At 47.7% G+C, this 47,598-nt stretch carries 46 protein-coding genes and 1 pseudogene; 18 read left to right on the forward strand and 29 right to left on the reverse strand.

Annotated elements, in window-relative coordinates:
- Window positions 1-481 (reverse strand): annotated as a pseudogene (locus ABY802_RS04160) (phosphoribosylformylglycinamidine synthase); the annotation flags it as partial.
- 81 nt (window positions 482-562) lie between these two features.
- Between ABY802_RS04160 and mltF the strand changes: the two are divergent.
- Window positions 563-2,071 carry a membrane-bound lytic murein transglycosylase MltF gene (gene mltF, locus ABY802_RS04165; protein ID WP_372625751.1) on the forward strand — a complete coding sequence of 503 codons (1,509 nt, stop codon included), beginning with the start codon at window positions 563-565 and terminating at the stop codon, window positions 2,069-2,071.
- Between the two features lie 239 nt (window positions 2,072-2,310).
- On the opposite strand, the gene tadA is transcribed toward mltF, so the two are convergent.
- On the reverse strand, window positions 2,311-2,838 hold the full coding sequence (tadA, locus tag ABY802_RS04170; protein ID WP_372625752.1) for a tRNA adenosine(34) deaminase TadA: 528 nt from the start codon (window positions 2,836-2,838) through the stop codon (window positions 2,311-2,313).
- Window positions 2,839-3,029: 191 nt separating this feature from the next.
- Here tadA and ABY802_RS04175 point away from each other — a divergent pair, with 191 nt between their 5' ends.
- Entirely contained in the window at window positions 3,030-3,242 is a 213-nt protein-coding gene (locus ABY802_RS04175; protein ID WP_372625753.1) for a hypothetical protein, read from the forward strand.
- Between the two features lie 223 nt (window positions 3,243-3,465).
- Entirely contained in the window at window positions 3,466-3,687 is a 222-nt protein-coding gene (locus ABY802_RS04180; RefSeq protein ID WP_372625754.1) for a hypothetical protein, read from the forward strand.
- An 85-nt stretch (window positions 3,688-3,772) separates the two neighbouring features.
- On the opposite strand, the gene ABY802_RS04185 is transcribed toward ABY802_RS04180, so the two are convergent.
- Window positions 3,773-4,732, reverse strand: coding sequence for a hypothetical protein (locus ABY802_RS04185; RefSeq protein WP_372625755.1), 960 nt, complete (start codon window positions 4,730-4,732; stop codon window positions 3,773-3,775).
- A complete protein-coding gene (locus ABY802_RS04190; RefSeq protein ID WP_372625756.1) occupies window positions 4,732-5,100 on the reverse strand; it encodes a PadR family transcriptional regulator in 369 nt (122 codons plus the stop codon). The genes ABY802_RS04185 and ABY802_RS04190 overlap by 1 nt, the downstream gene beginning before the upstream one ends.
- Before the next feature lie 238 nt (window positions 5,101-5,338).
- On the opposite strand from ABY802_RS04190, the gene ABY802_RS04195 reads away from it, so the two are divergent.
- Window positions 5,339-5,752, forward strand: a complete 414-nt coding sequence (locus tag ABY802_RS04195) for a YccF domain-containing protein (RefSeq protein WP_372625757.1) — start codon at window positions 5,339-5,341, stop codon at window positions 5,750-5,752.
- A gap of 55 nt (window positions 5,753-5,807) precedes the next feature.
- Window positions 5,808-6,146 carry an MGMT family protein gene (locus ABY802_RS04200; protein ID WP_372625758.1) on the forward strand — a complete coding sequence of 113 codons (339 nt, stop codon included), beginning with the start codon at window positions 5,808-5,810 and terminating at the stop codon, window positions 6,144-6,146.
- Here the strand turns inward: ABY802_RS04200 and ABY802_RS04205 are convergent.
- Window positions 6,130-8,856, reverse strand: coding sequence for a choice-of-anchor B family protein (locus ABY802_RS04205; RefSeq protein ID WP_372625759.1), 2,727 nt, complete (start codon window positions 8,854-8,856; stop codon window positions 6,130-6,132). The genes ABY802_RS04200 and ABY802_RS04205 overlap by 17 nt on opposite strands.
- A 118-nt stretch (window positions 8,857-8,974) precedes the next feature.
- Here ABY802_RS04205 and ABY802_RS04210 point away from each other — a divergent pair, with 118 nt between their 5' ends.
- Window positions 8,975-9,733 carry an MbnP family copper-binding protein gene (locus tag ABY802_RS04210; protein WP_372625760.1) on the forward strand — a complete coding sequence of 253 codons (759 nt, stop codon included), beginning with the start codon at window positions 8,975-8,977 and terminating at the stop codon, window positions 9,731-9,733.
- Complete coding sequence (locus tag ABY802_RS04215; RefSeq protein WP_372625761.1) at window positions 9,709-10,899, forward strand: MbnH family di-heme enzyme; 1,191 nt, start codon at window positions 9,709-9,711, stop codon at window positions 10,897-10,899. Before ABY802_RS04210 ends, ABY802_RS04215 begins: the two co-directional genes overlap by 25 nt.
- Before the next feature lie 150 nt (window positions 10,900-11,049).
- Here ABY802_RS04215 and ABY802_RS04220 read toward each other — a convergent pair whose 3' ends face one another.
- Window positions 11,050-11,616: a BON domain-containing protein gene (locus tag ABY802_RS04220; RefSeq protein ID WP_372625762.1), complete on the reverse strand. Its 567-nt coding sequence runs from the start codon at window positions 11,614-11,616 to the stop codon at window positions 11,050-11,052.
- Window positions 11,617-11,776: 160 nt separating this feature from the next.
- Entirely contained in the window at window positions 11,777-12,235 is a 459-nt protein-coding gene (locus ABY802_RS04225; RefSeq protein ID WP_372625763.1) for a hypothetical protein, read from the reverse strand.
- A 193-nt stretch (window positions 12,236-12,428) separates the two neighbouring features.
- Between ABY802_RS04225 and ABY802_RS04230 the strand changes: the two genes are divergently transcribed.
- Window positions 12,429-13,775: a sigma-54 interaction domain-containing protein gene (locus ABY802_RS04230; RefSeq protein ID WP_372625764.1), complete on the forward strand. Its 1,347-nt coding sequence runs from the start codon at window positions 12,429-12,431 to the stop codon at window positions 13,773-13,775.
- A 68-nt stretch (window positions 13,776-13,843) separates the two neighbouring features.
- On the opposite strand, the gene ABY802_RS04235 is transcribed toward ABY802_RS04230, so the two are convergent.
- The 10 genes from ABY802_RS04235 to xerD all read right to left on the reverse strand — a co-directional run bounded on the left by ABY802_RS04235 (window position 13,844) and on the right by xerD (window position 22,937).
- Window positions 13,844-14,020, reverse strand: coding sequence for a DUF1328 family protein (locus tag ABY802_RS04235; protein ID WP_290613279.1), 177 nt, complete (start codon window positions 14,018-14,020; stop codon window positions 13,844-13,846).
- 192 nt (window positions 14,021-14,212) lie between these two features.
- On the reverse strand, window positions 14,213-15,298 hold the full coding sequence (locus tag ABY802_RS04240; protein WP_372625765.1) for an AI-2E family transporter: 1,086 nt from the start codon (window positions 15,296-15,298) through the stop codon (window positions 14,213-14,215).
- 31 nt (window positions 15,299-15,329) lie between these two features.
- On the reverse strand, window positions 15,330-15,581 hold the full coding sequence (locus tag ABY802_RS04245; RefSeq protein ID WP_372625766.1) for a hypothetical protein: 252 nt from the start codon (window positions 15,579-15,581) through the stop codon (window positions 15,330-15,332).
- Window positions 15,559-16,029, reverse strand: a complete 471-nt coding sequence (locus ABY802_RS04250) for a hypothetical protein (RefSeq protein ID WP_372625767.1) — start codon at window positions 16,027-16,029, stop codon at window positions 15,559-15,561. The genes ABY802_RS04245 and ABY802_RS04250 overlap by 23 nt, the downstream gene beginning before the upstream one ends.
- A 2-nt stretch (window positions 16,030-16,031) precedes the next feature.
- Window positions 16,032-16,361 (reverse strand): DUF883 domain-containing protein, encoded by a 330-nt coding sequence (locus tag ABY802_RS04255; protein ID WP_372625768.1) that lies wholly within the window; start codon window positions 16,359-16,361, stop codon window positions 16,032-16,034.
- A 281-nt stretch (window positions 16,362-16,642) separates the two neighbouring features.
- Window positions 16,643-18,163 (reverse strand): lysine--tRNA ligase, encoded by a 1,521-nt coding sequence (lysS, locus tag ABY802_RS04260; RefSeq protein ID WP_372625769.1) that lies wholly within the window; start codon window positions 18,161-18,163, stop codon window positions 16,643-16,645.
- A 39-nt stretch (window positions 18,164-18,202) separates the two neighbouring features.
- Window positions 18,203-19,301 (reverse strand): peptide chain release factor 2 gene (gene prfB / locus ABY802_RS04265; protein ID WP_290613291.1). Its coding sequence is split into 2 segments (ribosomal slippage): window positions 18,203-19,225 and window positions 19,227-19,301, totalling 1,098 coding nucleotides; the frame shifts between segments, so codons are not numbered across the junction.
- A 117-nt stretch (window positions 19,302-19,418) separates the two neighbouring features.
- On the reverse strand, window positions 19,419-21,149 hold the full coding sequence (gene recJ, locus ABY802_RS04270) for a single-stranded-DNA-specific exonuclease RecJ (RefSeq protein ID WP_372625770.1): 1,731 nt from the start codon (window positions 21,147-21,149) through the stop codon (window positions 19,419-19,421).
- A gap of 106 nt (window positions 21,150-21,255) precedes the next feature.
- Entirely contained in the window at window positions 21,256-21,990 is a 735-nt protein-coding gene (dsbC, locus tag ABY802_RS04275; RefSeq protein WP_372625771.1) for a bifunctional protein-disulfide isomerase/oxidoreductase DsbC, read from the reverse strand.
- A gap of 29 nt (window positions 21,991-22,019) precedes the next feature.
- Entirely contained in the window at window positions 22,020-22,937 is a 918-nt protein-coding gene (gene xerD, locus ABY802_RS04280) for a site-specific tyrosine recombinase XerD (RefSeq protein WP_372625772.1), read from the reverse strand.
- A 216-nt stretch (window positions 22,938-23,153) separates the two neighbouring features.
- Between xerD and fldB the strand changes: the two genes are divergently transcribed.
- The gene (fldB, locus tag ABY802_RS04285; protein ID WP_372625773.1) at window positions 23,154-23,672 is read left to right on the forward strand and encodes a flavodoxin FldB; all 519 of its coding nucleotides are present in this window, start codon (window positions 23,154-23,156) and stop codon (window positions 23,670-23,672) included.
- A gap of 34 nt (window positions 23,673-23,706) precedes the next feature.
- On the opposite strand, the gene ABY802_RS04290 is transcribed toward fldB, so the two are convergent.
- Window positions 23,707-24,420: a tRNA1(Val) (adenine(37)-N6)-methyltransferase gene (locus tag ABY802_RS04290; RefSeq protein ID WP_372625774.1), complete on the reverse strand. Its 714-nt coding sequence runs from the start codon at window positions 24,418-24,420 to the stop codon at window positions 23,707-23,709.
- A gap of 76 nt (window positions 24,421-24,496) precedes the next feature.
- Here ABY802_RS04290 and srmB point away from each other — a divergent pair, with 76 nt between their 5' ends.
- Together srmB and ABY802_RS04300 are read left to right on the forward strand one after the other, a co-directional pair.
- Complete coding sequence (gene srmB, locus ABY802_RS04295) at window positions 24,497-25,720, forward strand: ATP-dependent RNA helicase SrmB (RefSeq protein WP_372625775.1); 1,224 nt, start codon at window positions 24,497-24,499, stop codon at window positions 25,718-25,720.
- A gap of 124 nt (window positions 25,721-25,844) precedes the next feature.
- Window positions 25,845-26,909, forward strand: a complete 1,065-nt coding sequence (locus ABY802_RS04300; protein WP_372625776.1) for an LD-carboxypeptidase — start codon at window positions 25,845-25,847, stop codon at window positions 26,907-26,909.
- Window positions 26,910-26,940: 31 nt separating this feature from the next.
- Here the strand turns inward: ABY802_RS04300 and ABY802_RS04305 are convergent, their stop codons facing one another.
- The 3 genes from ABY802_RS04305 to ABY802_RS04315 form a co-directional block, all read right to left on the reverse strand.
- The gene (locus ABY802_RS04305; RefSeq protein ID WP_372625777.1) at window positions 26,941-28,239 is read right to left on the reverse strand and encodes an inosine/guanosine kinase; all 1,299 of its coding nucleotides are present in this window, start codon (window positions 28,237-28,239) and stop codon (window positions 26,941-26,943) included.
- A gap of 82 nt (window positions 28,240-28,321) precedes the next feature.
- Window positions 28,322-29,098 (reverse strand): peroxide stress protein YaaA, encoded by a 777-nt coding sequence (gene yaaA, locus ABY802_RS04310; protein WP_372625778.1) that lies wholly within the window; start codon window positions 29,096-29,098, stop codon window positions 28,322-28,324.
- Window positions 29,099-29,157: 59 nt separating this feature from the next.
- Complete coding sequence (locus tag ABY802_RS04315; RefSeq protein ID WP_372625779.1) at window positions 29,158-30,774, reverse strand: response regulator; 1,617 nt, start codon at window positions 30,772-30,774, stop codon at window positions 29,158-29,160.
- Window positions 30,775-30,986: 212 nt separating this feature from the next.
- On the opposite strand from ABY802_RS04315, the gene tal reads away from it, so the two are divergent.
- The 6 genes from tal to ABY802_RS04345 all read left to right on the forward strand — a co-directional run bounded on the left by tal (window position 30,987) and on the right by ABY802_RS04345 (window position 36,571).
- Window positions 30,987-31,937, forward strand: a complete 951-nt coding sequence (gene tal, locus ABY802_RS04320) for a transaldolase (RefSeq protein ID WP_372625780.1) — start codon at window positions 30,987-30,989, stop codon at window positions 31,935-31,937.
- A gap of 46 nt (window positions 31,938-31,983) precedes the next feature.
- Window positions 31,984-33,630: a glucose-6-phosphate isomerase gene (pgi, locus tag ABY802_RS04325; protein WP_372625781.1), complete on the forward strand. Its 1,647-nt coding sequence runs from the start codon at window positions 31,984-31,986 to the stop codon at window positions 33,628-33,630.
- Window positions 33,631-33,789: 159 nt separating this feature from the next.
- Window positions 33,790-34,557 (forward strand): class II aldolase/adducin family protein, encoded by a 768-nt coding sequence (locus tag ABY802_RS04330; protein ID WP_372625782.1) that lies wholly within the window; start codon window positions 33,790-33,792, stop codon window positions 34,555-34,557.
- Window positions 34,558-34,583: 26 nt separating this feature from the next.
- Window positions 34,584-35,759: a mandelate racemase/muconate lactonizing enzyme family protein gene (locus tag ABY802_RS04335; RefSeq protein WP_372625783.1), complete on the forward strand. Its 1,176-nt coding sequence runs from the start codon at window positions 34,584-34,586 to the stop codon at window positions 35,757-35,759.
- 240 nt (window positions 35,760-35,999) lie between these two features.
- Window positions 36,000-36,248: a type II toxin-antitoxin system ParD family antitoxin gene (locus tag ABY802_RS04340; protein WP_372625784.1), complete on the forward strand. Its 249-nt coding sequence runs from the start codon at window positions 36,000-36,002 to the stop codon at window positions 36,246-36,248.
- Window positions 36,248-36,571, forward strand: coding sequence for a type II toxin-antitoxin system RelE/ParE family toxin (locus ABY802_RS04345; protein WP_372625785.1), 324 nt, complete (start codon window positions 36,248-36,250; stop codon window positions 36,569-36,571). Before ABY802_RS04340 ends, ABY802_RS04345 begins: the two co-directional genes overlap by 1 nt.
- Before the next feature lie 399 nt (window positions 36,572-36,970).
- On the opposite strand, the gene ABY802_RS04350 is transcribed toward ABY802_RS04345, so the two are convergent.
- From ABY802_RS04350 to ABY802_RS04365, 4 genes are all read right to left on the reverse strand, one after another.
- The gene (locus tag ABY802_RS04350) at window positions 36,971-37,519 is read right to left on the reverse strand and encodes an RHS repeat-associated core domain-containing protein (RefSeq protein ID WP_372625786.1); all 549 of its coding nucleotides are present in this window, start codon (window positions 37,517-37,519) and stop codon (window positions 36,971-36,973) included.
- 315 nt (window positions 37,520-37,834) lie between these two features.
- Window positions 37,835-42,046 (reverse strand): RHS repeat-associated core domain-containing protein, encoded by a 4,212-nt coding sequence (locus ABY802_RS04355; protein ID WP_372625787.1) that lies wholly within the window; start codon window positions 42,044-42,046, stop codon window positions 37,835-37,837.
- A gap of 378 nt (window positions 42,047-42,424) precedes the next feature.
- Window positions 42,425-43,303, reverse strand: coding sequence for an amidohydrolase (locus ABY802_RS04360; RefSeq protein WP_372625793.1), 879 nt, complete (start codon window positions 43,301-43,303; stop codon window positions 42,425-42,427).
- Window positions 43,304-43,314: 11 nt separating this feature from the next.
- Complete coding sequence (locus ABY802_RS04365) at window positions 43,315-44,043, reverse strand: SDR family NAD(P)-dependent oxidoreductase (protein WP_372625788.1); 729 nt, start codon at window positions 44,041-44,043, stop codon at window positions 43,315-43,317.
- Window positions 44,044-44,233: 190 nt separating this feature from the next.
- Between ABY802_RS04365 and ABY802_RS04370 the strand changes: the two genes are divergently transcribed.
- Window positions 44,234-44,407 carry a DUF3545 family protein gene (locus ABY802_RS04370; RefSeq protein ID WP_290619057.1) on the forward strand — a complete coding sequence of 58 codons (174 nt, stop codon included), beginning with the start codon at window positions 44,234-44,236 and terminating at the stop codon, window positions 44,405-44,407.
- A 74-nt stretch (window positions 44,408-44,481) separates the two neighbouring features.
- Here the strand turns inward: ABY802_RS04370 and ung are convergent, their stop codons facing one another.
- From ung to ABY802_RS04390, 4 genes are read right to left on the reverse strand one after another with little or no spacing between them, the layout of a single operon-like run.
- Window positions 44,482-45,150, reverse strand: coding sequence for a uracil-DNA glycosylase (gene ung, locus ABY802_RS04375; RefSeq protein WP_372625789.1), 669 nt, complete (start codon window positions 45,148-45,150; stop codon window positions 44,482-44,484).
- The gene (gene thrC / locus ABY802_RS04380; protein WP_372625790.1) at window positions 45,147-46,427 is read right to left on the reverse strand and encodes a threonine synthase; all 1,281 of its coding nucleotides are present in this window, start codon (window positions 46,425-46,427) and stop codon (window positions 45,147-45,149) included. The genes ung and thrC overlap by 4 nt, the downstream gene beginning before the upstream one ends.
- 2 nt (window positions 46,428-46,429) lie before the next feature.
- Window positions 46,430-47,425: a homoserine kinase gene (gene thrB, locus ABY802_RS04385; protein WP_372625791.1), complete on the reverse strand. Its 996-nt coding sequence runs from the start codon at window positions 47,423-47,425 to the stop codon at window positions 46,430-46,432.
- A gap of 5 nt (window positions 47,426-47,430) precedes the next feature.
- Complete coding sequence (locus ABY802_RS04390; protein WP_372625795.1) at window positions 47,431-47,592, reverse strand: hypothetical protein; 162 nt, start codon at window positions 47,590-47,592, stop codon at window positions 47,431-47,433.
- Window positions 47,593-47,598 lie beyond the last annotated feature (6 nt).

Below are 47,598 nucleotides of genomic sequence, written 5' to 3' on the forward strand. Positions count from 1 at the left end.
CAGAACTTAATTCTGCCGGTGCAGCATGCGCAAACAAGGCAGCTGCCTGAGCAAACTCGCTAAACACCACCTCCATCATCCGGTCATGCAACAAACCGCTAACCACGTTTAATTCGCTGGCAGTTAGGGTACGTTCACCCTCAATATAATAAGCGATACCACGTTCCAACCGCTTAATTTTGCCGAGACCACAATTATGGGCAATATCACTGGCCTTAGACGACCAGGGGGAAATGGTGCCAGGACGCGGCGTTACTAACAGTAACTGGCCAACCGGGTCGTGGCTGGCGATAGCCGGACCGTAAGTAAGCAGTTTATCCAGGGTGCTTTGCTCGTCATTGCTAAGAGCAGCGCTGTTTTGAGCAAAGTGCATATACTCGGCATAAATTGTGGTTACCGGCATTGTGCGTTCAGCACATTGTTCAAGTAACTTGGCAATTCGAAATTCGGACAGTGCAGGTGCACCACGCAGGATAAACATAGGCTAGGTTTCCGTTGGTTGAGCGTCGATGGAAGCTGATTTAAGCGCGCTATTATAAAGAAATTTGACGCTAAGTGGTATGTGAAAAAACTGACTGTTAAGCTTAAGTTTGATATAACTGTCGCCAGAGTAGTAAATATCAGGTTTGGCATGCAACTAAAGGTGTTGTTCTGGCTGGCCATTTGTCTGTTAGGCGCCTGTACGCCCGTAGCAGAACAAACATCTCAGCTTGACACTATTTATCAACGCGACAGTCTGCGGGTTGGCTTATTGCACGGCCCAACCAGTTATTTCATCGGTGTTGACGGTCCCGCTGGTTTTGAGTACGAGCTGGCTCAGACTCTGGCACAACGCCTGGACGTTGAACTGCAACTATTTCCCAGCTACCACTTAGACGAACTGTTACAAAAACTGGATACCGGCCAGGTAGATTTTATTGCCGGCGGACTAACACTAACCTCTCAGCGACTCAGCCGCTATCGGGCCGCGCCTGCCTATCGATGGATCAACGAACTGCTGGTATTTCGACAAGGCGATGAATGGCCGCGCTCGCTTGATGATATTACTGAGCCTATTGTAGTTATTCAGGACAGCAGCCATGCCCAGACTCTTGACCGACTGAGCATTGATCATCCCAATTTGCGCTGGCAAGAACAAAAGGATCTCGACGCTGACGATGTGTTGCAGTTAGTGGTAAATGGCGACATCCCCTATACCCTGACCGACTCGAATCAATTAGCCATAAACCGGCGTTTTTATCCCAATTTAAGTATTGGTTTTACCGTAAGCGAAAATTTACCGGTGGCGTGGTTACTCGCTGCTAATAATGACGATTCCCTGCTGACCGTGTTAATTGAATTCTTTGGTAATATTTATCAGAGCGGCGAGCTAATCACTCTTGAAGACCGTTATTTTGGCCATGTCAGTCAGTTCGACTATGTTGACACCCTGCAATATATTGATGCCATCAACCACACCTTACCTGATTACAAAGACTTGTTTATCCAATACGCAGGCGAGTTGGATTGGCGATTGCTGGCAGCCCTTGCTTATCAGGAGTCGCATTGGGATCCCAAAGCCCGCAGCCCTACCGGAGTGCGCGGTCTGATGATGCTGACCCTGCCCACCGCAAAACAAATGGGCGTTAGCAGCAGGTTGGAGCCTGAGCAAAGTATCCGGGGTGGCAGCCGCTATTTGCACCGACTGGTTAGCCGGATCCCGGAACGTATCGCCATGCCAGATCGGCTGTGGTTCGCCCTGGCCTCTTATAATATTGGTTGGGGTCACGTTGAGGATGCCCGTATCCTTACTCAGCGTCAGGGAGCAGACCCTGATACCTGGCTGGAGGTTAAACAACGGTTACCCTTACTACGACAAAAAGCAGTTTACCAGCATACCCGTTTTGGCTATGCCAGGGGCGATGAAGCCGTCACCTATGTCGAAAATATTCGTCGTTACTACGACACATTAATTTGGACTGACGAAAAGCAGCAAGCTGAACAACGGTTGGAGCAGCAGCGCTTAAAGCTTACCGAGCAATTTTCCCCGGGAACCGCCGCAGCAGCGCCAAAATCCGATATAAAACAGTAAAAAAAACTCTTTTATCTGCCGGCTCTTGTTGTTAGCAAGTAGCGGCACTATAGTAACGCCATATTAACGTTGCCCTGGCAACGTCAGCAACAGATGTAGGTTATTTATGCTTGCTCGCAAGAAACCGGCGTTAAAGCGCCGTAAAGTCAGCGCCTTTGCCATTAGCTCCAGTCGGCGCCGGGTAAAACGAAACACCGATTTAGTTAAATTGCACCGCAGAAGACGCAATTATCAGACCATCATGCAGGACCATCCGGGACTTCAGGAACCGTCCCTGCCAGAGCATGGTTGATATCTGCCTGTTTTGCTGACTTTTTTTCCTGACGACGTCGCTGAAAAAAAGCAGACAGCGTGGTAGCGCATCGTTCAGCCAGCACGCCAGCCGTGACTTCCATTTGGTGATTTAACTGCGGGTGTTGAACCAAATTCATGATAGAGCCAGCAGCACCGGTTTTGTAATCACTGGCACCAAATACCAGCCGTGCCAGCCTGCTATGCACCAGCAACCCTGCACACATACTGCAAGGTTCCAGGGTTACATATAACACGCAGTCCGTTAACCGGTAATTCTGTAACACTATCCCAGCCTGGCGAACTGCCAGCATTTCAGCATGGGCTGACGGATCATTCAAACTGATCATCTGGTTATAGCCCTCAGCAATCAGCTGGCCATTTTTGACAATGACCGCGCCAACCGGCACTTCACCGGCCTGCTCTGCTTTACCGGCCAGTTGTAACGCTTTGTCCATCCAGAATTGATCGGTCATAAACTCTTACAATTAATTTCATTACCTTCGATAAGTTTACCACTACTATCTGGTGATATTGACTAAACTTTTAGTTTTTATACTATAACCAGATTAACAGAAAGAATTTAATTTATTGATTTATATACTAATTAAAATGCTGGCATCCGCTTTGCTGTTCATTACATACTTAAAAAAGAAGGGAGAACATCATGGGACCATTTGAAGTTGGCGCAATCGCGATTATCGGCGGTTTGGCTTACGCAGCTTACGAAGTGTATATGAAAAACAACACGAAAGCCGGTAAAGGAGAATTAGAGACGCTGCGTGCTGAAATGCAACAACTCAAAGAGCGTGTAGGTACCTTGGAAAGCATTGTTACCGACAAATCATATCAGTTAAAAGATCAAATCAATAAGTTATAACTGAGCACATTTTTAACCGATTACTGCTGTCGCTTCGCTGGCAGCTTTTTGCTTTTAGGGGGTTACAGAATTCACTACTAATTGGTCAAAACCACTAGCTTACAGCTAGTACAGTTTATAACTAACCAACGAAAAAACTTATAATTCACTGTTAAATATAGTTTTTAAATTTTGGCATAGCTTTTGAAGTACTGTAGTTATACCAACATAAGGAACTATGCTCATGAACAAAACTTTCATTATTATTATTGCTGTCGCACTGGGTATTTACTGCTTGCCTACCATTCTGGCTATTATCGGTTCAGTATTTGGCATTTTAGTTGGTCTGGTAGCCGCAGTGTTTGCTATCGGTATTACAGCGATTGTTACCCTGGCCCCCTTACTGCTGTTTATCTGGCTAGTATGGTGGCTGATTCGTGACAATCGTAAAACACAGCAGTATTAAATAAACTCAGCAGATTATCAGTAGTAAATAAAAAGCCCTGCCACGACAGTTATGGCAGGGCTTTTTATTGCAGTAATACCCCCCCTTATTTTCCCGATAATCGGTATATCCGCAGCAGATCCCGCACCACTTCATAGCCCGGAATTAATGCCAAACTCAGCAGGAACAATTTTGTGGTCCGCTCCAGCCAGTTTGGATCAATTTGTTTAGGCCAGTTATCAAAATCGAACTGCAATAATGGTCCGCTAAATGCCAGCGTTAAAAACATCAACATAAAGGCGACATTAACAAACACATTTAACGCTAATGATTGCCGGCTCCAGAGACGACGGTGTAATTGCCATAAACTGCTTAGCACGCCAAGCAAAATGATCGGGCTAAACCACATCAGTAAATGCAATGCATACGCACTAAAAACTGAGCCATTGGCATCTGCTGCGCCAAACTGCTGTCGCCACAGCGGCAACCAGATTATCATCAGTAAAAAAACATAGCTGGCTAAATCGGTAAAAATATCGCTAAGGCTAATATGCTGCCAATCAGCACCGAGCATTGGCAACTGTTGGGGTTGCCACTGGCTATAGGTTTTACTACCCCCTGCTAACTTATCTGCAGGCATTAGCGCAAAAGCCAGGGTAACAGCGGTAAAACCAAAGATCGCATCTTCAAGGAAACCCGACGCCAGCCCCATAACAAATCGGAACAGACCAACATCAGCGCCGGTTAACCAGGCTTTGGTCATAAAAACTATCTGTAATACAAACAATACGCCCAACACCATATACATTGTATGCTTATAGAGCGGCATCAGCCGCGACGGAATTAAAGGTTCTGTTGGATAAAACTGACGGGCAACCTGGGTTGGATGTCCCATATTTTTCAGCACATCTGCAACTTGCTGCTCGGCAAGTGCATTGCCACTTTGCTCAGCCAGCGCATCCAGCTGATCCATAATATTGGCCTGCAATTCCCGGCCAATTTCCTGCCGTTTTGGCTCAGGTAGTTCGCGTTGAACGGCAGTGATATATCGTTTAACTAAATCCATCAGCTTTTCTCCTCTTCCTGCTTACTATGCATGGTTTGCTCTGGCTGCAACAGCGGCCCCAAGGCAGTGTTTAAAGTGGTCCATTCTCCGGTAAGTTGTTGCAGCAGTTCAGCACCCAGTTCAGATAACTGATAGTAGCGCCGTTCCCGCCCCTCTCCCTGTTGCCACTCACTATCGAGCAAGCCCTGATCGGCTAGGCGCCGCACCAGCGGGTATAAGGTCCCTTCGTCTATATCAATGCCGTTATCCTGCAACTGCCGTCGTAGCGAGTAACCGTAGTGGCGCTGACGTAACGATGCCAGCACCGCCAGAACCAGCACCCCCCGTCGCAATTCCAAGCGCATTTTATCTAGTTGAGCCGTTGTCATAAACCATCCATTTTTACCTGCCCGCCCTATACTGTGCAGCGCATACTGTACATCACACAGCAAATACTAGGCGGCACACAGTAAAAATGCAAGTAATAGATAGTCAGTTTTGCTAAATTTTAGTTTTCTCAAAAATAAGAACAGCACCAAAAACACTTAAACTATTGTTTATAATAAATAAAAATATTGGCTCATTTCCTGCGTGTAACATATAAAATTAAAGTGATAAGGACTAAAAATGAGTGTGTTCAGACTGATATTTAATATACTGTGGTTTATTTTAGGCGGCTTTGTGATGGGGCTACTGTGGTGGCTGGTAGGTTTGTTATGCTTTATCAGTGTTATTGGTATTCCGTTTGGCCGTAGTTGTTTTGTGATTGGTGAAATGGCGTTCTGGCCATTTGGTCAGGATGCGGTGAACCGGCGCTATGTTAACCGTTATGATGACATTGGCACCGGTACCTTAGGGCTGCTCGGCAATGTTGTCTGGTTTTTGCTATTCGGGTTCTGGCTGGCATTGGGCCATTTAGGCCATGCCATAGTATGCTTTATTACGATTATCGGCATTCCGTTTGGCATTCAGCATTTAAAGTTGGCAATACTAAGCCTGGCACCGATTGGTAAAACCGTGGTAGCACGCAGCGCAATTTAGTTCGCACTGTTTTACCTGGCGCTGCTATCGAAAATAGATAAGAGAGGAGCAATGTTTGGCGGCAGATAACTACCAAAGGATCTGGCGAACCGTATTATTAATTCCCGCCGGAAAAGTGGCCAGTTATGGTCAGATTGCTGATTTAGCCGGCCTGCCGGGTCGGGCCAGATTGGTAGGTAAAGCACTGGGGTATGCCCCGCAAGCGCTGGCTGTGCCATGGTACCGGGTATTGCGCAGCGACCGCAGCCTGGCATTTGCAACAGGCACCGCCAACGCACTGGAACAGCGCCAATTACTGTTGGCTGAGGGCGTGATACTGCGCAATAACCGGGTTGACAAAACAGCAATCTGGCAACCTGATCTGGCCGAGCTATTGTTTAAGTTACAATATTAGTCGGCATATATTGATGCTTTACCCGACGGCGAAGTAGCCATAGCCCCACCAACAACAGACTAAGTTGCATGCTGCCCCCGGACGATTCTGACGCAGGCGGTGGCGGTGGGCTGGCCACCACCGTTAAGGTTATGCTGGCGCTGGTGGCAGCACCTCGGGCATCAGTCGCCGTGACAGTCAACACCAGCTGACTGTTGCTGGCCGGGGCCACAAAACTTACCGCACTGCTGCTGGCGTTTTGCAGACTGAGGGCAGGCCCGCTGTCCTGCTGCCACTGATAACTTATGTTATCGCCCTCGGCGTCGGTCGCCACAGCGGTTAATGTTACGCTCTGACCAGCATTAACCTGACGATTTTCGCCGATACTGACGCTGGGGGCCGTGTTCGAATCATTGTCCATAATTGTCAGAGTAAGTGCGGTAATCTCACCTAACTCACTGCCAGCGATGCCCGATAGCCTTAGTATGGCGGTTTCATCCTGCTCCAACAGCTCATCATCAATAATTTGCAACACAATTTGCCGTTCGCTGCTCTCGCCATCTTCCCAGCTTAGTTCACCACTGGCGGCTGTGATATCTTCACCGACAGTCGCAGTGCCACTTTCTAATAGATAACCTACACTGATGGCTCCATCACTGCCACCAAGCCGGCGTACGGTAATGCTCACAGTGGCATTGGCCTCTACCACCGATGTTGCCGACTCAACCAGACTGACTACGCCAGCGCGCGGTGGGTCTTCGCCAAAACGCAGTCGCAGATAAGACGGGCTGGTCAGGCTGGCCCCGTTTGCTGGATCAAATAACCGGACAAACAGCTCCCGTTCGGCGTTAAGGCCACGATCGAGTGTCGTGATACTGATCGTTTTACTACTGCTGTCATTTTCCGGCCAGTTGAGACGGCCACGGGTATTCTGATAATCCTGTTCCGGCTCCGCCCGGCCAGCCAGAATTTCGTAGCCAACACTTGTTGCAGTGCTACCGCCTGTTCGTGCTACCAGCAGCTGCGCTACCTCGCCAGGGCTTACCCGCAGCTCGCTCTGACTGAATGATAATGCTCCTGCCTGCGGCTTAACCGTGTTATCCCTGAATACATAAAGACCACTATTGATATCGCTACCAATAATCAGCCCCGAAGGCAGGTACGGATACACCCCCCACATGCCATTAAACGCCGCGCTGTCTGACGCCGGAAAGGTATCAAAAAAACCAGCCTGCATCGGCGCTGCCGGATCGGTTATATCAAGGATAGTTAAACCGCGTTGATAGTTTGACATATAGTAACGATTACCCCGAACAAAGCCATTATGATCAATCGCTCTGGTAGGGCCGCTATAGGTGGTTGCTAAGCTTGGTGCAGTTAAATCACTAAGCTCAAAAACCCGCAATGTGGTATTTAAACCGTGGTTTACCTCATCTAGTTCATCATGCACAAATAAATATTGCTGATTTTCAGTCCACCAGCCGGAATGCACGTAGCTGGCAAGGCTGTAAGTAAAGTCGGCCAGCGTCAGGTTACTGGCACCGCTTATGTCCCATAGCTTGATATTCTGTTCGTTAAAATCAAATAACACCTGACACTCTGACCGGTCACACTGATTACTGGCACGCGGGTCAGTTACCAGCATAGAGGCAACATCATGGCTGTAGTCGCTGCGACTGGCACCGCTTTGCAGCCAGTTAGCGCTTAACTGTAACGGATTTGCCAGGCTGTAACTGGTCACTGCGCCGCCCTGTTCGGGCTGACCGGCAATATGCAGCGCGGGAACCTGACCGGTTAACGCTGTATTAGTGGTGTAATCAACGTTACTGATATACAAATTATGCGCTGAGTTGACCGAACGGTCAGTCGCAGCCAGCCGCACACTGCCGGGCAAGTCATTTAAATCAATTATCTGAATACCGTTATTGGCTTCCGACGATACATAAGCGTAGGCTTGCCAACGGCTGAGGTTATCATCAAAAAACTGCAACACTTTAATATCGCGCCAGCTGGTATTGCTTCCATTAATCGTTCCCACTACTTCCGGGTTAGCCGGATCAGCCAGACTGATTACGGCTGTACCATTATTTAAACCGATTAAAGCAAACTCAATACCAGTATTAAGATCGGTATGACCCCAAATATCATTGGCCGAACCGGCTGTCGTACTCAAATCAGCCAGCGCCAGATGAGCAACCAAATCAATTTTATCGCAGCTGTATACACCCGCCTTTCCTGCTACGCAGGTAGCACCTTGCTGGCCTTGCTGCAGCGCACCATGGGCGGCAAGTTGCTGGCTTAGTTCGGTACCAAAGCGGCCGGGGCCGTCATTAATAATCTGAAAACCGCGCTGGTAAAGCCGATCGATAAATACATCCGGCACACCGGTTAACACTGTTTTATTCAGCTGCGGCGCCTGCTGCAAAAAATGATCAAACCTGTTGTAGCCACCTAATACCGGCACTATTTCACTAAGAAGTAATACTGCATCATCAACACTATTAAGCTGGTAATGACCTGCAGCCACCAGCACTTTATCACCTTTACCTGCCTGGCTCAGGGCGTAGCCGATGCTACGACAAGGCCGCAACACATTGTCACAGCGTCCGGTGTCTTGCCCGCTCTGCGCCACGAACCGGGCTTTGTCATGCTCCGCATGCCCCAGTACCGATGGGCTGAACCAACTAAGGATAATGAGGCTTAAGAGTGACCAACAGTAAGTCGTTTTCATAGCGGTGCCTGTGTCTATTTATCGCAGGGGCCTTACCGGCATTTGCCTGTATCGCCAGTCGATTTTTAAATAGGTTTAGCGTATTGTTAACCGTAGTTTTTTTAAATACAACCTAATTATGAATATTGCGCGCACCGCCTTTTTGAGTCTTACGCTTGCTGTTGCTAGCAGTCTTTTACTTGCCTGCAACCCAAAAGAACAGAATAAAGCATTAAATGTTATAGAGATAACCCCGGCATGGCAGCAAAAACCAATGGCTTGTAATGACGCGATTACGATACAAAACCAACAGTGGCAATTGCAATATCTGCGCTTTTATCTTAGCGATTTTAAACTTAATCAGCAGCCCAAGTTGTTAACAACCACATCATGGCAGCAACCAGGCTTGGCGTTACTTGGCACCGATTGTCATGGCAACGATAACTGGCAGCTCACTTTTGCTGAACCACTGGCACCAGGTCAACTGAGTTTTACCCTTGGTCTGCCTTTTGTGGTCAACCATCAGAACCCCCTGAAGGCAAGCTCACCGCTGAATTTCAGCGAAATGTTCTGGAGCTGGCAACTGGGTTACAAGTTTTTACGGCTGGATATGCAAAGCTCCCACTTTGGCTGGGCGTTTCATTTGGGCTCTACCGGCTGTCAGTCCGCCAGCGTTCTTCGCCCGCCTGCACTGCCCTGCCGTGCCGCTAACACCTTTGCAGTAACCCTGGATTATCAACCGAACCAGAAGCTGCAGTTCAACCTGGCGGCATTGCTGTCTGAAATTGTCCTGAGCCCTCAGAGCAGCTGCATGTCCGACAGTCTGCAAACTGACTGTCAGCAGCTATTTGATAATTTAACCATGGCAGGCCCATGGCAGTTGAGCCCGGCACCATGAACCCATTCGCACCTCGCAAGCCACTCCCGCTACCTTTGTTTTTCACGATCTTGCTGCTGATGCTTGGCAGTTGTAGCAAGCCAACTACAACAGATCCAGCCTGGCAATGGCAACTGCCAGAGGGTATGCCTTTGCCGGTGGTACCAGCCGAAAACCCAATGAGCCAGGCAAAAGTAGAATTGGGTCGCTACTTATTTTATGACAAACAGCTATCCGCTAATGGCAAGCAAAGTTGCGCCAGTTGTCACCAGCAGCAATTTGCTTTTGCAGAGCCAACCGACCGCTCGGTCGGCAGTACCGGCCAGCAACATCGACGTAATGCATTAGCGTTGGTAAATGTGGCGTATAACAATAGGCTGACCTGGGCTCACGATGGCCTGACGGACATTGAACAACAGCTGCTTATTCCGCTATTTAGTGAGACCCCGGTGGAACTGGGACTAACCGGTGCTGAGCCGCAACTGATGCAACGACTTAAGAAGCCACCCTACCCGCAGTTATTTCAGCAGGCGTTTAACAGTGAGCAGCCTGATATGCAGCAGGTTGTATTTGCCCTGGCCAGTTTTGTTCGCAGTTTACTGTCGTTCCAGTCTGAGTTTGACCGCTATGCTTATCAGAATGAAGATGAGGCATTAAGCCCATTACAAATTGAGGGGATGAACCTGTTTTTTTCTGAACGGCTGGAGTGTCATCATTGCCATGGTGGCTTTAATTTCACCCAGGCAACCAGCCATAGTCAGCAGTTATTAGACTTGCGACCATTTCATAACACCGGGTTATATTATGCAGCACGGCCCGGCCAGGCTGAAGCAGGCTACCCGCAACACGATCGCGGCCTGGCAGAGCTTACCATGAACAGCACAGACGATGGGCGGTTCAGGGCACCGACCCTGCGTAACATTGCGCTGACCGCCCCGTATATGCATGATGGCAGCCTGACAACCCTCGAGCAGGTCTTGGATTTTTATCAGGCTGGCGGCAGAACGATAACAGCAGGGCGCTATGCGGGTGATGGTCGGCACCATCCGGCGAAAAGTCAGTTTGTCCGGGGGTTTCAGCTTACCGACAGCGAACGGGAGGCAGTCCTGGCTTTTTTAAACAGCCTTACCGACCCACAATTTATAGCCAACCCCGAGCATAGTAACCCGTGGTTAGCACACCCATGAGCACATATTTTACATCGGAGAGTCGTATCCTATATTAAACCTGGTTCGACAATAACTGACCGGTACACCAGCAAAAAAAACCGGCCTAAGGCGGCCGGTATTATTATTCCTGGGTTATCAATATTGGTGTGCGCTCAGTAAGCAACCACGTTAGTAGCCTTTCTTTGCTACTCTTAATTGATTATCAACACCCTTAACATCTTTGGTCTTCTTGGCAATAGCTTCAGCCAAGTCCTTTTCGGCATCAGAATCGACTTCACCTTTCAGCATTACCATGCCATTTTTAACATCAACGTCTATTGCTGTGCCACTCGTTTCCGACTCAAACAGCAAGCGGGTTTTTACTACGGTCGCCACTTTCGCATCGGTTAAACCACTCACATCTTCATCGTGATCTTTTTTATTCCGCATCTTACTGTCTTTAACAACGACTAATTTGTTGTCAACCGACGTTACCCCATCCAGATTCTCAATAAGTTCGGCGGCAAGCGCTTTATCCACTTCCCTATCGACTTTACCTGTTAAAGTGACCTTACCATTTTTCACATCGGTATTAATGTTAAATGAGTTCAGGTTACCGTTCAGTAGTAAGGTAGTTTCAGCTTTGCCATCTATCCAGGCATCCTTTGAACTGTCTTTCCAGTCGTTGGCAGTTGCTGCTAGAGAAGTACTGGCCAGGGCCACGGTCATCATTACTGCTAAAGTTGTACGTTTCATATAGTCACTCCTTCGTTGTGAGACGCTAGTAACTTTGCCAGTTTGATGCCAATATTTTCACTAAATACAAGTTGTTGATCTACAAATAAATGTTAAATACCGTTCATTTAGTGTTAATTTTTTGATTGTATTTTTAACCGAGCACCCGGTAAATAATTCACTATTTTATTTTCAATAGTAGCGGGCAGAGCTGATCGGTAACAATTTGCAAGCCCGCCGTTAAATTAGCCACTGCCTTGGCATTGCTTGGTTCGGTCAAGCCCCGGTTCAACCGTTTAAATGTGCCTAATTGCCAGCGAAGTTGTTGCGGCAGCTCTGCCAGCCATCTCTGTTCGTCGCGCTCATGTTCTGCTTCTGCGCTGTAGTCCTTGTACCACTGACAAATCGCATTTATATCTTGATCAGTTGCAACCTTGGTATTTTCAGCAGCAGTAAAAGATGCTGCTTGCTGATGCAATAATTCCAACTCAATAAAATAACGTCGAATATTATTATCGGCTATTAATGGCGCGGTTCGCTGATAGAACAATCTTGCCTGTTCACTTACTGCCAACACCAGACTTAAAATTGCCTGATCGCCTGCACAATGATTTGCTGCTTTTAAATCGTATGCCAACACAATGCCGTCTCCTCAAACTACTTACTTCCACTAATTCATATTCAATTCATATACCAATATTAAGGTTCTGATTCCTATCAATAAAAAAAATAGATGATTAGCTGGACAGCAGATTTCAGTAAATTTTACTGATGGCCATTGTTAAATTTACATTGCTGGATTAGAGTGATGGAATATTTTAGGGAGTGACGCCATGAGCAAACCACGATTATTTATTCATTTGCGTGACCCGGAGCTCACTGAAAAATTACTGCAATCGCCTGCCGTCAGACAATTTATTATCATAAAAAGCAGCGACAGTTCAGCCTGGTCTGAACAGCTTCAGCAGCAGCAATGTGATCTTGCCCTTATCGAGTCCGATGAGAATGACAACGACGATTATAGTCGACTGCTGGCCAGCAAAAAGCTCACTGAAATCGATTTCATTTTTATTAGCAGCGGTAAGCCCATTGAATTGCTGGACCGATTAATGCAACGTGGAGCAGGGTATCATTTCCGGGCACCTTTGGATTTCGGTTCGGTAATCGATACTTTGCAGGATTTTTATCAGCAACTAAGTACAGAGCGCAAAAACATTAAGGCAACCTCCAGTGAACTTGATCAATTCGGAATGTTGGTAGGTTCCTCCAAGCCAATGCTAAAACTGTACCGGACTATCCGAAAGGTGGCCGTTACTGAAGCTAACGTGCTGATAATAGGCGAAAGTGGTGCCGGTAAAGAGTTGGTTGCCAATACCCTGCATCTGGCTAGTTTACGTGCCGACAAGCCCTTTGTAGCCATCAATTGTGGTGCACTTAGCCCAGAGTTGATAGACAGTGAATTATTCGGTCATATTAAAGGCGCATTTACCGGTGCTCATCGTGATCATCAAGGCGTGTTTTCTCAGGCTGAAGGCGGGACTTTGTTTCTGGATGAAATTACCGAAATGCCGCTTGAACAACAGGTAAAATTACTCAGGGTACTGGAAAACGGAGAATACCGGCCGGTCGGCAGCGATAAAACGTCTACCGCCAATGTGCGGATTGCCGCAGCAACCAACCGCGACCCGCTCCAGGCTATTGCCGAAGATATGCTGCGGGAAGATTTATATTTCCGATTGGCCCAGTTTCCAATAACAGTACCGCCGCTTCGCGACAGAGCGGACGATGTTATTGGTCTGGCCCAACATTTTCTGGCCTATCGCAATGTGCAGGAGCAGCAGAGTAAGCAATTTTCTGCCGAGGCACATAGCTTAATTGCTCATCATTGCTGGCCTGGCAATGTTCGGGAGTTAAAACATGCCGTGGAGCGTGCCTATATTCTGGCGGGTACTATTATAGAACCAGAACACTTATTACTGGATGAACCCAAAAGCGAGGCAGACGAAAAGATTGTTGTCGACGCGATACCCACCGGGGTACGTTTAGATGAGTTAGAGAAAGCAGCAATATTGCGTACCCTGGCTAAAAATGGTGGTAATAAAACAGATACTGCGCAACAGCTGGGTGTTAGTGTTAAGACCTTGTATAACAAGCTGGAAAAATATCAACTGGAACGCTGACCTACCAAATATGAAAAAAGCCACTGCAAACTCGCAGTGGCTTTGTCATATTCCACAGTGCCTTACCACTAGACTTTAGGCGCTTTGCCTCGTATAGCACCTGATATCAGTGCGATAACCAACAGCACAATAAAAATAAAGAAAATGATTTTCGCTATCCCGGCAGCAGCTCCGGCAATACCGCCAAAACCCAGTACACCCGCAATCAACGCGATAACTAAAAAGGTTAATGCCCATCCTAACATTTTTGCTCCTTAGTGCTTGGTTTGCACTTAGTGTGAATACTTCGCTATTCACTATGCGAATGGCATGCCAACAATGGGAAAAATTAAGTACTTGATTCATAAAACTTAAAACAAGCAACATTACATGAATGTAATATGAAAAGTAAAAAATCAGCAATTATTACTTACGCCAGAGTAACTTTTTCCTGACAATTACTCTTTACTTATTGAATCGCTGTCAGCACTGAGTAATATGCGCCAGTAAGGAAATAGCTCAAAATGAGAAGCAATTATCTTCAGGCAAACTAATAAAGGTATAGCAATTAATACCCCTACAGCCCCCCACATCCAGCCCCAGATGAACATCCAGATCACAACCAGTAAGGGATTCATATTAAATCGTTTACCCAGGGCCATAGGCGTAACCAGTTGCGACTCAATGATGTTTAGCATCAAAAATGTTGCTGGGACCATCAGTGCCTGCCCCGTTACATCAAACTCAACAAATCCAACGGCAGCCAGCAAAACAGTTAAGATAAAAGGCCCAAGATACGGTGCAAAATTTAACACGGTTGCCAGAACCCCCCATAACAGCGGATCCGCTACGCCCAAAATACTCATCACTAAAAACGTAGCAACACCGAGCATAATGTTGATAGCGGAAATCACCAATACATAACGGCTTATGTCGTGCTCTATGGTCTGATACATTTTTACCAGATTTTTCTTTTCGTTCAAAGTCGACGCGCCCCGTACAATATTACGAAGCAAAGTGCCGCCAAACACTAGAAATAAATAGGTAAGAATAATGATTGTTGCCAGCTGAAACAGCATCATTGCAGTGGTTTGAGCAAGCATGGAAAGCAAAGGAACGAAACCCGCCCCTATTGCGGAATCAATCGGGTTTTTCTCTTCTTCATTTTCAGATAGCACTGAGGTTTTGAAAGAATCAAGCGATCCTGCCATATCATCAACCTGCAGCGCCAGTTTGCTGCTCAAAAGTGGTAATCTGTCCATCCAGGCAGCAGCTGGACTGTATAGCAGACTGACACCATATCCGACAGCGCAGACAATGACGACAAGTACGATTAACGAGGAAAAAGGTTTTGGTAATTTCAGCCGAACTAAAAACCTGACAGCCGGGCTGGCAAACAACGCTATAAAAGCGGCGACTATAATCGGCAGCAATAAACTTCGGGTAAAATAAAAGGTGTAAATTACTGCCAGCGCAGTCAGTATTTTAAGCGCGAGCTCTGCACTCAAGCGGCTACGTCTGCCGAGTGACGGCGGAGCGATCAAGATAACTCCAGATTAAAATAAGACAAAGACCCTAAGCTAATATACGTAACCATTTTAGCGCTCCAACGCCCCGCATTGTTTTTACCACTATAGTATGACGAAATTGCATCAGCATACCAGCGCTGAAACTTAATGTTAAACCCGGAGCGGATCCAAGAAATTGCTTAGTGCGCTGCCCCGCCAGCCAAAGGTAAGCATGTCTAAGCTGCTGATGTTGTTCAAAAGCTTCGTTGCATTGTTGTATTTTTAGTCTGTCTTTCTTAGTCAGCAGATCGATCAACATTATTACCTCCGGCAGTTTCAGTAGAGAATCGGAGAATACCTTTCACTTGGGCTACGGTATTACTAAATCCAATCTGCTTCAGCGAATAGCGCATATTTCGCAAACACCAATACAAAAAAGCAAGCTGGAATAAAAATAACACGCCGGCGGTTAGCGGCACCGATGAGGTGGCTTGCAATAATAAATAACCTGCAAATACCAATATGGAGCCCCACAACATGATAACTCCAGCGCCTAACGCCACCAATAATCCCGCCGCAAGCATTAAGCCACGGCGTGACAACGCCATTTCGGCACTGGCAGTTTGCCTGGTAAGCTGTGTCTGTTGCTTATATTGCTCGGCACTGAGGCTAAGCAATGAGGCTAACTCGGTAAGCTGAGCCATTACCTTTTCTGGTAATGGCTCAGCAGCCGCTTGCTGCGGCTCTGTATCCCGCGGTTCAACCATAATCAGTTGCCGCGACGCAGCAGGGCGCTAACCAACATACCTGCAGCAAAAGCAATACCTGCTGCCGCTAACGGATTCTCCTGCGCAAATTGTTTGCTTCGCTCGTATGAACCCTGCATTTGCATTTTCAGCTCTTCTTGTTTCTGGTCAATAGTCGCCTTAGAACTCGCCGCAGTGCGACGTAAAGTATCTTCAGCAGTGGCCGCTTTACCTGCCATAGCGTCTACTGCGTGATGCGCAGCTTCTGACGCGCGTTCAGTTACAGGCGAGTTAGTTAACGGACTAGCTGTAGAATTACCAGCTGCTTTACTACCAGTTTGGGTTGTTGCCATTGTAAACCTCCTGCTTATTTTAACGAAAATACAGCGCGTGTACTTACCCAGCTGTATCACTATTTATGACTAAACTACTACTGCAATACCCTCTGCAATGCCTGTGCCAAAAAGAAAAATATAAAAAACCATTTAAAATCAGCACTTTGAAAGGTGAGTCGTGACGGGTCGAACAGGGTTTTAAACCAGTATAGTGTAGAAGTTACCTGATAACAGTAAACATTACAGACCGGATAATAAAAAAGCCAGAACAATGTCTGGCTTTTCTCTTGAATAAATAATTACTTATCGTGATGCAGTCGCATATGCGGAAACAGAATAACGTCGCGGATAGAGGCAGCATCGGCCAGTAACATCACTAACCGATCGATACCGATACCCTGACCGGCCGTTGGCGGTAAGCCGTGTTCCAGTGCGGTGACAAAATCTTCATCATAAAACATTGCTTCGTCATCACCAGCATCCTTTTGAGCGACTTGCTCGCGAAAGCGCTCAGCCTGATCTTCAGCATCGTTTAACTCGCTAAAGCCATTACCCAGTTCACGGCCACCGATAAAGAATTCAAAGCGGTCGGTAATTTCCGGGTTGTGATCGTTACGCCGGGCCAGTGGTGACACCTCAGCCGGGTATTCGGTAATAAAGGTTGGGTGACGCAGTTTGGTCTCGACCAGCTCGTCAAATACTTCCATTAGAATACGGCCATGGCCATAGTTGTCTTTAACCTGAATACCCAGACTTTTCGCCAGCTCTGCTACCGCTTCACGCGTGGCTAACTGCTCTTTCGTGACCGTCGGGTTGTAGTGCAAAATAGAGTCGGTAACCGACATGCGGGCAAACGGTTTACCAAAGTCGAACACTTCACCCTGATAAGGCACTTCAGTCGACCCAAGCACATCCAGCGCTAAACCACGAAACAATTTTTCGGTTAAATCCATTAAATCGTTGTAATCCGCATAGGCCCAGTAAAACTCCAGCATGGTAAATTCCGGGTTGTGTCGGGTAGACACCCCTTCATTGCGAAAATTGCGGTTTAACTCGAACACTTTTTCAAAACCACCGACCACTAAGCGCTTTAAATACAGCTCTGGCGCAATACGCAAAAACATCTGCATATCTAGCGCATTGTGGTGTGTTTCAAAGGGTCTGGCTGACGCACCGCCAGGAATAGCCTGCAGCATCGGCGTTTCTACTTCTAAAAAGCCTTCGTCGTTAAAAAAGCGTCGAATATAAGCCACGGTTTTGCTGCGCACTAAAAAGGTTTTGCGCGACTGCTCATTAGAAATTAAATCAAGGTAGCGCTGCCGGTAGCGTGCTTCGTTATCGGTTAAGCCGTGGAACTTATCCGGTAAGGGTCGCAATGCTTTGGTTAATAAACGGATATCACTTAACCATACCGTTAACTCGCCAGTCTGAGTTTTGAAAAGGTGGCCTGTAGCGCCAACAATGTCGCCTAAATCCCACTTCTTAAATTGCTCGTTGTATACGCCTTCCGGCAGACTATCGCGGGCAACATACAATTGAATTTTACCGCCCATATCAGCGACAGTGGTAAAGCTGGCTTTGCCCATAATACGCCGGGTCATTATCCGGCCGCCCAGGCTAACAGTGATTTTCTGCGCTTCAAGCTCTTCTTTGGTTAAGTGATCGTACTTTGCAATCACTTCACTGGAGATACTGTCACGGCGAAAATCGTTCGGAAACATAAAGCCGTCAGCACGAAGACCGGCAAGCTTCTGTTTTCGCTCAGCAATCAGCTTATTAACGTCTTGAATTTCTTCTTGTGGTTGCTGCTGGTCAGACATGGTGCATTTCCTGATTGAGAGAGAAAGTTAAAATAAATATTACAGGCCGGCTTTAAGACTGGCTTCAATAAACTTGTCGAGATTACCATCGAGTACCGCCTGGGTGTTGCGGGTTTCGATACCGGTACGAAGATCCTTAATTCGTGAATCATCCAGCACGTAGGAGCGGATTTGACTACCCCAGCCGATGTCGGACTTGGTATCTTCCAGCGCCTGTTTTTCGGCATTCTGTTTTTGCAATTCAAACTCATATAGCTTGGCACGTAATTGCTTGTAGGCGTTGTCGCGGTTTTTATGCTGCGAGCGGTCGTTCTGACATTGCACCACGATATTGGTCGGTAAGTGAGTGATCCGCACCGCAGAGTCAGTCCGGTTGACGTGCTGACCACCGGCACCCGACGCCCGGTAGGTATCAATGCGTAAATCGGCCGGATTAATGTCAATTTCAATATCGTCGTCGATTTCTGGCGCCACAAACACCGAGGCAAAAGACGTATGACGGCGATTGCCTGAGTCAAATGGGCTTTTGCGGACTAAGCGATGTACACCGGTTTCTGTACGGAGCCAGCCATAAGCGTAGTCACCGGAAAACTTAATGGTACAACCTTTAATACCGGCGACATCGCCGTCAGTCACTTCATAGATTTCAGGTTTAAAGCCTTTATCATCGCCCCAACGCAAATACATCCGCATTAACATGCTGGCCCAGTCCTGGGCTTCAGTACCACCGGAGCCTGCCTGGATGTCCAGATAACAATCATTTTGATCATTTTTACCTGAGAACATCCGCCGGAACTCAAGCAACGCCAGCTGCTTTTCCAGATCGGCCAGTTCAACTTTGGCTTCTTCAAAGGTGTCTTCATCTTCGGCTTCTACTGCCAGTTCGACCAGGCCAGCCACATCTTCCAAGCCCTGATCCAGCCGGTCAATGGTCCCGACAACTTGTTCAAGTGCCGAGCGCTCTTTGCCTAATGCCTGAGCTTTCTCCGGGTTATTCCAGACAGCAGAGTCTTCCAGTTCGCGTGAAACTTCTTCTAAACGCTCTTTTCTGCCATCATAGTCAAAGATACCCCCGAAGCACATCAGTGCGCTCAGTCAGATCTTTAATGCTATTGTTTACCGGATTTACTTCAAACATGAATTGCCCTGGGTCTTAAAACGGTCGAAAAATTGTTGCGGATTATAGCAAAGATATGGCTGGCAGTGCAGCCATCTATTAACGATTTTTAATAAATGGCGGGGCAGCGCCGTTAACTCAGCTAAGTGCGGTCATATGCCGTACTATAAGTTGTAAGTTTTGCTGGTCGCGGTATTCGTTAATATCCAACTGATAAGCCAGCTGCACTTTCTTTACGTTGACATCCGGCCAGGTTTTATTATCGGCATTAAACCAGATAGCATCAATAAGTAAGCCATTCTGTCCTTGCAACATCAGTTTTAAATGCCGTTCGGCCAGCATTTTCTGACTTATTAAAACAAATTCCCCATCGAAAACCGGTTCCGGAAATGCCTGCCCCCAGGGCCCGGCATTTTGCAATAACCGGGCAAAGTTGAGATCAAAACACTCCGCTTCAAGCTCACCGTCGGTGTATATAACGGCGGTGAGTTGCTCAGCGGTTAAGTGTTTTTTTGCGGTTAAGCTAAGTGCCAACTGAAACGTTTCCAGGCGTTCGGCAGCGATGGTTAACCCTGCTGCCATCGCATGACCACCAAATTTTTTAATTAACCCCGGATACTGGCTGGCGATTTCTTCCAGTAAATCACGGATATGTAAACCGGGTATTGATCGGGCCGAACCTTTCAGTTCGCCATTATCGCCCTCAGCAAACACAATAGTCGGCCTGTGAAACTGCTCTTTAATCCGACCGGCTAAAATACCAATCACCCCCTGATGCCAGTCACTGCGGTATAAACACAAACATTCCGGCAGCGAAGTGCCGTCAAACGATAACTTACTTAAAAAGGCTTGCGCCTCTAATTGCATACTTTGCTCTATTGCCCGGCGTTCAACATTAAGCGCATCAAGCTCTGCAGCGTACTGCCTGGCTAAACCCAGCTCAGGTGCCAGCAGACAACTTATTCCCAGCGCCATATCATCCAGCCGGCCCGCCGCATTTAAGCGCGGAGCCAGTGAAAAACCAAAATCGCTGGCCGTCAGCTTCTCTGCCTTACGGTTCGCCACATCAATCAGTGCCTGAATGCCAGGCCGGCATTTACCGCTGCGAATTCGCATCAGGCCCTGATGCACTAAAATGCGGTTATTGGTATCCAGCGCTACCACATCGGCCACTGTCCCCAGCGCCACTAAATCCAGTAACTCGGCAATATTAGGTTCGGTCTGGCCGTTGTCGGTAAAGTAGTTTTGTTCACGCAAACCCGCCCGCAGGGCCATCAGTAAATAAAATGCGACCCCCACCCCGGCCAGAGCCTTACTGGGAAAGTCGCAGCCTGGTTGATTGGGATTAACAATGGCATCGGCATTCGGTAAGGTATTGCCGGCTAAGTGATGATCCGTCACTAAGACTTTTACACCCGCTTTTTTGGCCAATGCCACGCCTTCCACTGCCGAAATACCATTATCAACAGTAATAATTAATTCAGCGCCCTGCGCCACCACCAGCTCTGCCAGCTCCGGGGTCAGACCATAACCATATTCAAAGCGGTTTGGCACCATATATTCCAGATATTTAAAGCCAAAGGCTTTTAAGCCTGCCATCAATACAGCAGTACTGGTGGCACCGTCAGCATCAAAATCACCTACAATGACAATATGTTGCTGATGTTGCAATGCGGTAATGAGTAGCTGAACTGCCGGTCCTATCCCCTTCAGTGCACTGAACGGCAACAAACCGGCAGCACCCCGTTCCAGTTCATTGCTATGGTTGATGCCGCGATTCTGGTACAACCGACGAAGCACCGGGTGCAGGTGCTCCGCGATAATCTGGTTGGTCACCGGCTCACGCCGGCTGATTTGTTTTAACTGCAAAGCTGCTACCTGTTTTGTGTCACTTTTGTTGTCATAAATAATGTTGTCATAGTTAAGTTTTGCCGCTGAATTTCACCCGGCTCTACACCACGGCACCCACCTGGGGTTACATTGCTTCAAGCTGTTTTAACAGACCCGCAGCAGGCTGATAACCAGGAATTATCCGACCGCTTGCCAGCACTAAAGCCGGGGTACCATTGATGCCAAAAGACTGGCCCAGCTCATAATGCTGTTTCACTGGGTTTTCACACATGGCCGGCGGATTACGCTTACCATCTTTGGCTAAATCCATGGCTTTTTGTTGATTACGCGAACACCACAGATGTTGCATTTCTAATGCCGTTTTGCTGTTTAAGCCGCCTCTGGGGAAGGCCAGATAACGGACAGTTATGCCGAGCTTATTGTAGTCGTTCATTTCGTTGTGCAGTTTTTGGCAGTAGCCACAGGTTGGGTCAGTAAAGGCGTAAACCACATGCTGCTCATTCTCTGCTTTGTATTCAATGTAGCTGTCTGCCAATGCTGGCAATTGCTTATTGACATAACTGCGCATCTGCACATCGTTTACCAGCTCAGATTGCTGTAAATCAAACACATTACCCTCGATAAAAAAACGGCCATCGCTACTGGTAAAAAACAAGCCTCGCTGGGTAAATACTTGCAATAAACCCGGCATCGGGCTGTTGGCAACCGCATTTACCTTCAAGCCAAGCGGCGCAAGACTGTTGGAGATCTCACTTAGCTCTGGCGCGTCACTTTTCTGTTGCGCCAGCGCACCAGCACTTAAACTCACACTTAAACTAAACACACCCAGAGTAAGGGCACCTGATAACCAGTTTTTCATAAACCTTCCTAATTAATGTAACAGAACCCCTAGCCACGCGGGTGATGTAGCTGATGCAGCTGCTGCAAACGAGCCTGAGCGACATGGGTATATATTTGGGTTGTGGATAAATCACTATGCCCCAGTAGCATTTGTACGACTCGCAAATCGGCACCGTGGTTCAACAAATGGGTAGCAAAAGCATGGCGCAGGGTATGCGGTGACAACTCTGCCTGAATACCCGCCACTTTGGCATAAAACTTAATGCGGTGCCAGAATGTTTGGCGGGTCATCTGGCTGCCACGGCTGCTGGTAAACACTAAATTACTGTCACCTTTCACTAAATCAGTACGGGCATGCTGCAAATATCGGCTAAGCCAATCCTGAGCTTCTTCACCCATCGGCACTAACCGCTCTTTACTGCCCTTGCCAAGCACCCGTAGCACCCCCTGATTAATACTCACCTGCTGCAAGGTCAGACTTATTAATTCGGTTACCCGTAAGCCGCACGCATACAGCAGTTCCAGCATAGCTTTATCGCGAAACTGAATAAGGTCATTGCAGTCAGGGGCTTGCAGCAGCGCATCGACATCTTGCTCGGATAAGGTTTTCGGCAAACTACGTCCAATTTTAGGATTAACCAGTTCTGTTACCGGATTAACCGCGCAGCGTCCGGCTTTATGATAATACCGGTAAAACCGCCGTAAGCTGCTGAGCATTCTGGAGCCACTACGTGGACTCAGTTGTTGCTGATAACGCACCGCCAGAAACTGATTAATCAGCTGGCTGTCTGCACTTAAAAAGTGTTGTTGCTGCGTTGCCAGGTAACGGCCAAACAAGGTCAAATCACTGCCATAGGCACTTAACGTATGGGGGCTGACATCTTTCTCTAACCAGAGCTGATCCAGAAACTGCTGGATCAATGCCTGCTCGGCAGGGGCAAGAGCTGATGATTGTTCCGGGTTCATGTTTTATTGCCTGAGTGGCGCTACTACTGCATGTTGCGGCCTATATTAGCCGATCACACTCGTTGGGCATAGCCCTGGTGTTATTCCGATGTAAAGGTCGCTTAGCCCAACTGCATCAGGTTGTCCGCGCTATCATTACCTCTGCTACGCGTCTGATGTGGGCTCTGCTAAGAGCTTCTGCTACAATGCGCCGCAGAACTTGCAGGCGGAATTTCGATGAAGATAGGCTTATTTTACGGCTCAACCACATGCTATACCGAAATGGTGGCGGAAAAAATCCAGGCACTGATCGGCGCCGATGTGGTCGATTTGCATAATATTAAAACGGTGCCACTGAGCAGAATGGCTGATTATCAGTTATTGATACTTGGCCTCTCCACCTGGGATTTTGGTGAGATCCAGGAAGACTGGGAAGCACATTGGGATGACATCAGTCACGTTAATTTAACCGGCAAAACCGTCGCTATTTATGGCATGGGTGATCAGCTGGGTTATGCAGAATGGTTTATTGACGCCGTCGGTATGCTGCATGACGCCATTGCCCCACAGCAACCCGAGCGTATTGGCTTCTGGCCCACTGCAGGCTACGATTTTATCGCCTCGAAAGCACTAACGGACGACGGCCAGTTGTTTTACGGCCTTGCACTGGACGATGAAAATCAGTATGAGCAAACCGATGAGCGCTTAAATGCCTGGGTAAGTCAGATATTAACCGAAATAGCCGAGCGTCTTTAACCGAAGGTATGCGGTAGGGAGTAACGGGGTGTTATCAGAAGTTCAGATAAAAATCCCGTAACAGATTTTGGTATTGTTCGCTGTAACCGCCGGTTTGCTCGTGAATAACCAATTGTTGCTGCGCCGGCGTACATGCGTCCCGCTGCCACTGCATCAGGCGGCGCAGGGGCGCTTTATCAGAGCGGCTTAACACCACACAGCTTGCGCTGAGAAACCAGCCCTGCTCCAGCGCTATCCGGCTGAATACCTCAGCACCAGAGTCGGGTAATATCAGCGCAAAACTTCCGCCCGGCGCTAACAACTCAGCCGCTTTGTTCAGCAAGCTTGGCAAAGGTAAAAGGCTCGTATGCCTGGCCTGATTCCGCTGCAGGTTCTGACCTTGCAGCGCATTAGTGAAAAAAGGCGGGTTAGAGACAATTAAAGCGTAACGTTCAACTGGCTGATAGGTTAGAATATCGCCTTTTAACAGTTGCAGGCGACTGGCAAAGGCGCTTTGCTGGAAATTGTGGTATGCCTGATCTGCGGCAGCGTTATCGAGCTCTATTGCATGGATACGGGCATCAGGACAGCGCTGCGCCAGCATCAGGCTGATTAAGCCACTGCCAGTGCCAATATCTAAAAAAGTGGTCGCGTTGTTATTAGTTGTTAAGCTGGCCCAGGCTCCCAGCAATAATCCGTCAGTACCGACTTTCATCGCACACTGATCATGGCCTACAAAAAATTGTTTACACTTAAAACCAGCTGACATCTTCACCTCTGGCTACAGTTTACTGAGTGCTTAGCAGGTTTGTCATCTGAATAATGCCATTCTAAGGAATACCTTTATGAGCTTTGCCGATTTTCAATTCGACGACTCTATTAACCAGGCACTGGAGCAGGCTGGGTTTACCGAGCCTACCCTTATTCAGCAACTGGCCATTCCGCCAGCATTGGATGGTCGTGATGTGCTGGCCAGTGCCCCTACCGGCACCGGAAAAACCCTGGCTTTTGTGTTGCCGGCTATTCAATACCTGTTGGATTTTCCGCGGCGCGACCCTGGCTTTTGCCGGGTACTGGTGATGACCCCTACCCGCGAATTGGCATTTCAGGTTTACCAGGAATTTAAGCAGCTGGCGCAATACACCAAACTTAACGTTGGGGTAATTACCGGCGGTATTAATTATGGCAGTCATAAAGATACGCTGGAAAAAAACAACGATATTCTGGTTGCCACACCGGGTCGTTTAACCGAGTACTTAGACGAAGAAAGTTTTCAGGCTGATGAAGTGGAAGTGCTGATCCTGGATGAGGCCGATCGGATGCTTGATATGGGCTTTATTGGTGAAATGAACCGGATAGTGCTGGAAGCCCGGCGCCGGCGCCAGACCTTTCTATTTTCTGCCACGCTGGAGGGGTTAAACCTGGAGCGTTTTGCCGAGCGGGCTCTAAAAGAGCCGGAACTGATTGAAGCTGTACCATCACGCAAAGAAAAAGCAAAAATTCTGCAGTGGTTACATCTGGCCGATGACAACGTGCATAAACTTGCATTGCTAACCCATATTCTAAAGCAAGAAGATGTCACGAAAGCTATTGTGTTTGTTAAAACCCGTGAGCGTCTGGCCAGTTTAACCGGCCAGTTGGAAAGCGCCGGCATTAAATGCTGCTGGCTCCAGGGCGAAATGCCGCAGGACAAGCGCTTGCAGGCAGTACAGCGTTTCAGCCAAGGCCAGGTTCCGGTGTTAATTGCCACCGATATTGCGGCCCGAGGTCTGGATATTGATGATATTAGTCATGTAGTTAACTACGACATGCCACGCGGTGCCGACACGTATGTGCACCGCATCGGCCGCACCGGCCGCGCCGGTAAAAAAGGCACGGCTATTTCGCTGGTAGAAGCGCATGATATGGCAATAGTCGCCAAAGTGGAGCGTTATACAGAGCAAAAATTGAAACGGCGGGTGATTGACAGTCTGCGGCCAAAACACAAAGAAGCCAAAATTGGTACGAAAAAGAAAAAGCCCGGTAAGCTGGCAGCGAAAAAACTAGCAAAGAAAACCGTCAAGAAATAACCGTTTTACAGCTTGGAATTGCAGCACACTGGCGATTTTTAACCCAGTTTGCTGCATTTATTGCCAAAGCATGCTATCAATAGCGATAAATTAGGAATAATTTATTACTAAAGGGCATTGAAACATGAATAAACGCCAATTCTTGCAATCCAGCGCACTGGCTCTCACCGCTTTACCGCTCGGACTTATCCCTCTTAGTAGCTGCGCGGCAATAAGTAACACGGTAAGTACGACCCATGCGGGTATTGTTCTGCCCAACATGCTCAACCCCGGCGATACCGTTGCGTTGGTCAGCCCGTCAAAAGCGACCGATGAACGGCTTGATGTGCAAATAGCCACTGAAGTGCTGCAGGCACTTGGCTTTAAGGTAAAGCTGGGCCAGCACCTAGAAAACCGCCGCGGCCATCTGGCCGGCACCGATCTTGAGCGCGCCAGTGATATCAATGCCATGTTCGCCGACCCGCAAGTAAAGGCCATTATTTGCCTGCGCGGTGGCTCTGGCGCTGCAAGGTTGCTGCCACTGCTTGACTACCCGCTTATTAAACGCAACCCCAAAGTATTGCTCGGTTACTCTGACATTACCGCATTGCACAATGCGATTCATGCCCAAACCGGGCTGGTTACCTTTCATGGCCCAAATGGCACCGGCAGCTGGAACAGCTTTAATGCCGATCAGTTTCAGCGGGTGTTTTTTCAGCGTGAACAAATGCTGTACCAAAATGAGCTGAATGCCAAAGATGAGTTAGTACCGCGGCAAAACCGGATAGAAACGATTACCGGCGGCAAAGTGCGAGGGCAGTTAATGGGCGGTAACTTAACGGTATTAACAGCGTTAGCGGGTTCACCCTACTTGCCCGACTTTAGCGGTAAAATATTATTCTTAGAAGATGTCGAAGAAGCCCCCTACCGCATTGACCGTATGCTTAGCACCCTAAAACTGATGGGCGCGCTGGACAAAATTGCCGGCTTTATTTTTGGCGAGTGCACCGCCTGCAGGCCAGGGGGCGGCTTTGGCTGGCTCACCATGGATCAGATATTCGATGACCATATTAAGCCGCTGAATATTCCTGCCTACCGCGGCGCAATGATTGGCCATATCAGCAGACAGTTTATTGTGCCACACGGCGCCCCGGTTGAAATGGATGCGGACGCCGGCACCTTCCGGATGTTAAACAGCGTATTTCAATAATAAATAGGCCCCGCTTCGCGGGGCCTATTTATTATCTCTCCCAGTACGCTTCTTCCAGGCTGTCTTCCCGCTCGGGTAAGCCTTTCGATAAGCGTGGGGCGTTCTGCACCAGAATCTCATAACTTACCCGGTTAGCATACTTACAAATCTGGGCAAAACTGGAATACGCCAGATACGGCATTTCATGCTTACCGGATAACGGCTGCACCTGCTTATGAAAATGATTGGCTGCCATATCATGCAAAATGGCCGACAGCGCACCATCGCCGGCACCATTGGTGTTTTTAATCCGCTCTGGCCCGCCCAGGTAAGGGTCAATATGCGAATACACCTTGATGGGTTGCTCACAGTATTTGCGTAGCATCGGCCGGCTGAATTCATATTGGTTAAAGTCGGCCAGGCTGGCCGACTTAATCGGGTTACTGCTTTCCCGTTTTACGCTGTCATCAGTATGGCCGCATAAATACAGGCCCTCAGCTCCGGCGGTGATCAACACCATATCGGTATGGTCCAGAATGGCTTCCGCTGCTTTTAACGGGTCAGCAAAACCAGTCAGCGCTTCGGCTTCCAACTCGTTCATCGCCAGCACATTAACGTAATTTTTAATGGTACTGATAATTTGCTCGCGGTTTTCTTCTACCAAATGCCGGGTACCTAAGCTCATAACTACCGGAACATCATGTGCTTTGGCATCTTCCAGCGCCTTGTGCATGGCCCGCTGAATCGGCTGATTGGTTGCCCGAAGCGGATAAGCACTAACCACAAAAGCGGAAGAAGCGGCAATAATGTCAGTGGGAATATAGTCCGGTTCCAGTTGATCCATATCACTGGGATCGATAACAAAGGTGCGTTCACCATCCGGGGTGATCATGGTAATACCGCGGCCAATATCGCCGGCCACTCCCTGTAAATGGTTCATATCTACTTTTGAGCTGGTATGGCAAACATAATGATAAGCCGGCGATCCCAGGGCAATATTGGCAGACATCACCCCAAGTAATACTGACTTATCGTCTGCGAGCACGGAATAGTTATGTATGGTGTTACCAATAGTGCCACCGGCAAAATGATCTGATATCGCCTGCTTACTGACCAATTCCTGATAAATCGCATTAGCCGTAGCATGCTCCACCAGATTGGAAAGCCCTTTTTGAATATCGTAACGAGTCAAAAAATCGTCAGTGACGCTGGCGACCACATCAACAATGGTTTGGTCCAGGCCTACAATGTAGGTGTCCAGTTCAGGGCGTACTTCAAAGCTTGGCAATTGTGGCTTTGGCTGAGATACAGGAAAGTAATGTTTAATTTTACGCAGGCCGGGAAATTTCATGCTAAAGGCTCAACAACAGACAGGCTGCCATTTTAGCAAAAATGTCAGCAAAGCCTAAGCGCCTTCTGCCACCTTTGGGTAATTATTCTGGCTGCTGGCGCAAAAACACCGGTTTATCTGCGGTTGAATCTTCGCGACTATACTGGTAACCCGCCAGGTTAAAATCGTTAATAGCTTTAGAGTCAGTGAGTTGCTGTTGAATAACGAAGCGCGCCATCAGGCCGCGGGCTTTTTTGGCAAAGAAGCTGATGATTTTATACTGGCCATTTTTATAGTCTTTAAATATGGGGGTAACCACTTTGGCTTGCAGCGCTTTAGGTTTAACCGCTTTAAAGTATTCTTGCGATGCCAGATTAAGCAGCACATCAGTGTTAATTTCAGTTAGCTGATTATTAAGATTCTCAGTAATTTGCCGCTGCCAGAACGCATATAAGTCTTTGCCTGAGGCATTGGCTAATTTGGTGCCCATTTCCAGCCGGTATGGCAGCATAAGGTCCAGTGGACGTAACACGCCATACAGACCACTTAAAATACGCAGGTGCTGCTGACTGAACTCAAGCTCTGACGTGGTTAAACTTGCGGCATCCAGGCCCTGATAAACATCGCCGTTAAACATAAACAACGCCGCTTTTGCCTCATTTTCGGTGTAATCTGGCTGCCACTCGCTAAAGCGGGCGGCATTTAAACCGGCCAGCTTGTCGCTGATATGCATTAGTGAACCCAGCTCTGCCGGGCTAAGCTGCTTGCACAGTGCTGCCAGCTCTGCCGCTTGTGGCAATAACGCCGGCTTAGTGGTTGCCAGTTTTAATGAAACGGGATTGGCATCAAGATCTTTTGCGGGAGATACAACCATCAACATAAAAAGCACCTGTATTACTTATTCAAAATCGCTAAGGTAACTACGCCGCCTCGCGCCGGCTAGTCCAGATAAAGCTCTGATAAATTATTGGTTAAAGTCGTTAATCTGCTACGTTCAGCACTGCTCAGTGCGCAGCTGTTTAATTGCCCCAACGCCGCAGCAGCTAAAGAAACTAAAGCCTTATGAGCAGGCAACATACCAAGCACCTGCACCAGATTAAGGGCGGTTGTCCGATGCGCCGGACAGAGCAAAAAGGCACTACGCAGGCTTTGCAACGCCGCTTTGAGCGTATTGTCCTGCAGTTGCTCAGTACCTAGTTGCTGCCACTGTCGTAGTTGCTGAGTTCGCGCCGCCAGCATTTTGGTAAAGTGTTTGACTAACAGCGGCGCAATACCCTGGCCACTCTTGCTTAAGGTTTCGGCGAGCATGCCGGCTTGTTGCAGCAATACCTTCACCTCTTTGATATTGTCAGCGGAAAAATAATACCAGGCCAAATCCATTAAACTACTTAATGGCAATCGCATTTTTACCGCGTCCACCTCCGAAAGCAGTTGTTCGCTTTTGGCGCCTTCGCCGCGTAACAAATAACCATGAGCCAGCAATATTTTTTGCTGCGCCGCCCCAGGGCCGGTCAACAACTTTAATGGAATGCTGCTCAGGGTATCAAAAAACTGCTGTAAAAGTTGCTTATACCCGGCTAAATCTGCCAGCTGGGCGGAGCGCAAGACACTGCGACTCAGCGCCAGATAAGGCTCAATATGATCAAACGCCGAGAAACGGTATTGCCGCAGCAATTTCTGCCAATAATCGACAGCGGCAGAATCTTCATCCGTTAAATGCAATAAGTTGCCATAATATTGCTGGTAAAGGGTATCCGTTGCATTGTATCGCAGTAATTCATGTACCCCGTCTTTTGCCTGGCCCAGTTCGTTTTGCAGCAACGCCAGCTGCACCAGACAGGCCAGCGCTTCAGGCCTTAACTCATCGAGCTTTGCCAGGCTTTGTAACTGAACCGTAGCCTCCTGATAACGTGTCAGCTGAATTAACGCCAGCGCCTGACCAAGACTGGCCCAACTAAAGTCACGCTGCTGACAAATAGACTGATAAAGTGCCAGGGCCGATGCCGCATCTCCTGCCATCAGCATCACCTCAGCTTTTAAGCGCAGCGCTTGCAGGGTAAGGGCCGGGTGTTGTTTTACCACGTCGTCTGCGTGCACGAGCGCGCCACGGTAATCTTCAGCTATGGCCGCCTGATACACTTTGCGTAATGCAATAGCGGTTTGAAATGCTTTAGCCAACTTTTTCTCTAACTCGATGAAGCTAAAAGGTTTCAGTAAATAACAATCTGGCTGCCCACCTAATACACCATGCACTGGCTGGCGCACTGGTTCGGCAGAAATAATGGCAAAGCAGGCACCGGGCTTCAGCAAACCCTGTAATTTTAATTCAGCAAAAAACTGACTAGCGTCTTTGCCATCTCCTAACTGAAAATCCGCTACAATAAAATCAAACTGCTGCTGCTCTGCTTGCATCAGACCAGCGCTGGCATCGGCAACGGCAGTAATCTCTGTGAAACCGATTTGTTGTAACATACCTTTGATCGAAGCACGCACCGGTTCACAATCTTCAACCAGCAACAATTTTTTACTTTTATAGAACCGTCTTTGTAAGATCATTTATGTCCTGTGCTAAGGTGATCGGTAAACTGGGAAATGGTACGAACGGCGCCTATTCGCGCCATGGCAATATAGTAATTTAGCGGATCAGGTGCAACGATTATTCGGGCAACCTGGTCACACCCTGGCGCTTTTGTAGTAATATTCCTACATTTATTGCTTGAAAGCGTTATAAACCCTAAAATACTTTAAAAAAATGGTAATTAAACAATATGAGCGATTTATTAAGTCAACTTAAAGCGGTGACTACCGTGGTGGTAGATAGTGGCGATTTGGGTGCGATAGAGCAATTCCGGCCTGTAGATGCCACTACTAACCCATCACTCTTACTAAACGCGAGTCAGCTCGATTTTGCTAAGCCCATGCTGTCAGCTGCCATTAGTTATGCTAAAACCCATGCCAATGACGACGCTGCCGTGCTGGAATTAGCCTGCGACAAATTTGCCGTTGATGTCGGCACAGCCATCAGTAAGCTGGTTCCTGGCCGGGTATCAACAGAAGTAGATGCACGTTTATCCTTTGATACCGAGGCTACGGTAGCCAAGGCGCTGCAACTGGTCGAATTGTATCAGCAGAATGGCATCAGCACCGATCGTATTCTGATTAAAGTTGCCTCAACCTGGGAAGGTATTCAGGCCGCCCGTCAGCTGGAGCAGCAAGGTATTCAGTGTAACCTTACTTTACTATTTCATATGGCACAGGCCCGGGCCTGTGCTGAGGCAGGTGCATATCTTATTTCACCGTTTGTCGGCCGTATTCTCGATTGGTACAAAGCGAATACCAAACAAGACTATACCGCCGAAACTGATCCGGGCGTGCTGTCGGTGCGTGATATTTATCATTTTTACAAAGAACATGGCTACCCAACGGTGGTGATGGGCGCCAGTTTCCGCAATACCGGTGAAGTACTGGCATTAGCAGGGTGTGATCGCTTAACCATTAGCCCGGGGTTACTGGATGAATTAAGTAAGCAAACAGGTAGCCTGGATGTAAAATTGCGCGATGGCGGCGCCAATACGCCCAAGCCTGCCGCTCTTACTGAAAGTGAGTTTCGCTGGCAGCTGAACGAAGATGCGATGGCAACGGAAAAGCTGGCTGAAGGTATTCGCAAATTCGCCGTTGACCAACGCAAGCTGGAACAATTAATCGCCAGCCAGGTATAAACCCGGTCAGGATTAGTAAAGAATGGATGCAGCACAGGAGCAGCTTATGTCGGACAGTTTAACCCAAGAGCCTGGTCAGATTATTAAGCTAAGTCAGCTTGCCCGGCTGACAAAAGATGGTCATTTACGCGAGGCGTTTAAAAATGATCCCGGGCGGACAGCTCGTTATACCACCAGTGCCTGTGGTATAACGCTGGATTATGCCAAAAACCTAATTGACGATGCCAGTTGGCAAGCCCTGCAGCAACTGGCAACCGATAGCAGTATTGATAAGCTGCGCCAGCAAATGCAACACGGTGACGCGATTAACAATACCGAGCAGCGAGCGGTATGGCATTGTCGTTTGCGTCAGCAAGATGTAACCGAATTAACCTTGAACGGCGAAGATATTGGCCAGCAAATTACCGAATGCCGTGCCAGAATGGCCGCGCTGGTCGATACGCTGCACCAGCAACAGTATCTTGGTTATCAGGGTAATCCGGTTACCGATCTTATCTGGGTCGGCATTGGAGGCTCGCTGCTAGGGCCGCAAATGGCAGTTGAAGCGCTTACGCCCTATCACTGCAGCCCGGTTAAATTACATTTTGCCGGCAATATTGATGGCGCCGTGGTAAGCGATATTCTGGCGGGGCTAAATCCTGCTACTACACTGGTGGTGGTGGCATCGAAATCATTCGGCACAGAAGAAACCAAGCAAAACGCCCTGGCTATCCGCCAATGGTTTACCGAGCATGGCGCTGACAAAAAGGCCATTGCCCATCACTTCTGGGCCGCCTCATCCAATATTACTGCTGCCGCCGAATTTGGTATTGAACAGAAAAATATTCTGCCGATGTGGGACTGGGTAGGTGGCCGATATTCACTCTGGTCAGCAATTGGTCTGCCGGTTGCGCTGATGATTGGCAATCAGCAGTTTAAGCAGCTGCTGGCAGGCGCCGAAGCAATGGATAAGCATTTCTTTAATAGCCCGTTTGAGCAGAATATGCCGGTAATTATGGCATTGCTTGGTATCTGGTACATTAATGGCCATGGCTGCCAGGCACAGGCACTGTTGCCATATAGCCACTATTTACGCTTGTTGCCTTCTTATGTGCAGCAACTGGATATGGAAAGTAATGGTAAGGGTGTAGATCGCAATGGCAAAGCACTGCCCTATGCCAGCGCACCGGTGATCTGGGGCGATGCCGGCACCAATGGCCAGCATGCCTATCATCAGTTGTTACACCAGAGTGCCTTAGCGGTGCCAGCCGATTTTATCCTGCCGTTAAAAGTTAAGCACCCACTAAAAGACCAGCATAACCGCCTGGCTGCTCATTGTTTTGCCCAAACGCAGGCCCTAATGCAGGGAAAAACGCTGGAAGAGGCCACTGCTGAGTGTTTGGCGCAAGGCATGAGCCAGCAGGAAGCCAGTACACTGGCGCCTCATAAAGTATCGCCAGGTAATAAACCCAGTAATACTTTATTGTTGCCGGAGTTGTCGCCCTTCTATTTAGGGGCATTAATCGCCTTGTATGAGCACAAAGTATTTTGCCAGGGGGCGATTTGGCAACTTAATAGCTTTGATCAGTGGGGTGTTGAGCTCGGTAAACAATTATCCGGCCCGATTTATCAGGCGCTTACCGGTAAAGCCAGCGACAGTTTCGACAGCTCTACCGCCGCGTTAATTAAGCAGTTTATGGCTGCTCAGAACTAAGGTTTAGCTCAAAAAAGTTAATACTGCCAGCAGTCGCTGCAACATGGTTAGTTGCAGCGATTTTATTTCTGCAGCCGCATTGATCCCTACTGGTAACTCCCTTAGACTTCTGAACATCTATTTGCCAGCGCTTCGCTGGCCGTTTGCCGGAGGTAAGCCTTGCAGCCTTTACCCAAACTTAATTTACGCGACAAGGTCAGCGCACAAGAGTGGCAGCTGCGGCTGGATTTAGCTGCCTGCTACCGGCTGGTCGAGCATCACCGCTGGGGCGATTTAATTTATACTCACTTGTCCGCCCGCTTGCCGGGTACCAACCATTATTTAGTGAATGCTTTTGGTTTAACGTTTGATGAAGTTACCGCCTCTAATCTGGTGAAAGTAGATTTAGACGGCAATATTCTGGATGATACGCCCTTTCAGATTAACCCGGCTGGCTTTACCATTCACAGTGCTATTCACGAAGTACGCGCTGATGCGCATTGCGTTATTCACCTGCATACCAAAGAAACCATTGCGGTGGCGACCCAGCAGCAAGGCTTGCTGGCGCTAAGCCAATACGCCATGTTCTCGTTAGGCTCCCTGGCCTATCATCAATATGAAGGTTTAGCGGTTAATCAGGATGAAAAGGCCCGCTTACAAGCTGATTTAGGCCAGCATAACCATATGTTACTGGTGAACCATGGTGGCCTGACAGTCGGGCCAACGGTCGGTGATGCCTTTATGCGTTTTTATGATTTACAGCGCGCCTGTGAAATTCAACTGGCGCTACAAGCCAGTGGCCAGCCGGTGATCCCGGTGGCCCAGCCGATAGTCGACAATATTAGTCAGCAAGCCAAAGTAGTACACAGCGGCAGCACTGGTGGCCAATTAGCCTGGCCGGCGATGCTGCGTAAAGCCTACCGGCTTGCCCCCGGTTTTGCTCAGTAACCGTTGCAAACCTAACAGGAGTTACGATGAAAGTTACCCGCGTAGAAGTGTTTGATATTTTTTGCCCCGATCGCCCGGCCTGGACCCCGGTTTTTGTTCGCATTCATACCGACGAAGGCATCAGCGGCGTGGGCGAAGCCGGTCTGGCTTACGATTTAGGCCACAGCGCCGCAGCCGCGATGATAAAAGAAATGGCAGAGGCCTTTTTAATCGGCCATGACCCGTTTCAAACCGAGAAACTCTGGTCACGGATGCTACGCGAAAGCTTCTGGGGTTTAGGCGGCGGCCCGGTTATCTACTCAGCCATGAGCGCTATTGATACTGCGCTATGGGACATTAAAGGTAAAGCCCTGAATTTACCGGTATATCAGCTGTTAGGTGGTAAGGTGAACGACAAGTTGCGTACCTATGCCTCACAACTGCAGTTCGACTGGGGCCCGGAATTTAAAGCGCTGGTTCACCCCGAGCAATATGCTGAGGCCGCACTAAAAGCCATTGCAGAGGGTTATGACGCCGTAAAAGTTGACCCGATTCAGTACGATAAAGACGGCAACACTTACTACGATCGCACTAATATTATCTCCCGCACCGAAATGAAGCTGTACCGGGCCAGAATGCAGGCCATTCGTGACGCCGTAGGCGATGAAGTGGATATTATTTTTGAATGCCACAGCCTGCCAGGTGCCACCTCAGCCATTCAGATTGGCGAAATAGCCAAAGAATTCGACTGCATGTACTTTGAAGAGCCAGTGAATTATCTAAACCATTCATTGCATGCCAAGGTAGCCGATAAAGTAGCGGTACCTATCGCCGGTGGCGAGCGGCTGTATAATCGCTGGGGTGTGCGGCCTTATTTAGAAGATCAAAGCATCGACGTACTACAGCCAGATATTGGCCTCTGTGGTGGTTTTACCGAAACGAAAAAAGTCTGTGACTACGCCGATATTTTTGACGTACGCATTCAGGCCCACGTTTGCGGTGGCCCGGTAGCAACTGCCGCAGCGCTGCACCTGGAAACTGCCATACCCAACTTTTTAATTCATGAGCACCATACTTATGCCATTAAAAAGTGGAACCGCGAACTGTGTATTCAGGACCCGCAGCCGGTAAATGGCTTTTTCCAGGTATCTGAAGCGCCGGGTATCGGCATAGAGCTTAACGACGAGATTGTGATGCGCTCACAGCGGGTTGAGATTAAATAGCCTGGCAGCGGCTGGTTAGTTTGAATTAAGCCGGTACCAGGCTCTGGCTGCGCCGGCACTTAGTTGCTGCCAGCCAGCTACCCCGGGGTCACGCTTTGTTTTTTTGGTTAGGTTAACTTAACCCAACTAATCAAGAACCGAAGAGTAGGCCAACCGAAAACTTATGGTTTAGTCCTTGCTTAACACTTGGGCACAAACTATATTCATAATTGTTAATTTTGAATATAACTGAGGTGCCACTTGGCAACTACAAGTCTAAGTTTAGGCGAGCATTGGGAAGTGTTCATTAAGAATGAAGTGTCCAGCGGCCGTTATGGTTCTGCCAGTGAAGTGGTTCGCGATGCTCTGCGAGCCATGGAAGAACGTAAGAGCAAACTGGAAGCGTTACGAGCGCATTTATCCGAAGGTGCAACACAAGCCCACAATGGTACTTTTGTCGAAAGCTTCTCTATGGATTCGCTTATAGATGAACTGGATGCTGGAACTTAGTGGCGCAAACAACAGCTAATACTTACCGGGTTACCTTTCGTGCCAGGGACGACTTGAAAAATATTGGACGCTACACTGAGACAACGTGGGGCGAAGCGCAGCGTAACCACTATTTAAAACAGATCGAAAAGCGCTTTAAATGGCTTACTGAAAATCCCCTGCTTGGCAAACATCGCACTGATGTCCATGAAGGTTATTACAGCTTCCATCAAGGGCAGCACGTGATATTTTACCTGATAGGTAACAGCATTATCGATATTATTGCTGTGCCTCATAAAAATATGGATATTATTAGCTACTTTCCCGATATTACTGACACCTAATTCCCAATTTTTCACCAAGATAACGCCTCGTAGCAACGAAAAACTATCATAAAATTATTAATGCTAGTAGTAAGTACCGACCGGTCAAACGCTTCCAGCTTGGCCCGCCATACTACCGCTTTGCTTTGGTTGGTAAGTACTTCTGGCCGGCCTAAGTGGTCGCGTCCAACAAGCAAGGCACGGCCACGTTGTTTCCTCAATGAAAGAATTTGCTACGTTTACCAAATATTCCGAAGGTGTAGGCTATAAAAACCATTCCTAGAAAAATAGCGCCATAAAACGATATAAGTTCTAAAAATGTCATTTCCCGACCGGAGAAAAATAGAAAATATAGCCCACAAATTATTAAATAAACGCCAATAAGTGCTGAAGCTAGCTTGAAAATTGATTTCATAATTATTAACTACACCTCAGTTCGCACACAATGTTAGCAGTAACAACAAAAGGCAATGCAAAGGACGCTGCCACCGCACTTGCAGCATTTGCACTTTTTAATACTTTCAAGGCTCCACCTTGTCTCACCGCATTAGAAAATCCCTTGTCGTCATATTTTGTATATAAACCTCGGTTAATTCGTGGAGTTGCGTAGGCTTCTGTCACACTCGAATATGCCTGCACGCCCACTGACAATAATCCTAAAGGGTTAAAGTGATTTACATTAGTATAAAACTCACCATAGTTGTCCTGAAGACACTTATCAACGCAGTTATCATTTGCCTCACAGTCTTTTAAACCGCTGCTATCAACCCTTGTAATAGGATTGCTTGAAGCATACCCATAAGTATTAAACCCACCCGCTAACCCTATCGGGTCGCTCTGCAGGTATCTGCCAGTTGTTGCGTCATAATCCCGGAAATAGTTATACCAGCTTAGTTTTTCACTGTCCCAGTATTGTTCAGATACTGGGATAGCACTTTGTCTGTTATAGAGTGTAAATTTTGTAGACATAAATCAGTGACACAACTAGTAGCACGAATAATACAGTTCTACTTCGGTACCATCCCACCCAAAGTAGTAGACCAATTAAACCGTATAAAATGACGTTAGTTAATACTACAATAACAGGAGTGGAGTAACTGTTATCTAATGGATCAGACAACAGCAGTAATGAGCCAGGACAGAGGGCTACAAATACAGTTTCCACCCAAGCCGGTAACTCAAATAAAAAAGATTTTCCATTGGGATGAAAATAATACAAAATTAGCCAAATTGTAGGAATCGTGCCCCCTATCAATCCAGCAACTACAATATAAAAAAGCATTTTCATTCCTTATGTAGAGATCTGAAAAAAGGTTTTGGACGGATAGTAGTTGATGATTCAATTCCAGCTAAATCCAAAGCATTTCGAACAAAGTTAACGCAATTGTTGCCTGTAAATACGTACTCACCCTGATAATTATTAATGAAGCTTGCAACAGCATCATCCTGCTCTTTGGTTGTCTCCATTGTTTTGCAAGATTGTTGTTTATTACTATCATCAGATAACACAATTCCGGGTTTACCTGTCAACGGACTACCTGAAGCATTGTCATCAGGATAAAACCCTCTAGTGCTACTTGTATTTACACCAATACCAACATGCCCAAAACCGCCCGCCCCAGAATAAATGCAAACTGTTAAATCCAAACCAGTGGGGTCAGTCCATTTGACAGGATTTCCCCCAACATACCCATAAGTATTTAACCCACCCGCTAAACCAATCGGGTCGCTCTGCAAATACCGGCCGATGGAGGCGTCATAATACCGATGCCAGTTGTACCATAAACCAGACTCTATATCGTAGTACTGGCCTGGAAAGCCCAGATGGTACCCTCCAATACTGTTGGTTATCACTACCCGGTCAAACGCCAGGTTGTGCGCCCGCCATACTACGGCTTTGCTGGCATTGGTAATGGCTTCTGCCCGGCCTAAATGGTCGTTATGCACATAATGCAAGCTGCTACCCCGGATTACGCCGACCACTTGCCCCTCAAAGCGGATATAAATACTGTTCAGCACATTACTGTCGCTTGCTGTTTCTGCAACTAACTGGCCATCAGCACCATAGAGATAACGGTATGTGCCCCCAGCACCACTTTTGTACGCCCGCTGATTGTAACCATTGGTAAGATAATTTGTAGTAACGGTATTTCTTTTAAGGCTGGTTACATGGCCCAAGCCATTATATGTCAACGTTAAGGCTGCACCATCTGCCGCCGTTAATTGCTTTACATTACCCCGACCATCGTAAGTAAAACTCCTCGCTAACCCTGTCTTAGCTGTACTTGTTAACCGGTTGCTGCTGCTGGCTGTGGTATGGCTGGAAACCACCCCTGCCAGTGTGGTCTGCGTACGATTACTATTGTCGTCGTACAACCAGGACTCTGACCGGACGGTCGCACTTGCACTGCGTAACCGTGACAGATTGTCATATCCATAGGTTTGGCTTGCAGCGGAGTTGCGAAGATTGCTGATATCCGTCATTTCATTAACCGTATTGTAGCTATAGGTTAAGTCCTGAACGGTATCGGTGGTAATTTTGTGTATCCGCGCATCATTGTCGATACTGCGGTTATGCCACAAGCCGTTTCCATAGCCATAACCGGTACTTTGACCAAAAGGCAAGTAATCCATCTGGCTAATTACAGTTGACCAAGTGCCATTTATACCTGCTTCAATCTTGTTAAGCCTGTCAGCTGCATCATAGCTGTAACGAATACTTCTGTTACCCGGGTAATTAACCTGACTTAAACGGCTATGGACATCGAACTGATTTACAACCGCAAAACTGCTACCTTGTATTACGGTGGTAGTATGAGTAACCTGCCCTGCTGAATTGTACTGATACGAAGTGCTACCACTTGGGTCATCGATACGGCATAGGCGACCGATGCCATAAGTACAACTGTCATATGTGTAAGTGATGGTTCCGCTCGCACTACTTAACTGCTCGACCCGGTTAGCACCATCGTAGAAATAATAAGTACTAGTATTATCTGGATGAATTATCTGACTAAGCTGCCCCAGATCATACAGGTAAGTAGTTGTACCGGTATCTGGACTTACTTGCGTTAACCGTTCACCAAAAACATTGTATGTGTATTGGGTAACCTTCGCTCTGGCGTCAGTTACTTTAACTAAATTGCCAAATACATCGTAATCATATCTAACAATTTTATTATCCGGTCTGGTCGCTGTTTTTAACCTGTTTGAGCTGTCGTAGGTATAGGTTGTTTTTCTGCCTAATACATCAGTAACGGTTTTAACATTGAGGTTACCGTCATAGGTATAGGTTAACCTCTGGCCATTATTACCCGGTACATTATTCAGCAGACCAAGGTTGTCGTACACGTTATTTTTTGTGTAATGAACATCATAGCTCGCTATATTTACGAAGGTGAGCCCGCCACCAGGCCTAGAGCCACCAGGATTTACTGCTTGCCGCTTAACGATTTCTGTTTCAGCCTTTACCTGGGTGACATTACTTAACTTATCGTAATAGAAATGCAAGTAATCTTCGTCTCCCACTATCTGAATTTGGCCGCTGGCATGAGTACTTGGCAGCCTTTGCTGGACTAAACGACCCGCAAAATCATAATAATACTTTATGTATGCACCAGAGCTTGCAGTAACAAGCTCTGGCTTGCCAAACCGGTTGTAAATTATCGAAGTAACTTGCGTACCGGAATCAAGAAATTTTGAAGCGGTAGTTACATTTCCCCGGTTGTCATACTGAAACTCTGTTTTAACATTATTAGCATCAATACTGTAACCAGGAAGCCCCCGTAAATCATAATCGCCAAAGGTTTGCTTTTGGCCCAAGTTATTAGTTATTTCTTGGATATTACCGGCATTATCGAAAAGTGTTGATATTTCGTCACTGTTACCTGGTAACGGACCATCAACACTCATACTGATTAACTTATTTCCCGAAACAACATAGCTGTATTCACTTGTGCGTTCTTCATACGTTAAGCCATTTTCAGGATACTGGACCTGCGTTACTGTTTTTGTCCGCCGTTTAGCAGCATGATTATTGTCATAGTAAGTATAGTTAGTTTTACTTAGTAACTTGCTACCTGAATCGGCTGCACAAAACGTACCTGCGACACAGTTGCTTGGGGCGCTGTGATACCAGGTAACACTTTCAATTTGGTTGTCGGGGGTATGCGTGTAATGAATAAGTACATTATCTTTGGTGACTTCTGATAATTTTTGACCCGCACTGTTAAAAGCTAACTTGGTTGAGTTACCATTCCAGTCTGTTCGAGAAATCTGATGCCCTTGTAAACTGTAAGATGCATGAGCAATAGCTGCAGAACATGATGCCGACGCAGGTCGGTTAGTACTTGTCAAACGTTTACGTCCGAGCGAATTTGTAAAATTAAATACCGTGTTGGCTCCAAGAGCATTAGTTTCTGTAGTAGCGGCTGATGTGTATGTAAAGGTTGATTCATTTACTCCTCCAGCTAAACCACTTTTTGACACTTTAGAACTAGCATTATATGAATTAACAGAATAGCGAGCTCCTCCTATCGACACTCCTGTAATTAAATTAGGCTTGGTTGTATCCTCATAATGGTACTTCAACGAATATTTTGCTTCTGGATAGGTAACGTCACTAAGCCTGCCATTGCTAAGGTAGGTATATATATAATTTACATTCGCAGGTGTAGTGATTTTCGAAATAACTGAGTCTACCCAGTAAAATCGGAGTGATTTATTATAATCATCTGTGATACTTGACAACTTTCCACTTATATAAGTGTAACGAAGCTTTTGCCCATGTCTGTTAGACCTTTCTGTTAATAAGCTCGTCTGTGAATAGCCGCTGACCGCGTTATAATGCTCGACCGAACCATCATCACCATAACGGGTCCAAGTACCATTAGCATTCTTAACTGCGTACCCAATGGTTTCTGGTTTGCGATCTTCCCAGCGGTTATTACTGTCCACCCAAAAGTAGGTATAACTATTACCTTGAATCTGAAAAGTAATACTAACCAGTTCTCCTACTTGACTACAGTCCTTCGTTGGAGGGCAGGTTAAGCGCGTTCCCGATCCAAAGGTTTTAAACGTTAATTTGTTTTCAATATTAGCCGACCACCCGCGGCCAAAGACTCCCAATCCCATTGCAGAGTTATAAACACGGGTAACTGAAAAAGGAGACCGACCTAGAGAAGGAATGTCATTGTGGGTGAATGTTTTAGCTCCAGATGAATAAATTACTGGGTTATCAGATGATGGATTATTGTTGCAGTCTGCCTCCTTATCATCGTCATCGCTGGTAGACTCTACATACGAGTTGTCATTTAATCCCTCAGCCAACAAATCGTTATTCCATTGTTGTTGAAATAAAGCAAATACATCTAAGTTATTCGGCAATGGTGCCAAAGGCGTTCCCGTTACCACAATATGCTCCACATCGTCTTGTTGCTCTGAAGCCGAAAGAGAATGCGAACAAAAAATTAAAAACAATAAAATATATATTTTCATTATTTGTATACTCTAAATTAACCTTTAAGAAATATAATTATCTATTTTATTTATGGAAACTAAATTTTTATAATTTTCTTGTTAAAGGATGGAGCTTAATTACTTAACAGATTAAATATCTTTCTGCTGCAGATGGCATTTGAATCTATATCCTTAGCAGGTGCGGTTAAGCATGGGCTAGACGGACTTATTTGAAACCCGCGATTGATACTTCTCTAGTAAGTTCCTTAAAATTATTAAGAAAAGTAGCCTGTAAACGGTTTTTTTGACGTATCGGAGGCACCGGCATTGAGCTTAACGACGAGATTGTGATGCGCTCACAGCGGGTGGAGATAAAAGGTTAAAATCGATGTTGGTTAAACAGCCAGCAATGGCTGTTTAACCACCGGGAAACCCATACCAAGCTCTGGCTGTTCCTGCACTCAGTTGCTGCCAGCCAGTTTTGCTAAGTCCCAGGTTTTCAAGCAGCTGATGATAGCCTTGCCATAGCTGCTGATAACTGCCCTGCCACAAACATAACGGAAAATTACTGGCTAGCATTAGCCGCTTCGCTGGCCACTCACGTAGCACGGCAGCGAATACCTGCTGCTGCCAGGCAGACTCTGCCATACTGTAGCGACCTGCATTTAACAGCTCCCAGCCAGATAATTTCATCGCGACATTGGCCAGCGGTGCCAACTGGCGTATGCCTGTTTGCCACAGAGAAAAATTATCAGGCGTTACTAAACCCGCATGGTTTAGCACCAGCTTTAAATCAGGAAACGCCTCTGCTAATTGCACAATTCTGGCGACGTTTTTAGCGCTGGCCAGGGTGCATTGTACTTCGAGCAACAGGTTATGCCGGGCTAACTCACGGGCGACTTGCAGCAACTGCGGCGCATGCAGCCAGCGCTCATCATCGCCTTCAAAAATATGCCGTACCCCAGCAGGCTGATACGGCAGCAGCGTCTGCAAATTAGCCAGCACCTGCGCCAATGGCAGGCTGCAATCTAAAAATGCCACTGCCCGGTGCGCAATAGCAACCTTTTGCTGCGCCAACCAGGCAAGTTCGCGCGCTGGTACCTGATTATCAAAACCGGCCTCAATATGCACCAGCCCGGCCAGACGAAACGGTGGGGCCAGCTGCAAGTCAGCTGCGGAAAAATCGCCTTGCAACAAAGCTTTATCCGGCCAGACAGGTGCGTTACCGGTTCGCAGCCAGTGATAATCGCCTGCGCTAAGCTGCCACAAATGTAAATGCGGGTCGATGATCTCCATAACCTGATTGTTCACTGGCAAGTATAACCACCATCAATAACCTGCAGGCTACCGGTTATAAAACGGGCATTGTCACTTGCCAGAAAGGCCACCAGCGCCGCAACTTCTGCTGGCTGCCCTAAGCGACCCAATGGTTGCTCTGCGGCTTCATCTGCCACTACTGCTGCTTTATCCGCACCACTATTGGCGCAGTAGCGGTCAATGGCCTGATGAAACAACGGCGTTTCAATGGTACCCGGGCAGACGGCATTCACCCGGATACTAAAACGGGCATAATCCAGCGCGGTTGTTTTGGCCATGGAGGCCAGGGCATGTTTACTCAGGTTATAAGCAAAAGAGTTTTTCTTGGCGATCAGCGCCTGATCTGAGGCGATCAGCACAATGGCACCACTGTGCTGGCTGCGCATTTGCGGCAATACTGCCTGCACAGCGGCGTAGGCGCCTTTGACATTAAGCGCAAACAAGCTATCCAGCGTGGCTTCGTCTGTGGCTTCGATATCGGCACTGATATGACGACCGGCATTTGACACTAATAAATCTACCCGGCCAGTTTCCAGCAGAATTTGCTGAATAACGCGTTTTACCATTGCAACCTGACTCACATCGCACTGCCGGTATTCACCACGCTCACCTTTCACAATATCCAGATTAAACACCTGGTATTGCTCATCCAGCAATTTTTCAATGATGGCATAGCCAATACCCTGGCTTCCACCGGTAACAATAGCAACTTTTTTCATGCCGGTTCCTTTTGGATTTTTACCGCAATATCTACCGCAATATCTATTGTACTGACCAATAGTGAGCATAGCGATTTTTTTGAAATTTTTGCATAGCTGTCATGCTGTTGTCACTTAACTATTTTATTTTGCAACAAAGTGTGGTAGAACTTTCGTTGAAAATAACAACAACATCAGCAGAGGCCGTATTATGGAAAGCTTCGAAGAATTACTGAACATGTTGGAACGCCCGGCAGCAAAACCCAAAGCTGTTAAGCGTAAATGGCGCGAAATTGAAGAGTTAAAAGAGCGCCATCGCCTGAAAAAAGAGCTATGCGATATGGACTGGACCATAGAGCCAGAGCTGGCCGATATCGAGTTATAACGCCAACGCCCAATCATTGATTGGGCGTTGCTGTTTTAGCTTAAGCCATCACTTTTTGTGGCGGCACACCTGTCCTAACGGCAAACCGAAAGCCAGTTGATGGCCTCGCGGTTGCTGTTTTGCAGCAGGCTGTTGGTTTGCAAAAAATGGCCGCAGCCTAAAAAACCACGGTGCGCTGATAATGGCGAAGGATGCGGTGCGGTCAGAATATGATGGCGCTCACCGTCAATAAATCGTGCTTTTTTCTGAGCATGGCTGCCCCACAGCAAAAAGATCACGCCCTGACAATGCTTGCTGATCGCGCCGATAACCTGATCGGTAAATTGCTCCCAACCTAACTTGCGGTGCGAGTTGGGCTGGTTGGCAATAACAGTTAACACGGTATTAAGTAACAATACCCCCTGCTCTGCCCAGCTTTGTAAATTACCGTGGCCTGGTGGCGTAAAGTCAGCATATTCCATTGCCAGTTCTTTATAAATATTGGCCAGGGAGGGCGGCACTTTTACGCCGTCCCGTACCGAGAACGCCAAACCGTGCGCCTGATTTGGACCATGGTAAGGGTCCTGCCCTAGTATCACCACTTTTAACTGGGTCAGCTCGGTAAGTTTAAAGGCATTAAACACATCAGCCTGAGGCGGATATATGATGGTGCCGGCGCTGCGAGTCGCTGCCACCTCAGAGAGCAGCGCCTGAAAATAAGGCTGCTGCTTTTGCTCACCCAATATTTGCTGCCAATCTGTCATGTGCGGTCTAAGGTCCTGATCACCTGCTCTAAGGCTGAGAAGTCTGCCGCAATATCGATGCTAAGTCCAGACTCAGCAGCACAGGCAGCGAGCGCTGCTGGCAACTGAATGGGATTACCCAGAATGTTCTCAACCTGCTCTTTAAATTTCGCCGGGTGGGCAGTACCAAAGAAAATACCAAACTCATCTGGTGCCAGGCTGCGCTTCAACGCTTTGTAGGCAACGGCCGCATGCGGTTCACTTAAATAGCCCAGTTGCCACAGCTGGCGCACGCTAAGCTGGGTGTCATCTTCATCTACCGCGACCGCTTCAATATCGTCACGCTGGATCACTCCCTGTGCCAGCAATGCCTCTATTCGTGGCCAGTTGTTGGGCGCACTGACATCCATCGCGTTAGATAAGGTGGCAACGGTCGCTTTCGGTTGCCATTGCTGACTGCGCCAGTAGCGCGGCACGGTATCATTGCTGTTGGTGGCAGCAATAATACGTTTGATAGGTAAGCCCAGTGCTTTGGCAATAAGGCCGGCACATAAATTACCAAAATTACCGCTGGGTACCGAAATAACCACTTGCTGACGCTGTGCCGCGGGTACCTGCGCTAGTGCTTCAAAGTAATAGCAAATTTGCGCAAATAAACGGCTGATATTAATTGAGTTAGCCGAGGTAATATTAAACTCGTCTACCAGGCTTTTATTATCGAACACCTGCTTTACCAGAGCCTGACACTGGTCAAAATCGCCGTCCACCGCCAGGGTGGTGATGTTATCCCCCAGAGTAGTAAATAGCTTTTCCTGCAGGCTGCTGATTTTGCCTTTAGGAAACAGAATAACCACTTTTACCCCGCTCTGGCGGTAAAAAGCATGGGCAACCGCCGCCCCGGTATCACCCGAGGTTGCGGTAACAATGGTAGTCGGCTCTGATTGTGCTTTGGCAAGCGCCTGCGCCATAAAGCGGCCACCAAAATCTTTAAAGGCTAATGTTGGCCCGTGAAACAGTTCCAGTGCACTGATATTATCCGTTACCTGCACTAACGGTGCCGGGAACGTAAACGCGCGGTCAACCATCGCCAGCAGTTCAGCCTGCGGCAGCTCATCGCCAATTAACGCCGCTAAAATGCTGCAGCTGCGCTCTACTAATGGCATGGCTAACAATGCCTCAATATCCAGCTTTGGCCAGCTGGTTGGAAAAAAAAGACCTTGCTGCTTACCCAGGCCCTGGCGCACCGCGTGTAAAAAACTTACCTGTTCGCTGGCCACTTTTAAATTTGTTAGTTGCATTGTCACATCCTCTGGCCGTCGTCGGCCGGTTGCAGGGCCAGTGCTCTGGCGCCGGCAGTTGATAATTGGCAAATCCGGGTGCAGGCATCGGCGTTTTTTTCATAATGCTGTTGCAAATAAGCGGCAGCGTTAGCAGCGGTAGCGTCGTCCGGACACAGCGCAAATAAGGTTGGTCCGGCACCCGAGATCCCCAGGTGCAGCACTCCCTTTGTCGTCAATGCCTGGCGCAGTGCAGGCAGCTCAGGGATAAGCGTTGTCCTGGCGGGCTCAGCCACTAAGTCCTGCAGCGCCGCAATGGCTTCAGGTTCGTCCTGACAATATAACGCACTGACAAAACGACTCAGCATGCCGGCAAATTCAATACTGTCTGCCAACGTTAACTGCCGGGGTAATACCTCCCGGGCAGCCTTGGTGGACAATACGGTGCCTGGGTAGCTTAATACCACCCGCCAATGGCTGAACCAGGGCAAGGTGCGGCACACATTTTTGCTACCTGGCAACATTAATTGCAGGCCACCCAGCAAACTTGGCGCAACATTGTCATAATGCACGCTACCACTTACTCCGCCTTCTGCCTCAGCCATTAACTGCAGTAATTGCTGCTGGTTCAATGGTTGGCCAAAATAGTCATTAAAGCCATAACAAGCTACCACTATTGAGCAGGCACTGGAGCCCAGACCACTGCCCACCGGCAGGTTTTTCTGTAAATGCAGTGCTAAGCGGGGTAAAGGTTTGCCCACCGCTTGCTCAAAGGCATAAAAACAGCTTAAGACTAAATTGGTACTGCTGTCGGCAGGCAACTGATGGCGGTAACGACCGCTGATCTGTAAGCTGAGCTCACTCTGCTCGCCGGTTATTTCCAGCACATCGCCAAATAAAGCGTCGTTTGTATCTCCCACTGCTACAGGTTCAAAGGCAGCGCCGAGTAAATCAAAACCAACAGAAAAGTTGCCGGTTGAGGCCGGCGCAAAATAACGGGCTATCGTAGAATTCTTCATGGTTATTACACCTGCTGCTGCCAGCTTAGGGTCCGCATAATATCACTGAACACCCCCGCTGAGGTTACTGCAGCCCCGGCGCCATAGCCCCGCAGCACGAAAGGGATCGGCTGATAATAACGGCTATGAATTGCCAGGGCATTTTCACCGTCTTTTACCTTGGCCAGCGGATG

The organism is Arsukibacterium sp., assembly GCF_041616895.1.
In the GTDB taxonomy this organism is placed as follows: domain Bacteria; phylum Pseudomonadota; class Gammaproteobacteria; order Enterobacterales; family Alteromonadaceae; genus Alishewanella.

Coding starts and splice junctions, on each gene's coding strand:
- tadA (WP_372625752.1), bottom strand. CDS start 2,838: ATGACCGATCAATTCTGGATGGACAAAGCGTTACAACTGGCCGGTAAA.
- ABY802_RS04175 (WP_372625753.1), top strand. CDS start 3,030: ATGGGACCATTTGAAGTTGGCGCAATCGCGATTATCGGCGGTTTGGCT.
- ABY802_RS04180 (WP_372625754.1), top strand. CDS start 3,466: ATGAACAAAACTTTCATTATTATTATTGCTGTCGCACTGGGTATTTAC.
- ABY802_RS04185 (WP_372625755.1), bottom strand. CDS start 4,732: ATGGATTTAGTTAAACGATATATCACTGCCGTTCAACGCGAACTACCT.
- ABY802_RS04190 (WP_372625756.1), bottom strand. CDS start 5,100: ATGACAACGGCTCAACTAGATAAAATGCGCTTGGAATTGCGACGGGGG.
- ABY802_RS04195 (WP_372625757.1), top strand. CDS start 5,339: ATGAGTGTGTTCAGACTGATATTTAATATACTGTGGTTTATTTTAGGC.
- ABY802_RS04205 (WP_372625759.1), bottom strand. CDS start 8,856: ATGAAAACGACTTACTGTTGGTCACTCTTAAGCCTCATTATCCTTAGT.
- ABY802_RS04210 (WP_372625760.1), top strand. CDS start 8,975: ATGAATATTGCGCGCACCGCCTTTTTGAGTCTTACGCTTGCTGTTGCT.
- ABY802_RS04215 (WP_372625761.1), top strand. CDS start 9,709: ATGGCAGTTGAGCCCGGCACCATGAACCCATTCGCACCTCGCAAGCCA.
- ABY802_RS04220 (WP_372625762.1), bottom strand. CDS start 11,616: ATGAAACGTACAACTTTAGCAGTAATGATGACCGTGGCCCTGGCCAGT.
- ABY802_RS04230 (WP_372625764.1), top strand. CDS start 12,429: ATGAGCAAACCACGATTATTTATTCATTTGCGTGACCCGGAGCTCACT.
- ABY802_RS04235 (WP_290613279.1), bottom strand. CDS start 14,020: ATGTTAGGATGGGCATTAACCTTTTTAGTTATCGCGTTGATTGCGGGT.
- ABY802_RS04245 (WP_372625766.1), bottom strand. CDS start 15,581: ATGTTGATCGATCTGCTGACTAAGAAAGACAGACTAAAAATACAACAA.
- ABY802_RS04250 (WP_372625767.1), bottom strand. CDS start 16,029: ATGGTTGAACCGCGGGATACAGAGCCGCAGCAAGCGGCTGCTGAGCCA.
- ABY802_RS04255 (WP_372625768.1), bottom strand. CDS start 16,361: ATGGCAACAACCCAAACTGGTAGTAAAGCAGCTGGTAATTCTACAGCT.
- lysS (WP_372625769.1), bottom strand. CDS start 18,163: ATGTCTGACCAGCAGCAACCACAAGAAGAAATTCAAGACGTTAATAAG.
- dsbC (WP_372625771.1), bottom strand. CDS start 21,990: ATGAAAAACTGGTTATCAGGTGCCCTTACTCTGGGTGTGTTTAGTTTA.
- xerD (WP_372625772.1), bottom strand. CDS start 22,937: ATGAACCCGGAACAATCATCAGCTCTTGCCCCTGCCGAGCAGGCATTG.
- fldB (WP_372625773.1), top strand. CDS start 23,154: ATGAAGATAGGCTTATTTTACGGCTCAACCACATGCTATACCGAAATG.
- ABY802_RS04290 (WP_372625774.1), bottom strand. CDS start 24,420: ATGTCAGCTGGTTTTAAGTGTAAACAATTTTTTGTAGGCCATGATCAG.
- srmB (WP_372625775.1), top strand. CDS start 24,497: ATGAGCTTTGCCGATTTTCAATTCGACGACTCTATTAACCAGGCACTG.
- ABY802_RS04300 (WP_372625776.1), top strand. CDS start 25,845: ATGAATAAACGCCAATTCTTGCAATCCAGCGCACTGGCTCTCACCGCT.
- ABY802_RS04305 (WP_372625777.1), bottom strand. CDS start 28,239: ATGAAATTTCCCGGCCTGCGTAAAATTAAACATTACTTTCCTGTATCT.
- yaaA (WP_372625778.1), bottom strand. CDS start 29,098: ATGTTGATGGTTGTATCTCCCGCAAAAGATCTTGATGCCAATCCCGTT.
- ABY802_RS04315 (WP_372625779.1), bottom strand. CDS start 30,774: ATGATCTTACAAAGACGGTTCTATAAAAGTAAAAAATTGTTGCTGGTT.
- tal (WP_372625780.1), top strand. CDS start 30,987: ATGAGCGATTTATTAAGTCAACTTAAAGCGGTGACTACCGTGGTGGTA.
- pgi (WP_372625781.1), top strand. CDS start 31,984: ATGTCGGACAGTTTAACCCAAGAGCCTGGTCAGATTATTAAGCTAAGT.
- ABY802_RS04335 (WP_372625783.1), top strand. CDS start 34,584: ATGAAAGTTACCCGCGTAGAAGTGTTTGATATTTTTTGCCCCGATCGC.
- ABY802_RS04350 (WP_372625786.1), bottom strand. CDS start 37,519: ATGTCTACAAAATTTACACTCTATAACAGACAAAGTGCTATCCCAGTA.
- ABY802_RS04355 (WP_372625787.1), bottom strand. CDS start 42,046: ATGAAAATATATATTTTATTGTTTTTAATTTTTTGTTCGCATTCTCTT.
- ABY802_RS04360 (WP_372625793.1), bottom strand. CDS start 43,303: ATGGAGATCATCGACCCGCATTTACATTTGTGGCAGCTTAGCGCAGGC.
- ABY802_RS04365 (WP_372625788.1), bottom strand. CDS start 44,043: ATGAAAAAAGTTGCTATTGTTACCGGTGGAAGCCAGGGTATTGGCTAT.
- ABY802_RS04370 (WP_290619057.1), top strand. CDS start 44,234: ATGGAAAGCTTCGAAGAATTACTGAACATGTTGGAACGCCCGGCAGCA.
- ung (WP_372625789.1), bottom strand. CDS start 45,150: ATGACAGATTGGCAGCAAATATTGGGTGAGCAAAAGCAGCAGCCTTAT.
- thrC (WP_372625790.1), bottom strand. CDS start 46,427: ATGCAACTAACAAATTTAAAAGTGGCCAGCGAACAGGTAAGTTTTTTA.
- thrB (WP_372625791.1), bottom strand. CDS start 47,425: ATGAAGAATTCTACGATAGCCCGTTATTTTGCGCCGGCCTCAACCGGC.